We start from the raw sequence: 57,671 nt of genomic DNA on the forward strand, positions 1-57,671 counted from the left end.
AGCAGTTGCCACAAGGTGACGCTGCCATAGAACGCGCCGCGCGGCGTGCGTGCGGTAACGAGGACGCCGGTGTCGTTCACGGTGATGCGATAGCCGGCGTCATCCGCGACATCGGCGCGTGGATTCACCTCGAAGGTGATCGCCGCGCGTGCGGTGCTCGCAGTCGCGAGTTGCAGGTGCAGGCCGTTGGTGTCGGCTACACGTTGCACGAGTCGCTCGGCGATGGATTGCACTTGCTGCCGATCCGCACCCCGCACCGCGACCACGGCGCCCCGTGCAATCTCGGTGGCGCCCGTTCCTGCGGGGCTGAGTGTTGCCGGTTGCGGCAGCAGCGACCAGGGCGGGACAGCCGGCCCGGCCATGGCGACGCCAGTCGCCATCAACCAGGCGATGGCCAGGCCAGGGGAAATCCTGGATTTCCCGAGGTATTTCATGCGCCCAGGCCATCCGCCACGGCATGCCGCAGTGTTTCCGACGCAGCCATGCCGTGCCTGAGATACCACTTGGCCGCGCCCTGCACGCCGTGATGGCCGTGCTCCGTGACCCATACCGGTATCTGCGACAGCAACGCGCGTGCGCTGCGTCCGTGCAGGAACCGCTCCTCGAATGCGCTGCGCTGGAGCAGTTCGAAGGTGGACGAGAGAAAACCGCCGGCCAGATACACGCCGCCCGTTGCCATGAAGGCCATCGCGAGATTGCCGGTAAAGCTTCCCAGCGCGGCACAGAAAATTTCCACGGCTTCCACCGCCTGTGCGTCGCTGTGCGCGACGGCTGCGGCGGTAACTGCTTCGGGTGTCGCCAGCTTCGGCGCTTCCCCGCGCAACGTGCACAGGGTCGCGTAGATGATCAACAGTCCGGGGCCCGACACGATGTGCTCAAACGCCACGTAGCCGCCGTGCGGTGCCAGATGGGCGAGAACTTCGCGCTCGCGCACCGAATTGGGCGCGAAGTCCATCTGGCCTGCCTCGGTCGGCAGCACGAAACCGCCGACCGGCGCGGGGACGTGCACCGCGGCGCCGAGGCCTGTGCCCGGTCCGATCACCAGGGTAGGGCCCATGGCCGCCGTGGTCGGCCCGCACAGGTGGCGGCCGCCGTCGGCGAGAGGGCCGTCGAGTGCGTACGCCAGGGCCTCGAAATCGTTGAGTACGGCCACCTCGTCCAGGCCCAATGCGTTGCGCAGCTGCGTCAGGTGGATGGGCCAGGCGAGATTGTCGTTGACGACCTCATCGCCCATGATCTGGCCGGCGCAAGCGAGTACGCAGCGCTTCACCGGAGCGGATACGTGCGTATCGATGAAGGCTTGCAGCAACTGCGACAGCGCCGGGAATTCGGCGCAGGCGAATACGCGGTAGGCGAGTGTCTCCACCTTGCGGACCCCGTCGTGCGAGGCGCGCATCAGCGCAACACGCGCATGCGTGCCGCCAATATCGGCAGCCACAAACGGCATCGCCGCTATCCCCGACAATCGGTCTGAGTGATCAGTTGCCACGTCCCGCATGCCCCCCGGCATTGGCTCTGTTATCAGCCTGTAACGTGATTGACACCGGTGTCAAGCGGTGGCGCAACATGTCCGAAAAACCGAGGGACGGGTGATGCGGGTGCTGGTTCGGCGGCGCAAAGCCGGGTCGGGTCGCTGCGAAAGATGGCGGCGGCTGGAGACATTCGCCCCGCTTGGGCGGCACGAATTTCGCAAAGATCACAATGTCGAAGAGGTGAGATTGTTTGAGAAAACAGGCGGCCTTTGATGGCGCGGAAATCGGTTTGCGCTCAAGCCAGCGACGTTCGCTGGGCAGGTGAGGGTAGTTACGTACCTAAAGCCTCAAGGGCGACGCTTGCTTGAAGCTGGCGGTACGCGTCGACCAGTTGGTCGAATCCGAACGCACGGTTTCGGCCGCTGGGATTGGGCAGGATCCAAACGGCAGCACCGTGCAGGCGAACCGGTTGCCGTCCCCAGGGGATATCGCGTTGGCCTGAAATTCCGCGGTAGGCGGCTTTACCCAGAAACGCGACAAAGCGCGGTGCGTAGCGTGCGATCTTCTGTTCGAATTCGGCAGCAGCAAGCGTGAATTCCTCGGGCGAGAGTTGATCTGCACGCGCGGTGGGCCGCTTCACTACCGAGGTCAAACCGCATCCGCATCGAAGTATGGCGCGATCGTCCTTGGGCGAAATTTCGGTTGGGGTGAAACCTGCGCGATGTATCACACGCCAAAATCGGTTATTCCTGCCGGCAAAATGATGCCCGGTTGCCGCCGCCGTCATGCCGGGGTTGATCCCGCAAAAGAGCACGTCGAGGCGGTCGGCGATGATATCGGGGAGATCGTTTGTCACGGCACATCCTTCAAGTGGGAGGGGGCAAACCTAAGCCTGGTTTCGGGTGAGCCGTTGCCGACGATGTACGCGTCATTTCGCTTGGAATTCAGTCGAAAATGTCTTTTTTGCGCTTCAGTGGGCGTTTCTTGAATTCAGTAAGGGAGTCGCAGGAATGCACTTGGCTGATCGCGGTTTTTTTGTCGTATTTTAATTTTTATACGCAACTGCATAAAAACACTTGACCGGAAGCCACGTCGGTTCTTATTATTGTACTTTATGGTACAAAATTAAAATTTCAACGGGTGCGAACGGATGATCGATCGCGGATGGCCGGGTACCCATGCGCGTTCGCTCTTGCGTAGAGCCAATCATTGAGTGAGCGTGCCGATATGAATGCGACAAACGAGCTTCGTCATTCGAAAATTCCCCTGGCAGGCGGAGCCGGTGCCATGCCGGTCGTCGGCTTCGGATCGTTGATTCCCGATCCGGCGGCAGCCAGGCGGGCCGTCAGGACCGCATTGGAAGTGGGGTTCCGGCACATCGATAGCGCGGAGCTCTACCGCACGGAAGATGCAGTCGGCGATGCGGTGAAAGAGGCCCTGGAGGCGGGTGTGCTGAAGCGGGAAGAGTTGTTCGTTACCACCAAATTGTGGAACAACAACCATCGCCCCGAACGGGTCAAGGCCGCCTTCGAAGCAAGTCTGCGTCGCCTTCAGCTCGACTATCTCGATTGCTACCTGGTGCATACGCCTTTCGCATTCAGACCCGGCGATGAGTTCTTTCCCGTGAACGACCGTGGAGAGCCGATCTACGACACGGAAGTGACGTTGTTGGAGACGTGGCGAGCCATGGAACGCCTCGTGGACGATGGCAAATGCAGGTCTATCGGCTTGTCCGACATCACGCTGGACAAGCTCGAGGAGATCGTGGCCGCAGCGCGCATCAAACCTGTCGTCGTGCAGGTTGAGTGCCACCCTTATCTGCCCGAATGGGAATTGCTCGATTTCTGCCAGCGTCATGGCATTGTGCTCCTGGCATTCGCGCCCCTGGGGCACGGCATGGAGCCGAAAATAACCGATGATCCCGTGATCAAGTCCATTGCGCAGCGACTGGGCAAGACCCCGGCGCAGGTGGCGCTGGCTTGGGCTGCGCAGCGCGGCACGGCATTCCTGACCACATCGACCAACCCTGATCACATCAGGGAGAATTTCGACGTGCCCGTGCTTCCCGAGCAAGCCATGCGGGAGATGCAGGATCGCGTCGCTACGGGCGTTCGATTGAATGCCGTGGTGAATACCGGCGTTCCCGGATTTGTTCCGAGAACCCCGTGAAGAGGTGTCGTCGTGGATGCCTCAACCGGCTTGATCGCCGCCAGCGGGCTTGAGGCCGCCAACCAGCGTGGGCAGCAATTCCGATACCGTGGGATGGATCGGCACCGCCCACTTCAAGGTGTCGAATGATGCATCGGCATTCATCAGGTCGATCACGCCATGGATGGCTTCGTCGCCGCTCGTGCCCAGGATGGCGGCACCGAGAATGCGCCGGGTTTCGGCATCGGCAACGGCCTTCATGAAACCCTGGGTCTCACCGCGTTCGACCGCGCGGCCGACGCGTGTCATGGGGCGCTTGGATGTCAGCAACGGCCTGCCGCTTGCGCGAGCCTGGGCGTCTGTCATGCCGACGCGGCCCAGCGGTGGATCGGTAAACAACGCATAGCAGGGAATGCGCGCCGAGACGCGCCGGTCCTCGCCATCGAGCACGTTGGCGGCGACGATTTCGAAGTCGTTGTACGCCGTATGCGTGAAGGCGCCACGGCCGTTGCAATCGCCCATGGCCCAGATGCCCGGCACGTTGGTGGCCAGGGTGTCGTCAACGACGATGTAGCCGTGCTGATCGGTTTCGATCCCGGCACGTTGCAGTCCAAGATCGTCGGTATTCGGGCGGCGACCCACGGCAAGCAATACGTGGCTGGCGACGATTTCCCTGCCGCCGGTATGGCAATCGACGGTCACCGCGGTTCCCTTGGTATGGCGTGCGAAAGCGATGCATTCGGCGCTGGTGCGCACGGTGATGCCTTCGGCTTCGAGGATGTCACGGATCGCTTCGGAGACATCTTCGTCTTCCCGTGCGATCAACCGCGATTGGCGCTCCACCACCGTAACCGCGCAACCAAAACGACGAAACATCTGCGCGAACTCCAGACCGATGTAGCTGCCGCCGATGACGGCGAGATGCTCGGGGAGTGAGGTGAGCTGGAGTATCGACGTATTGGTGAGATAGCTGATGTCGGCGACGCCGGGCATATCTTCCGGTATCCGTGCGCGACCGCCAACGTTGATGAAGATGCGCGGTGCGGAAATCGTCTCGTCGTTGATGCGCAGCGTATCGGGTTGCTCGAAGCGCGCGTGCCCGCGCAGCAGGGTCAGGCCTTTCATGCTCCCGAGCCAGCTCTCCACATTTCCGCGGGATGTCTCCGTCACCCCTCGCGCCCGTGCCATGACGTGCGGCAGATCGATGCTCACGTTGCCGTCCACCAGCACGCCGTAATCGGCGGAACGACGCACTTGATGCGCAACGCGTGCGCTGGCAACGAGCGTCTTGGTTGGCATGCAGCCTGTGTTGACGCAGGTACCGCCGACGAGATGGCGTTCTACCAATGCCACCGTCATGCCGGCATCTGTCAGGCGACCTGCCAGGGGTGGTCCTGCTTGTCCGGCGCCGATGACGATCGCATCAAAAGCACGGTTCATGCTGCCCCCTTCGGATCGCTCAATGAGCGTTATCTCACAGGGGAGCCACACTACCTCGACGGATGAGGTTATCTGTTAAAGCTTTGCGACGATCCGCAACCGGAATCGGCGCTCAGCCCCTGATTGAAAGGGGGCGATCCAGGCATCCGTGGTGGGTGCCCAGGTGCTTGGTGTCATGCCCGTAGGCATGACACCAAGACGTGCGCGGTCAGCGAGCCAGCGCCCCGGTGCATTGGTCGTTATCGCAGGCAAAGTCCACTTTGGAAGCCCTGCTTGCAAAGAGCGGAACACCTTGCACCTGGGCGACGGTCTGGCCGTCCTTTTCCAGCGATACCAGGTAGGTTCCGGGGATCAATGCGGGAAAGCGGTAGCGGCCCTTGCTGTCGGCGGACACGTGGCGGGTAAGGCCGTTGTCGCTGTGAATGGTGACGGTGCTTTCAGCGGGCGCCTTGCCGCCGATGCTGGAGCTCGTTTCCTGCGCGTACGCAGCGTTGAGCGCGGTGGCGCCGAATGCGCTCACGGCGATGGCCGCCAGGAGTTTCAGCGCGTAGCGGGAATGTTGATGAGCGTGCCCGACCGCTTGGGAATTTTTATTGGTTTTCATGTGGATGCTCACTTTTTTTGGGGGTGCAGCAAACCGTGCTACGACTTGCGCGGTAGCTGGCTTGCGATCGATGTCAACTGCATGGCGGCAGTGGGGTGGCTGCCGGGGTACTCGTCTTCCTTGTTTGAGAGGCTTCTGTCCTGCGACGCCTTGATTCGCACCAAATCGCCTGGATCAGTCCGTTGGATGATCCACGGCGACGGTAGGTTTAAATTAACCGAGCGGCGTTACGAGTACATGTGAAGGTCGTAATGCTTTGTCTGCGAGGTGTCCAATGCCTGTCGCGTCCTTTTCTGCCAGGGCGTCAGCCGGTGCGCGGTCGGGGCGGCTTTGCGGGAATGCAGGTGGTTCCCATAGCCCGGGCGCCCAGGCTGGGATTGTCCATTTCGCCCGACTGTTGAACCTGGAATGTCATTTGGTCGATGACACTCGCCGCCACTCATTGAACGGTGTTCTTGATGCTCAATACGAGAAGAAGCACCAAGGTGGCAGCAGTAGCCAGGTGCAATAAGCAATGAAGCGTGTTGGGAGCAATGCCGTTTCGCTGAGGCAACAACGTGTGAGTGTGGCCGAACAAGCCCTTGTAACGCTCAGTGCGCGCAGGCTCGGCACGAACCAGATACGGCCACCACCAGGCGCGGATCTCACCCGCGAACAACAGCCCATAACCTATCCACAACCACATCAGCGGCATGGCTTCAGGCCCTTGAGGAAGTCCAATGACACTGAGTATCAGCAGAAGAGTGTAAGGAACGCTCTGAATCAGCGTCACACGGATTAACCGATCAACGGTGTCGTGCCGCCGGATAGCGGCCACGTCATTCAAGCGGCCAAGCGGCACCCAATCATGGAGCCAGAGGAAGGCGACGTGAAATCCCTGAAGGAAGACCAGGCCAAAAAGTTCGCAACGTTCGATCACGAATGAGGGTTCCCTGGTTCACGGTGAATGTGCTCTTTTTAGTGCGTCGGTTTTGGGTGGACGTGGGTGCTATGGGGCCAGTTGCTCAGCCCGTTCCAGGAACAAGCTCTGCAATTCCCCGGCGAGATTTCGTGCGCCATAGGTCAAGCGGAATTCGCCGTCCGCTCCCTCCAATGCATGCTTTCCATCGATGACACCCAGCACATTGGCGGCCGTATCGATCGCGACCTGACGCGTCAGCTCTATGAGCACTTCGCGCTGATCGGAGTTGAGGTCATTGAAGACCGCCAGGACGCGCTTCCAGTACGGGTCGGAAGCCCTGCTGGAGTCGGTGTTCAATAAGAGTGCGCGATAGACCGCGTTGTTCTCCTCCACGACAGCGACGTTGAGTTTCGAAACAAAGCTTTCTGGTGTCATATCAGCTTCCTCGCTACATCGAGATCGTTAGCCTTGCATCCCACGGGCGTGTTTTGGGTGGAAGGCAGACCCTTCCCATGCACCTGCTTCGGCGAAACGCGTCGGTAAGGCTTGGAAACCCGCCGCCCAAGCCTCCAGCCTCGCCATCTCGGGCTCAAGAGCCTTTATCGCATGTTCCGCCCAAAGGTGTCTTGCAGCCTGGGTGGGCAAACTGGGTATGACTCCAGAGTGTGTGCACTTTTGGAAGCCAAAGTCTCTGCAGTAAAGCAATGTCAGGTACGTACTTTGGTTATAGTTGGACGGCAGATTCTGTACATGAACATATAAAACAATGGGTTATGTGGGTAACATTTTTGCTCTTGAATACCCTTTGACAATCAAAGTATGTGCCGGAAAGATCACGCGGCCACCTTCTGCTGGAGGTGGCGCTGGGGGCGTGGTGAGGCGGACTTGGCAATTCCAGTCATCACAGTTCGATCGGGGCGTTATGGAGCAACGTGGTGTCGACAGACTGGAAGCGATTTTTCAAATTTCTCGGTACGCAAGTAGACGAAGAAGCTAGCGAGGCTCCAACTTTCTCGCCGGGAGATTTCTTAGCCAAGGGGCTTCAGTTTGTGCGGCTCTCTGACGGCAGCGATGTGGCGCCGATAGAGAGCGTTCTGGAAAGCTTGCCCGTCGAACATTTGATCGATATCGATGAGAGTCTCAGGTCTTACTACGGAACCCCCTTTCGTGACTGGCCTGCAAACGCGATGGCAGTAATAGCGTCGTCGAAGATGACTTCATCGATGCGTCAATCACTATTGTTTCTGGCGGCGAGTCATAGCAATGGGCGTATTAGGGAGCAGGTGCTCGAACTACTTCCTCAATTTCCCGGGAGACTCACCCTTGCTGCTTCGCTTATCCGATGCGCTGATTGGGTTCCTATAGTAAGGGATGTCGCGCAAAAAGCGTCCGTCCAACTTTTGGATCTTTGTGCCGGTGAGGATGTAGCGGCGATCTGGCCACTCGCAATCAGGCTTAAGGTACGCGAGCGCCTTGACCGTGAGTGGTTCAGTAGTTGCGTCGAAGGATGGATGCTGAGAAGCGAATCGTCGCAATGGCTTCTCAGCCAATTTAGCGCAAAAAATACAAAGGTTCGCGCATGGGCTTACGAGAAGTCTCTAGAAGCAAATCTTTCAATAGGGATAAATTTGCTGGATTCGGCAATCAGTGACCCTAATCCAAGAATTGCGCTTCATGCGCTTCGATATTCAGCGCATCGATGCGATGAGGGGCGAGCTCAAAGTCTGGCCAAACGTGGCTTAGATGCCGCCCATCCGATTATTCGGCGTGAATCGCTTCGTGTCTTAGCAGCTTTAGATGCTTCGTTGCCGCGAGAAACCATTCATAGAATGCTGCGAGACAAGGCGTCGGGCGTGCGCTCTTTGGCTTCCTTTCTCTTGAGGGAAAGGTTTTCGGAGCAGGCTATTGATTATTGGCGCTCTGTGGTCGATAGCGATGTCCAACGGCCGACAATGGGCGCCTTGACGTCGCTGGTAGATAAGGCGGAGGCTGAGGACGTTCCTCGTTTTAAGAGATGGCTGGATCATCCACGAGGGTTAGTCCATACGCTGTGTATACGAGGCATTGTCAAAGTAGACGGGCAATTCTCCGACGCAGAGTTCTTGCGCATAGTGTCGACTCCAAGTGAACGGCTTCAAAGAGAACTGGCGGCGATAGTGAGACGCGGGGCAATTCCGTTGGATCTCCATCGGCTAATGGCGACCCTTTCGGCGGACACGGCTACCTCACATACTCGAGAAAGCTTGAGAGGTTTGCTTCGGGAGCTAAGTCATTGGGACAGACTTGCTATGGTTCTCGGCGTTCATCCGAATGGTCAGGTCGAACTTCTTTGGTTTGTTACAGTTTTGGGTGATTGGCTTGCGGACAGCAATTGCTATGCGCCACTGGGGCCAGCTCGGCGTTCTAGTCTTTTGGCGGTCTTAGAAAAGCGTCGCGACGAGATAGACGATATAGCGTATTCCCAAATTGAGCAGGCGATCTTGCGGCATTGAATAAGATGCAAGCCATAAAAAGCTTTCGGGAAATATCGATGAATACTTTGGCGGCCATCCTGATTCCCTTCACCTTAGCGACGAATTGGCGTCTGGCGACTCCGCGTGCCGCGCGTCACAGCGACTTAACCTCGCCGCCGTCCATGCGCAGCATCGAGCCAGTCATCCAACGTGCCGCCGGCGACACCAAAAACGCCATGAGCTCCGCAATTTCCTCCGGCTGACCATATCTTGCAATGCCGGCTTCACGGGGGAAGCGTTCCATGGCTTCGGTCACGGTCATATTGTGTAATGGTGCCCAGTGCTCCAGGTAAGAGCGTCGGCGCCCCGTTAAAACGGGTCCAGGCAATACGCTATTCACTTGTACACCGTCGACCGTGCCGCGGTCTGCGAAAGCCTTTGCCAAGGCCACGATGGCCGCATTGATGGTGCCCACCGCCGCGTACGGCGCTTTCGGAAAAATGGCCGAGTTGCCCGAAGTAAAAACCACCGAACCTCCCGCTGTCCTAAGCGCGTCCCAGGCTTCGATGGTCAGGCGGCGCGCGCCGTGCAGTTTAAGGGCCATGCCGAGATCCCATTGCTCATCCGTCATCTCGAAGAGATCGACCTGAGGAACGGCACCGGCGATGTTGAGCAGCGCATCAATACGGCCGAACGTAGTAAGTGCCTGCTCGACCACGATCTTTGCCGATGCGCGCTCACCAAGATCGATATCGATGATCAGCGCCTTTGCACCAAGCGCTTCGATTGTCGAAGCGGTGTTCTGGAGATGCTCGCGGCTTCGCGCGACCAAGACGATCGCACCAAAGTCGTTGGCCAGCCGGATGGCCGTTGCTTGGCCGATGCCTTGGCTTGCACCGGTCACGATGGCAGTTGCTTGTGACATTGCCTTCTCCATCTATCTGGATTGGACGGAACTTCTATTTGAAAAAAACGCGAATCGCCGACGCAATGTCGTCAGCATGTGTCGCCAGTGCAAAGTGGCCCGTATCGAGGAATCTCACTTCGGCATTTGGAATATCCCTTTTAAAGGCTTCTGCACCCGGAGGGAGGAAGAACGGATCATTTTTGCCCCAGATGGCCAACAGACGCGGCCGGTACTTGCGAAAGTACGCCTGGAATGCGGGGTAGAGTGCGATGTTGCTCTGGTAGTCGAGAAACAGATCCAGTTGCACGTCGTGGGCCCCCTCGCGAGCAAGATAGAAATTATCCAGTGCGATGCCATCGGGTGATACCAGCGATTCGTCGGCAGTGCCGTGAACATACTGCCAGCGCGTTGTCTCCGGAGTCAGGAACCCCCTCAGCGCATTGCGATTGCTGTCGGTAGGGCTCTCCCAATAGGTACGGATCGGGTCCCAGCCGTCACTCAGTCCTTCCACGTAGGCGTTGCCGTTTTGCGTGACAACGCCGGCAATCCGTTCGGGATGCTTCACCGCCAAGCGGAAACCCGTCGGAGCGCCGTAGTCGAATACGTAAATAATGTAGCGATCAAAACCGATCGCTTCCGTCAGGCCATCTACGATCTCTGCCAGGTGATCGAAGGTGTATTTGAATTCATCACGCGGGCGCATTTCCGTCTGCCCGAAGCCAGGCAGATCAGGCGCGACGATGTGAAAGTCGTCGCTCAACAGTGGAATCAAGTCGCGGAACATGTGACTTGAGCTCGGAAACCCGTGAAGCAAGAGCAACTTGGGTTTACCTGACGTACCCGCCTCACGGTAGAAGACGTCAACGCCGTCGACACGGGCCTTGCGATATCGAATCGTGGTCATGGCAATCTCTCTTTCATTAATTCGGACAGGGTGGGGATCAGGTTCTGGTCGCTTGCAGCGCGTCGAAGATCAGCTCGGCAACCAGTCCCGGTGCGGTCACGCTTGGCAAATGGTCGACGGGATAGGCACGGATATGAGCTTTCATTCGGTCGGCCATGAAACGCTGTGTTTTTTCGGGAATCATGTGGTCGCGCTGTGCCACGAGGTACCAGGTAGGCACCTGCCGCCATAGCGGCTTCCCGACGGGCACCGTGATACATGCGGGAGAAATTGAACGTTGGGCGGCGGCGAGTGCCTGTTGTTCGTGTCGTGTCGCGTGTTGCGCGAATGCCGCTTCGAATGCCTCTGGCGGCAACCCTATGCGCCCGTCGCTCGCGGGTGCCAATACCGGCGCGTTCTCATCGTGTCCGAAGCGATTGAACACCTCGGCCACCGTTTCTCCGTCATCGGGCGCCAGGCCAGCCACAAATACCAGCGCCTTCACCTTCGGGCTCTGAGTAGAAGCAATGACGGCGCCGGCGTACGCATGCCCGACCAGGATCACCGGTCCCTCGACCTTTGCCAGCACGTCGTCGAGCACGGCGACGTCATCAGTCAGGGTAGACATAGGCAGATCAAAAGTAACCGTTTTAATGGATTTTAAGTGGAGCAGATCAACCACTTTCATCCAACTCGACTCATCGGCCCAGGCGCCATGCACCATCACGACAGTCGGGGATATTTTGCTCATTTTTTGCGCTCCTAAGGGTTAATGAAGGAATTTCCCAATGGCGGCGACCCTGCTGATTGAGTAACCTCATAAGTGACATTTGAGAGGTTATTCTCGCCATAGGTAACTTGTCAATAGCTATTTAAGGGGTTACCTTGAGCCAAGGAGAATTCCATGACCCAGCACGTGCCCGCCCTTTTCCTGGCCGACTCCACCGGCCTGGACTTTCTCAATTCAGTGGCTACGCCTGCCGATACGCCGATCGACTGGCTCGAAGACGGCGAGGGGCTGTTGAGTTGGCTTACGCAAGCGCATCTCGTTTCCAGCGAAGTGGTTGGGACCGTTCGTGAGCGGGCGATTCCTGGCGAAATAGATCGCCTCGCCGGGCAGGCCCGGACGCTGAGGGAGTGGTTTCGCACCTTCGTTCGCGATCGGAAGGGGCGCTCGCTAACGACAGATGATCTGGCGGAACTCGAACCACTGAATGAGTTGCTTCGGCGCGACGAGCGTTACGGTGAAATCATTGCGCAACCAATGGACGGTCGATCCGCGTTGACCTTGGTCGCGAAGCATCGCTGGAATTCACCCGAGACTTTATTGCTGCCGATTGCCGAGGCGATGGCCCACTTGGTCTGCGATGAAGACTTCTCGCGCGTGAAGGCTTGCGAGGCGCCATCCTGCACCTTGCTCTTTGCAGACCACACGCGTGGAGGCGCCCGTCGTTGGTGCAGCATGGCGCTATGCGGGAATCGCGCAAAGCAGGCTGCCCATCGGAGTCGTCAAAGGCAGGCGGAGGCCTAAGATTGTCAGAGGCGGCACCCGGCACCTATCAATCATTCAATGTTCTGCGCGTTCTACCGTGTGACTTTCGAGCAACGCGAGTGCCTTGGCAATCAGCGACCTGCGAGTGAACGATGTCGCGACTTTCCCTACGGCGCAACGGACCGACGGGACGTCGACTCCTCATCTGGTTCGAGGCCGGATGCCCGCATGGCATCATCCTGGGCCTCGACAATCTCCGCCACGATGGCTGTCTCATCGCGTGGCATCCCTGCCATGAACGCTTTCATAAACCGGGTGTCACCTCGAGCCAAGGTCTGAACAAAAATGCGCCGTCCCGTGGCACTTAATGCGATGTCAGTTTGGGGCGAAAGCGGACTTTAACGCTCCGCGCTAAGTGCCTGGACCACCACACACAAACGTACCCGCTATAGGGTGCCCGTCAGCATCATTGAACCCAGTTTCGTAGCACAACGGAAAGATGTCACTAGATGCACCAAGCGATGCCATTAATTGACGCTTATAGGTTTTGTTATAACTCGCCAGTGCGGGGTGCCGACTGAAAGGAAAGGTTTTGCCCCTATGGAATACGGTCAGAACATATGCATCTTCGTTCATGGCAAACCCTTTCAATTGATGCCCATCCAGGGTTCGAACCATGGCGCGGATAAAAATGCGCATGCGCGGCGGGAATGGGTTTGATTCAAGCATTGTGTAGACGCAATGCTCGTTTCCGGGAGAATTTTGCGAAAATAGATCAAGCACGTATTCGCGGTCCAGGCCCCACCGTTCGATCTCTTCAATCTCATCCCAGTCATAGTGCTCAGACCACACGGGAAAGCGGTCGAAAGCTTCTTCGTTGAGCTTACTTTCCGGAAGAACTAGAAATTCCTTCACGACTCCCCCTAAAAGCCGGTTTTCTTACTCGCCAACTGTCTTCTGTGGGTCGGAAGCAGACGCCTCCCTATGCACCTGTTTCATCAAAACGCGCCAGCAACGCTTCGCACGAGACTCTTGCGAGGGCCGCCGCACGAGCTTCCAGCCTCGCCATTTCTGGCTCAAGAGCCTTGAGTGCGTGTGCCGCCCAAAGGTGCCTCGTAGCCTGAGTAGGCAAGTGATCGGTTTCCGAATTGATTCCGACAAATACCCTGAAATCATCATCGAAATCACCAACTCCGCCCACTCGGCTGCGCAGATGGACGACCCACGGCGCTGCCTCTAGATATGAGCAATGGTTACTCAGCACTAACCGCAGCAGATTAGACAACTGTTGCCGAGCCCCTCGCTCTTCCTCGTTCAGTGCAGGTCTGTCCATGGGAATCCCTTGGTCGAGTGAGGTCCGCTTTTGGGTCGGAAGCGGACATGAGATTCGGTACAACTAGCTTTTTAGACTGCGTTCAATATGTGCCGCGAGATCAGCAAGCACCCACCTTTCCAGATCAGGGTCGAGCTGAAAGAATCCTCGCTGAGAGAGGATTCGATGGTTCGGATTAGCCCTATAGGAACCATCCAAGATTTCTCCGTCGTCCACCTGAAAACCACCGATGACATCCTCCGGTGGAACAGCGCCCTGCGGCGTGGGAGTTCTTCCGTCGATGATATATACCCAGCCCATACCTTGTGCTTTTGCAGCATCGATGAGATTCGGTAGTGCCGGAGCATGCTTTTGAATTGCTTCGTGCAGGAAGTCAACAAAAGCCCTATTGCGCGCAAAGTTCGCAGGGTCGATCTGCCTGTCGGCGCGAGTTGCGTCCAGCAACTGGCCGATGATTTCTTGGGCAACAAGGCCGCGTTTCACCGCCTCACCTGCCGGCACTAACGTTACATATGCCACCAAACCATTTGCGGTTTGGACCTCGCAGATACTTACTGGAAGCGTGGCGTGCATTGGCCCTCTACTTTCCTTCGAAAACTCATTGTAAGTGTTTGCTCTGGGTCGAACCTGGACCCTCTATTTAGCGAATTTTCCCGTCTTCTTTCATTTTTTCTCGAAACTCAGAAAGCGGTATTCGCGCTGATTCTTGAGCTGCCTGGATAAATGCAGCGCCAAAGCCACGAGTCTCAATAGCTTCGGCTGCACTTACAGCCTCCTCGACCGAGTCGACTGTTGCGTGTTTCCACCAATGTCCAGCCTCACATTCCCAAATCTTAAACGGCATATTCGCTCTCTTTTTCCAGTCTTATAGATGACCGGCCTCACAACTTCCCTACAACGTAGGCTTTGGGCCGCAAGCGGACCTAACAAAGACCGTTGCTTGGAGCGATGCTAATGTCCTAGCTAATCTGTCTGTACATCAAACTTGTCATCCCGGCAGCGGGGACACGAATACTCAAGTCCAAGTGATCCATACTCTCAAAGATATCAAGTGATTCCTTGAGTATTGACAATCTAAGAACCCGCTCAGTGCGCTGGGCCGAAACTACGCTTATTAAAATTTCCACACCATCGATCGCCGCCAAATACTTACGCCGTAGCAACGTCACTATTCTCCTGCAAGCCGTAAGAACAACTTGCTTTCTTAGATTTTCATCGCGAAAGAACACTGCAACAATTAGATAGTGTTTCGAACGATCTTTCGCAAATGGCATCACAATCGTTTTAGGAGGGGCTACGTTAATGAGACCAGACAGGAGCGCATCTCCTTGCAGGCAATCAACTACTCCCACTAGATCAACATCGTCGCTCATAAAATGAACTCAAAAAGTTCAGCTTTGTCGACTTGGCCAACATGTGCTGCAGCAGCTATTGCTACTGCCCGTTCAAGCGTCGCCATGTTCTTCCCTTCGAGTTCAATTCTGAATATTGCCTGATGTCCGCTCCGGGTTGCGGATTCAGCCGGGTGCCAAATTGCCGCCTCTACGAAGGTCAGCAAAGAGCTCTCCCAAAGTAAGTCGATCGTGCCAGATTGAACCGAGGTCTACACGATGAACTCTCTGGATGTCTTTTACCAAGACCTCGAACTCGAGCGCATCAGGCGTAAGCTCTGATGGGTACCGAGCCCGATAGATGGCCAGCAACTCATCATCCGGGCCAAAAAGGAGCGCATTGCGGCGCCGAATCGCGAATGCGGAGGCAAACAGCCATAGAAAATGGCGAATATCTTGCTTTGAGGCGTTCGGGAAGCGCAAACGCCATTGTCTTCCCATGCAACGCCGCTGCCGATAAGCACGGGGAATGTCGTTCGGAAAGAGTGCTCCGAGCACCAGAACGATGAGAATCGTTGCTGCGATCACCAAAGCAACCATTTCTTATCTCCCTCTAAGTCGTTCGCTACGGGTCGAAAGCGGCCTCAAGAAAATATAGTCGAGTGGCTTGGCTTAGATAGCTCCTTGGCCGCCAATCAGCGCTTGTAAAGGGGGCGAAGTTGTCACTCAATCTTGCCTAAGTCCGCATATTGTCTTGCTGGACTCCTGGGTGGCGCTATTTAGTGCGGTTGCGGATACTCCGATCAGCCACGTCAGGCTCCTTTAATGCCTAATCTCAGAGTCGACCGAGCCGGCTGACACCAATGTTTGTACACCCCCTCTGATACCAATGTTTGTACAACACGTACACACTTTGGTGTCATGCCCACCAGACCCAAGACTCCCCACCCCATGACTTCATACCCATGCACTAGTATGAAGTTCGCACTACAGTTCACTCCAACATAAGCGGGAGTGCGGGTCAGCGCTATGGACGATACCGCGGGCCAATTGAAGAAATTCCAGAAAGAGCTTTCCAGTGGCACGGTGTCGCTGGTGCTGCTGGCGGTGCTTGGGCAGTCGCGGCAGGCGTTGTACGGCTACCAGATCGCCAAGCGGCTGGAAGAGCTGGGCGAGGCCGGGGCGCTGGCGGGCAAGCAGAGCGCGCTTTATCCGGTGCTGCGCAATCTGGAGGCGGCAGGCCTGCTGGCCAGCGAGGTGGAGCCCTCGGTGAGCGGTCCGCCGCGACGCTATTACCGCATTACGAAATGGGGGCGCGAAGTGTTGCGCGAATGGACCGCAGCGTGGGAAGCCACGCGCGATTCGGTCGACCGGGTTCTGAAGGGAGAATGGCGATGACGACAGGTTCAACGGGGGCGCCGCGCACCATCGCGGAGTATCTGGATCAGTTGCGCGCGGCATTGCGCGGGGCGGATCCGGCGTTGATCCACGATGCTGTGTATGACGCCGAAGAGCATCTGCGCGCGGAGCTGGCCGAACAGCCGGGGCGCAGCGAGGTGGACATGCTGGCCAAGGTGGTAGGCAGCTATGGCGCGCCGGAGGAAGTGGCGGCCATTTACCGCGACCAGGAGGTCAAGGTTCAGCGCGCTCTGCGCCCGCCGATACCGCCGAAGCAGCGCTCGCTGGCCGGGCGCTTCTTCGGGGTGGCAGCCGATCCGCGCACGTACGCAGCGCTGTTCTACATGCTGCTGTCGCTGGCGACCGGCATCTTCTATTTCACCTGGGTGGTAACCGGCATTTCCTTGTCGGCCGCCTTTGCCGTGCTGGTGATCGGCATTCCGTTCATCGTGCTGTTCTTCAGCTCGGTGCGCGTGCTGTCGCTGGTGGAAGGGCGCATGGTGGAGTCGATGCTTGGCGTGCGCATGCCGCGCCGCCCCGCGTTTTCCACGCGGGGAATGTCGCTGTGGAAGCGCATCGGCGCGATGTTCAGCGATCCGCGCAGCTGGAGCACGTTGTTCTACATGCTGATGATGCTGCCGCTTGGAATCATCTATTTCACCTTCGCGGTGACCATGTTGGCCGTGTCACTGTCCTTTGCCTTCGCGCCGCTGATCAAGCTCGTTGCGGTCTCGATGGGGTTCCACGATTCCTGCGACGGTTCGCTGTGGGTGTGCAACCTGGTGTTGTGGCTGGACGGTTGGCCGGCAGCGTTCCTGCTGTGTGCGATCGGCGTGCTGCTGGTGTTCGTCACCTTGCACGTGGCGCGTGCACTGGGGCATTTGCACGGCCAGCTTGCCAAGCATCTGCTGGTCGCTGGAACGATAGCGGAGTAGACGCGATGACTTCTTTGCAAGGTAACGGCGTGCTAGCCGCGCTGGCTGGAGAATGGACGGGCGACGAGCTGATCGCCACCACGCGCTGGGGGCAGGGTGGCCCCGCCACCAGCCGCGTAAGCGCCCGCTTCAGTCTGGACGGCAAGGCCTTGCTGCTGGACTACAGCGAGGAGCGCGAAGGCAAGCCCGCGTTGCAGGCGCATGCCGTTTTCGTCGCCGGGCAGGAGCCCGGCGAATACGCGCTTTACTGGTTCGACAGCTACGGCTTTACACCCGCGCAACCAGCCCAGGGTCATTGGGACGGCAAGCGGCTGGTTTTCCTACGCACCTCACCGCGCGGGCAGACACGGCACCTGTACGAGATGGTGGTGGACGGCATCTACCGGTTGACGCTGGAAAGCTCGTTCGATGGCGGCGTCAACTGGGAGCCGGTGATGCAGGGTGAGTATCGGCGTTTGGGTGATGCCTGAGCGCGCCAGCCTAACCCGCGAAGCTGCGGTGCTTAGCGATAGTTGAGATCGGGCGATGAAAGCAGGAAGGTGTTCCACTCCTGCTGCGAGGTGGCTTTCGACAGCGCGTCGCGCGCGGCCGCCGAGAGGTCCGGCTCGATCGCGTCGTAATACAGTCGCGTGGTAAGCATGGGAAAACCCGCGCCGCGCGCGGTGCTGCCGATCGGTGTGAACAGCTGGTTGTTGCCGGTGCCGATGGCATGGGCGATATCGAAGCGTTTGGCCATTTGGCCGGAGCTGGACCAGCTTGCGCTATCCAGCGGCCAGCCGTCGGGAGTGATGCGGCCGAACAGCGGCTGGTCCAACTGGTTGAGCCAGCCCACCAGCGGCTGGGCATTGGCGATCGGCGTGCCGTCGTAGGCCAGGCGCACGGAGGACACCACGAACTGGGTCGGGTCCTTGAATTTCTTGCCGCTGTCGGCGAGCAAGTCTTTGGACTCGAACATCACGCGCATCACTTGCGCGATGTCGCCATCGCTGTGATGGAAGGTGCGCGCCATTTTTGCCACCAACGCGGGTGGCGGATTGTCGGAGACGAAATATTCGGCCAGCTTGCGCGATATGAACTGTGCGCAAGCCGGTTGCTGCACGATCAGGTCGACCGCCTGCTTCACTTCGTCGAAGCCGCGGCCTTTGATGGTTTTGCCCAGCAGCATCTTGTCGCGGAAATCGTGGCGTTGCGGGTTGAATTCGAACAGGTCGTGCTTCACCACCAATGGAGCGACATTCGGCGGGAATTTCTCGGGCTTGCCGTTGGTCGGCGCGATGCCGACACCGGTGAGTATCAACGCCAGTTGCTGTACGTCCTGCTGGGTGTAGCCGGAGTTGACGCCCAGCGTGTGCAGCTCCATCAATTCGCGCGCGTAGTTTTCGTTGACGTGGCCTTTGGCGTTCTGCGCGTTGTCGAGAAATTCCAGCATGGCCGGACTTTCCAGCGTGGCCATCACCAGGTCGCGGAACTTGCCCAGCGCGTGCGGGCGGATCACGTTCTGTTCGTAGTCGGCCAGTTCCCAACGCACGCGGCCCTTGCCGGCGTAGACGCTGAAATGGTTGAGCCAGAACCACACCAGTTGTTCCTTGAGCTGATTCTGGCCGTAGATGGCGTGCAGCATCTCCGCTTGTTGCGCTTCCAGGCCGAGCTGGTTGCCGCGCGCCTGGATGGCTTTGTTGGCGGCGACCTTGTCCGGGCCGTCCGGCATGGCCTTGATCTGCTGCTGTTCCTGCTGGATCGAGGTCAGCAGTTGAAACAACGGTGTGTAGAAGGATTCGTAGCCGGCGATCTGCGCCGCGATCGGCGCGGGCAGTGCGTCGCTGATGCGATTGTCGAGTTGTTTTTCGAGCAGTGCCTTGCGGCCCAGCGCGCGGTACTGCGCCACGGTGGCGGTATCCAGCCCGAAGCTGTCGCGGCGCAGCCAGGCGATATCGTCGGTGCCGAGGGTGGCAGGGGAGGCTGCCTGGGCGATGGGGGCTGCGATCAGCAGGCTTAGCGAGAGCGACAGGGTGGCAATGGCAGTCGGACGCATGCGGCGGGTTCCGTTGGCGCGTGAGACGTTCGAGAGGATGTGCCGTGGTGGAGCGAATCGGCCTGGGGATGGTAGCGAAACCCGGTGATGGGTGTTGAGTTTCAGCGTGGAGAAATCTTCGCGCCCTCCCCCACTTGCAGGGGGAGGGCAAAAGCTGGAGACCGGCCGGTGTTCAAACCAGCTGCAAATCGCGTGGCCGGGCCTGCGGGAAAACCGTTTGCAGCTGGTTGTTGTTGAGGCCCCAGATGCGGCCGAGCAGGCTGCTATAGACGTCGCGGTAGTTGTTGAGCACCTTGTAGTCGCGGTTCTGCAGCAGGTTCTGCTGATTCACTGCCACCTGTTCGCCGGCGATGCGCCCGCCGCGGACTTTTCCGCCCAGCACCCAGTGCACGGTGCCGTGGCCGTGGTCGGTGCCGCGATCGCCGTTTTCGCGGAAAGTGCGACCGAATTCGGAAACTACTACCACCGTGGTGTTGTTCCATTCGTTGCCGAGGGCATCGGCATAGGCGGCGAGGCCGGCGCCGAGGTTCTTCAGGTTGTTGGCCAGTCCGCCGGTCACGTTGCCCTGGTTGACGTGGGTATCCCAGCCGCCGACATCGACGAAGCCCAGGCGATATTGATCGCGCATCAGCGTGGCGATGCGCTGGGTTTCCTGTGCAAAGCCGGACGCGTTTGGAGCGCCGCGGCTGGCCGCGACCATTTCTTTTTGCAGATCCATCGACACGGTGCTGCGCAGGCTCAGGCCGTCGGCGGCCGCGGAGGCAAGCGAGGTGTTCTTGTACATGCCGGCCAGGATCGCCGACTGGCGTTCGTCGAAGTTCGCCTTGGTATTGCCGCGCAGCGAGATATTGGGGATGTCTTTGCTGGCGCCCTGGAAGCTCAGCGGCAGGCTGTTGGTAAAGGCGATCGCCGGCACGCCGGTGAGCTGGCTCGACAGCCGGGCCATGAAACCAGAACGATAGTTGTTGCCTTGATCGAGGGGCTCGCCGCGTTCGATGTTGTCCTGGGTTTCGAAATGGCTGCGCGAAAGATCGTCGGTGCCGGCAAAGGGAATGAACGCCACCTGCTTCTTCTGCCACAGCGGATAGATCGAATCGCGCAGCACCGGGTTCAAGCCCCAGTTCGCATCGAGCGGAATGGTGCTGTTGGGATTGCCGTTGTCCGGCTTGGCGATGGCGATGGTGGGGCGCGATTCGTAGTAGAAGTCGCTGCTGTACGGCACCAGGAAGTTGTTGCAGTCGTAGCCGCCGCGCAGAAACACGAACAGAAAGCGCGGCGAGCCGGGCGGGGCGGCGAACAGGCGACCGGAGAACGAAAGGGCGGGCAGCGCGGCAGCGCTGGCGGCGGCGAGCAGGAATTGGCGGCGTTTCATGGCAAGCCTCTCATTACCGGTAATTGAAATCGGGAGACGACAGCAGGAAGGTGTTCCATTCCACCTGCGAATTGGCTTTGGCGAGCGCATCGCGCGTTGCGGCCGACAGTGTGGGTTGCAACGTTTGCTTGAACAGCGGGCCGTTGAGCAACGGCGGGGCGGCGTGCGGTGCATCGCCGTCGTCGCCGGCAAACAGTCGGTTGCGGCCGCTGCCGATGGCGCGGGCCACGTCGAAACGCTTGGCCATCTGGCCTGAACTGGACCAGCTGGCGTCGTCGGTGGCCCAGCCGTCCGGCGTGATGTGGCCGTATACCGGTTCGGTCATCTGGTGCAGCCAGTTCACCAGCGGCGCCGCATTGGCGATCGGCTTGCCGTCGTAGCTCAGGCGCATCGCCGACACCAGGAACTGGGTGGGGTCCTTGAACTTCTTGCCGTAGCTGGCGGTGATGTCTTTGGACAGGAACATGGTGCGCAGCACGGCGGCGATGTCGCCGTCGGTGTTGCGGAAGGTCTGCGCCATCGCGTCGACCAGCTCCGGCGGCGGATTGTCAGCGACGAAATACTGTGCGAGCTGGCGCGAGATGAAGGTGGCGCAGGCCGGCTGCTGCACGATCAGGTCGACGGCCTGCTTGATTTCATCGAAACCGCTGCCCTTGATGGTGTGACCCAGAAATTGCTTGTCGGAGAAATCGTGCTTGTTGGGCGTGAAGACGAACAGGCCGTCGCGCACCACGCCGGGCCGCAGGCGGAAGAAGCCGCCATCCACGCCGTTGATCACGTTGGGGCCGCGCCGCGGCGCAACGCCGGCGCCGGTGAGAATCAAGGCCAGTTGCTGCACGTCCTGCTGGGTGTAGCCGGAGTTGACGCCAAGGGTGTGCAACTCCATCAGCTCGCGCGCGTAGTTTTCGTTGGTCTTGCCGCGCACGTTCTTGGCGTTGTCCAGGTAGATCTGCATGGCCGGGCTTTCCAGCGTGGCCAATACCAGATCCTTGAATTTGCCCAGGGCGTTGGGGCGGATCACGTTTTCCTCGTAGTCGGTGGTGAACAGCCCCACGCCGCCTTTGGGCGCATAGACGCTGAAGTGGTTGAGCCAGAACCACACCATCTGCTCCTTCAACTGGTTGCTGCCGTAGACGGCGCGCAGCAGTTCCACTTCTTCGCTTTGCTTGTAGAGGTCGCGCCGGTACATCTGGAAATCTTTCTTGGCCATGTCCTTGGCGCTGGTGTCGGCGGCGTCGACGTCTTTCACCTTCTTTTGTTCGTCGTGATATTCGGCGACCAGCTTGGCGGGCGTGGTGTTGTAGACCTCATAGCTGTTGATCAGCGGCGCGACGGCAGGGGGCAGGGGATCGTCGCCGCCGGCGAGCTGCTCATCCAGAAAACGCGTGCGGCCCAGTTCGCGGTAGCGCTCGATGGTGGCGCTGTCCAGGCCGAAGGTGTCGCGATGCAGCCAGGCGATGTCGTCGGCGCTCAAGGGGGCGCTGCCCGCGGCCTGGGCCGGAGCCATGAGCGGGGCGGCAAGCAGCAGGCCGCAGAGGGCAAGGCGAAGCCTGGGTGGAGGCGGAGCGGCTTGGGCGGGCATGGCGTGGGTATCCCCTGTGGACGGTCTTGCCTGCCTCAAACGTGCCATCGCCGGAGGCGCTGACGCGACGGTTGCGAAAGGTGAAGCATATTCCGCTGTGATTCACGAATTTTGCGGCCGCCTTGTTAACTCGGAGTTACCATGCGAGGTCCAAGGAAGCCCGAACCATGCACAAAACTTACGACCAGGCGTATTTCGACAAGTGGTATCGCGACCCCAGGCACGCCGTGTCGTCGTCGGCGGCGCTCAAGCGCAAGGTGGCGATGGTGGTGGCGCAGGCCGAGTATTACCTGGGGCGGCCGATCCGCAACGTGCTCGACATCGGTTGTGGCGAAGGCGTGTGGCGCGCGCCGCTACGCGCATTGCGGCCGGACGTGCATTATCGCGGGCTCGACTCCAGCGAGTATGCGGTGCGCCGCTTCGGACGCACGCGCAACATCGGGCTGGCGCGTTTCAGCCAATTGGCGGAGTTGCGCTTCGATACGCGCTTCGACGTGATCGTCTGCACGGACGTCTTGCATTACCTGAAGCCGGCGGAGATCCATGCCGGACTGATCGGCATTGGCGAGATGCTGGAAGGGGTCGCGTTTCTCGAAGTGTTCACCAACCGCGATGATCCCGAAGGCGATCACCACGATTTGTACCTGCGTTCGCCCGCGTGGTACCTGAAGGCGTTCGGTGAAGTGGGCCTGTTGTCCTGCGGGTCGCATTGCTACCTGGGGCCGCGCCTGGAGAGGCAGTTTGCGGCGCTGGAGCGTGCGCAGCTGTAGACCGAGTGTCACTGCTTGATCCGGGGTCTGCTGCACTCCGCGCGACGCCGTTGCGTTACGTCTCGCCGCAGCTGCTTGCAGGAGCGGCGATGCGCGAGGTATCAAGAGGACCCGATGTGAAGTCCAAGGCCGGGATCGGGATTGGGAAGCCCTGTGGATCAGTGCCGTTTCGCGACCGCAGACGTTGTGTGATAACTGCGTTTGGTGTCTGCACGACCGTCACGCTTGCGTAGTAGTCTGCTAGCGTAGTCTCGCAGCCCAGCCTGCCGGATCGTCAAGTAAATGCCGACGCCCATCCCGGATGTGGCAAGCCACAGTACGTGCCTGATCGTTTTGGGTATTTCCTCTTTCAGGTAATGCGATGCGAGCGCCATGGCGAAGCCGGCAACGAGCATTGCGCCGCACCAGTTCAGCCGCTTTGTCAGCGTGGCCACTTTACGCTGCCCTTCCGCATAATCTGCGTCGAGCCCTGCTACGAAGGTAACGCGCTTGTTGAAGTCAGCCTCTATTTGCGCAAGTGCATCCTTGGAGACCGGCTCGGGACGATCCGATTGTTGCAGCTGACGACTTAATTGGGTGGCGATCTCGATCAGGTGCGGATCTGTCCGATGATCTCTTCCTTCGAAGTTCCCGGGAACACGTGAACTGTTGATTTTGCACTCGATCGGTTCGAGGCAAGCTTCCAAATACGGTTCGTTCAAAAACTCCAACACGCTGCGAATAGTGAGCTCTGGCCGTTGCACGAGATCCTCGTAGCGCAATCTGTGAACGATTTGCGGGCCGTATGCCCGCTCCGCCCGCAAACATGCTCGTACAGTGCCAAGCCAGTATTCGTAGGCTTGCTGCTCGTTCTCGATCAGCCTTTTTTCCTGGGCTGCCTTGAAGTTGAGCATGGAATTCACGACGGACTGGACATCGCGCACGATGTGCACAAACCTGGCATGGGGAAAAAGCTTTCTCAGGGCGGCGATCTGGTAGGAGTATTCGGGTGTGCCATCCACCCAGCGCAATTTGGGTTCGTTTTCCGAGCGAGACACGTGCAGCAGAGGACTGGCTTGCGATGGATCCCGTCTGCAGCATTCGCGCGATAGTTGTTCCTGCTGCAGGCGATGATCAAGGACAAGAGTATTGATGCTGTCGCCGAGTAGCTGAAAAAATTCGGCGTCCTGTATCCCGAGTGCGCTAAGTTGCGAGCGTTGCTGGCGAGAACTTCCGACGTGGAATTGAACCGCGGCATTTACCGCAAACTCGCCGAGCCAACAGGATTCTTCCTGGGGCAGGATATTGGCGTGCTGGCCGAGGCACCAGGTCAGTATGCTGGTGCCTGATCTGGGAGATCCCACCACAAAGATCGGGCCACGCCTGCTTTGTGCGTGATTTTCGGGCATGTTTTCGATCCCCAATGAGCCGGTCGAGCACATTGCTGCCTGAAGTGACTTTGCCGGCACTTCTGGTTCCTGCTCACCCACAGGAGCCTCGGCAGCGTGGAAAACGTCAGCCTGGAGACAGGTTATCCGCTTTTTCTTGATTTGGCGAGCCGCCCATCCGCCGGCTTTTGGCTGATGTTTGGTTTCGGCAAGAAATTGGCGTGTCTTTCATGGAGAAATGAAAGGGGCTGGCGAGCTGGGAATTACCGACGCTGATTGCGTCTGGTGTTGATAGCATGCCGCAATGTAAGCGGTTGGTTGGTGCCGCCCAACCAGGCCGAAGAAAATCCGAGGATTAGACCAGCATCACCTTGACGCCGGCATCGCGCAAGGCAGCGATCATCTCCGGCTCTGCGCTGTTGTCGGTGATGACTGTCTGCAGCGTTTGCACCGGCGTGATAACGGAAAGGCTGCGCTGCCCCAGTTTGCTTGCATCGAATACTGCAATGGTTTCGCGCGATACGCGAATCATCAGTGCATTGAGCGAGGCTTCCAGCGGATCGGGTGTGGTAACGCCGACGACCGGGTCGAGACCATCGACGCCCAGGAACAGGCGGTCGGCGGAAATGCGCGAAAGCGCCTGTTCCGCATCCGGGCCCACCAGCGAGTAGGAGGTCTGGCGCAACAGGCCGCCCAGCATCATCACGCGGATGTGCGGCAGGCCGGACAGTTCCAGCGCGATGTTCAGCGCGTTGGTCACCACCGTCAGCGAGTCGAATTTCATCTGGCGGATCTGCCGGGCGATTTCCACCGTGGTGGAGCCGGAGTCGAGGATGATGGTCTCGCCGTCCTTGATCAGCTTGGCCGCGGCCTGGCCGATGCGCAGTTTCTGCGGATGCGAGCGCGTTTCCTTGATGCTCAGCGGAATGTCGTTGGTGCTGGTTTGCGTGACCGGCAGGGCGCCGCCGTGCGAACGCGCGATGGCGGAGCTGCGCGCCAGCATTTCCAGGTCGTTGCGGATGGTGACGGTGGAGGTGCCAAAACGGCCGGCCAGCTCTTCGACCGTGGCGCGGCCGTTGCTCTCCACGTATTCGACGATCAGGCGTCGGCGCTCCTCGACGAGCAAGCGTTGCGAGGGGGCGGAGGCGCGGGCTTCGGTCATGACAAGCTCAAGATTCGGGCGGCATTGTCATGGTATATCTTGCGCAGCACCGTGTCTGTCAGACCCACGCCGTAGATGGACCAGCGGCCCTGAGGCGGGATTTCTGCGGGGGCGTAGTCGAAATATTCGTCCTCGGTCTCCAGGAAGCGGTAGTAGATCTCGTACAGCTCGTCCCCGAACAGTTGCTGCGGCACATCGTCGCCGTAAGGGGAAGGCACCGCATCGGTGCCGAACAGGATGCGGTCCTGATAGCGGTCGAAGAAGCGCTGCGCCGTGCGCGGCTGGCGCCCCAGTTCGCCGATGCGTGCGCTGATGTCCACCAGCGTGTTGGGGAAACGGTCGAGGCATTCCGCCACGGCCTGCAGATTTTCCGCCCAGTTGCCCACGTGCATCAGCACGAACGTGGTCTTGGGATGGCGGGCGATGAGGCGGTCTCGCGCCGCAAGGATTTCTTCGTTGCTGGGGAATTCCGGGCCGTAGAAGGACCAGTCCGGGTGATTGGCCAGTTCTTCGTAGCGTTCGTTGTACTCGTCGGTAGGCAGGAAAAACGCCTCCGGATCGGAGACGTGCATGAACACCGGCATGTTGTGTGCGGCGCAGGCCTCCCACATCGGGTCGAAGCGGCGATCGTCCACGGCCACCAGGGCGCCGCTGTCGACGCCTTCGCGCAGATACAGCCCCAGCGTCTTGAGCAGCTTCAGGCCGCGCGCGCCGACGCGGTGGGCGTGATCGATCGCCTCGCCCTGCAACTGGCCGTAGTTCGCTTCCGGGAAGTGCTCGTAGGAGGGCTCGGTGAGCGTGGCGAAGCGCCCGGGTGCGGCCTTGTCGAATAGCTCGATGCTGCGCTCCAGGCCCTTGCCGACGCCGCCGGTGAGGTTGACCAGGGTGCGCACGCCTTTGCGGTCCATCACCGGTAGCAGATCCTCCGGCTTGGCGAACACGGTGATGTCTTCGCCCACCGATACGCCGCTGCGCACCTTGCTGGACCAGGTGAGGTGCACGTGCGCATCGATCACCGGAAAGCGCGGGCGCTCGATACGGTTCTTGGGCACGCGCAGCATGCTGTGTGGCTTGAAGTCCTTCAGGAGCAATCCGCTTTTGCTGGCGTCGGGCGCGGTCTGCAGCGGGTTCTTGTCGCTGGCCTTGATCGTGCCCATGCCGCGCGGCGGAGCGCAGCAGAAGCAACCGGCGCGGGTTTGCGTGCGGAAGGACCAGCCTGGCGGGGAGGGTTTGCGTTTGATGTGCGGCATCGCCTTTACCTCCTCATCCCTTCAGGGAGAGGATTGAGTTGAGGGGCCGCTCTGGCGGCGGCCTTCATCAGAGCATCTTCATCACTGAAGGGTTGCGCAAGACTAACCCCTCGTCCCAGCCTTCTCCCGGACAGCGAGAAGGAAAAATCGGGGATCGCCTCAAACCCCCTCCCCGGCGGGTGTGAGGGGGATGCACTGGGCATCCCGCCGGGGAGGGAGCGTGGCGCCGCGGTTGACGGGAAGAGGGGTGATTCCCGCACCGCGGATCTCGGCTCAGCGCGGGTACTTGGCCATGATCTGATGCACCTGCTTCACCAGTGCGACGGCCTGGTCCAGCGGACGCAGCCACATGTTGCGGCCGAACATCACGCCGTTGGCGCCGGAGGCCATGTAGAACTCCACTTTGCGCAACACGGCCGCATCGTCGTCGTTCTTCTCGCCGCCGGAGAACAGCACCATGGTGCGGCCGGCCGAGCGCACTACGCGCTCAGTGCGTGCGGAAGCGTCTTCGTTCAGCTGGTTGTACGGGGCCGGCACATTGGCCACCTTGTCGTCCGGCTCGTGCAGCTTGACGATGTCCGCACCCAGTTCCAGCGCCACGCGGGCGGCGTAATCCTGTGCAAACAGGGTGCCCTTGCCGCCCTTGGCCTCGATGGCCGCGCCGCGCGGGTAGGACCACAACACCAGCGGCATGCCGAAGCGCTCGCAATCCTGGCGCACTTTTTCGAACTGGCGGAATTCGTCGTGCTGGCGCGGCGAACCGATATACATGGTGTAGCCCACGGCGTCGGCGCCCAGCCGCACGGCATCTTCCACCGAGGCGAACAGCGGCGAGGTGGCGTCCGCATCGCTGGGAATGTTGGTCTTGCCGTTGAGTTTGAGGATCAGCGGAATCTGCCCGCACCATTCACCCAGGTATTTCTCAGCCAGGCCCACACCGAGCGCGATGGCGGAAAAATTCCCTTCCACCGCGAGCCGGAACTGGTATTCCGGATCGACGGCGGAAGGGTGGGGGAAAAAATCGGTCGGACCGTGCTCCAGGCCCTGGTCCAGCGGCAACACGAGCAGACTGCCGTTACGCGGCCCGTGGCCATACATGAGGCGCCACAGGCGGGTGCGCTTGCCGTGAGAGAGGGAAAGTTTCGAAAACTTTTCGGAAGCTATCGAAAGGTGTTGTAAGTGATCTTTCATTTCGAATACTCTGGGAGCGTCATCGGATGGTTTCACATTCGAACGAATTGAGCAAAATGTCAATACTTCATAAGAAAACGAAAGAAGACGCAACCTTGGCCGCGCTGCTCTCCCAGTCGCCGGAAGCGCAGCAGGCCGCGGGTTATGCCGATACGTTGCGCGAAATCCTGCAACAGCCGGCCACCTGGCAGGATACTTTCGATTTGTTGCGTAGCCCGGTCGCCCAGCAGCGGCTGGCGAAGGCGCTCGATCCGCGGCCTGCCTACATCGTGCTGACCGGCTCGGGCAGTTCCATCTATATAGGCGAGTGCCTGGCGCCCGTGCTGCAGGCCGGCCTGGGCGTGCCGGTGCAGGCCATTGCCGCGGGCACACTGCTGACCCATTGGCGCAGCGTACTGCCGCCGGGGCCGGGCCTGCTGGTTTCGCTGGCGCGCTCGGGCGACAGTCCGGAGAGCGCCGGCGTGGTGAACCTGTTGCTGGAGCATGCGCCGAGCTGGCGCCATCTGGTGATCACCTGCAATGCGAACGGCAAGCTTGCCACGCAGTATCGCGACGAATCTCGCGTGACCGCGCTGGTGCTCGATGAGCGCACCAACGACCGCAGCCTGGTGATGACCAGCAGTTTCACCAACCTGTTGCTGGGTGGCACGGCGTTGCTGCACGACACGTCCGCCGCATTGCCGGCCAGCGCGGTGGCGCGTGCCGCCACCGATACGCAGCACATTTTCGATGCGCACACCGATGCCGTCGCCGCGCTGGCGCAGCGCGGTTTCACCTCGGCGGTGTACCTGGGCAGCGGTGCCGCTTTCGGCGCCGCGCGCGAGGGCGCGCTGAAGATGCTGGAGATGACCGGCGGCAAGGTGGTTACGCTGGCGGAAACGTTCCTCGGCTTGCGTCACGGACCGATGTCTTTCGTGCATCCGCAGACGCTGGTGGTGGCCTTGCTGTCGCCCGATCCGGCGGTGCGCCAATACGAATGCGATCTGCTGCGCGAGCTGTCGCGCAAGCAGCTCGGCATGGCAAAGCTGGTCGTGGGCGACGACATCCCGGCCGACGTGCTGGGCCCGCAGGATGTCGGCATCGCCACGTCCACGCCGACTGGTGGTGCGGAAGTCGCGGCCATGCTCAGCGGTGTGGTGGTGACGCAATGGCTGGCGTTTTTCCGCTGCCTCGACCAGGGCGGCAAGCCCGATACGCCTTCCGAAGGCGTGCTGACGCGCGTGGTGGAAGATTTCGCCATTCACGGAGCGGCGCCGTGACGACGCCCGACCGCCCCGTGCGCATCCTCGTCGTCGGCGAAATCAACGTCGACTTCGTTTTCAAAGGCTGTCACGCCGCACCCACGCTGGGACGCGAAGTGCTGGCCGACGATTTCGTGATGACGCCGGGCAGTTCGTCGATGATCTGCGCGATGGGCCTGGCGCGCTTGGGCAACCGGGTGAATTTCCACGGCAGGCTGGGCGTAGATGCCTCCGGCAAATTCTGTCTGCAGGCCTTGCAGGATGCCGGCATCGACGTGAGCTCGCTGCAGCCCGATGCGGCGTTGCGCACGGGCGTGACGGCATCCCTGTCCACGCCGCAGGATCGCGCATTGGTCACCTTTCCCGGTGCGATGGCGGAATTGCACGCCGCAGAAATCCAGGACAGTTGGCTGGAGCAAGTCGACCATCTGCACGTGTCCTCCTATTTTTTGCAAAAGAGCCTGCGGCCGGGCTGTCGCAAGCTGTTTGCGCGCGCGGCGGAAGCGGGCCTCAGCACGTCGCTCGATCCGGGCTTCGATCCGGAGCAGCGTTGGGATGACGACTTGCTCGACACCTTGAACGAAGTCGACATCTTCCTCCCCAACGAAGAAGAGCTGCTGGCCATCACCGGCCACGCCGATATCGGCGAAGCACTGGGTGCCCTGCAGAACGGTCGCACGCAAACCGTGGTCAAGCGTGGCAGGCAAGGCTGCAGCAGCCTGCGCGAAGGCCAGTGGTTGCACGTACCTGCCTACACGGTGGATGCCATCGACAGCACCGGTGCGGGCGACTCGTTCGATGCAGGCTTCCTGCACGCCTGGCTGCGCGAAATACCCTGGCTGGATTGCATGCGCTGGGGCAGCGCATGCGGCAGCTTGTCCACGCGCGGCATCGGCGGCACCACCCGACAGGCCACGGCAAGCGAAGCGCTGGCCTTGATGGCGGGCACCCCATGATCACCGTCGCCGGCTTCAATACCGCGATCGATCGCTTCATCCAGCTCGGTACGCTGACGCCTGGCGAGGTGCACCGCGTGCGCACGGAGCTGGTGTATCCCGGCGGCAAGGGCGTGCACGTGGCGCAGACCATTGCCGCGTTGGGCGAACGTGTGCACCTCGTCGGCCTGGTCGACGCCGCGCATCGCAATTTGATTTGCCGGCGCATGAGCGAGCGCGGCGTGCTGTTCCACGGCGTGGAGATTGCGGGCGACCTGCGCCATTGCCTGGCGCTGCAAGACGACGAAGGCCGCATCACCGAGATACTTGGGCAAGGGCCGCAACTGAGCCCGGCCGAATGCGACGCACTGGTGCGCGATTTCCGCCGCAGCGTGGATGAAAGCGATCTGGTGATTCTCTCCGGCAGCCTGCCGCGCGGATTCGAGCCGACGGCGTACGCGGAGCTTTCCACCTACGTCAAAGGCCACGGCCAGCGCTGCCTGGTCGATGCCAGCGGCGCGGCGATGCGCCATGCGCTTGAAGCGCAGCCGTTCCTGATCAAGCCCAATCGCGACGAGATCAGCGAACTGTCCGGCCAGCCCGTGACCGATCTCGATGGCGCGCTGCAAGCTGTGCGCGACTTGATGGCGCAGGGTGTGGCGATGCCGGTGGTGACCATGGGCGCGCTCGGCGCGATGGCCGGCAATGCCAGCGGAATCTGGCATGCCGAACTTTCGCTTGAGCGGGTGCGCAACACGGTGGGTTCGGGCGATTGCCTGCTCGGCGGCATCGCCGTGGGCATCGCGCGCGAAATGAGCTTGGAGGACACGTTGCGTCTTGGCGCCGCTTGCGGCGCAGCCAATGCGCAGGGTGAGGAGACCGGCTTCGTCCAACGGCGAGCGGTCGAGGCGTTGTTGCCGCAAGTAAGGGTCCGGCGCCTGTCGTGACAAATGCAGAAGGGTTCAACCGGACGGGAAACCGTCCGGACGGAGTTGTTTGCGCCCAATTTTTGCAGAGGGCGGAAAGAAACGTGGCGCAGGGGAAGTGTCCACGACATCCACAGTGCCTGTCGCAGAGGGGAGATGTACGGATCTGCGCAAGGCCATAAAAACTTGGGAGGGCAGTCATGCGTACTGCGAACGCTGGAAAATTTGTCGTCGATCAAAAAAAAGGGAAGTTGCTGACGGTATCCATCCGCAAATCGCTGCTCGCGATGCAGGCAGTTTGCGTCACCGGCGGCTTGGCACTGGCGGGAGGGGCCTGGGCGCAGACCAACGCTTCGCCGGCCAACAGCCAGACGCAAAGCGCCACGTCAAATACTCAAAGCACCAGCACCACCGCGGCAACACCCGCGCCGGCACCGGCAAAGAAACCGGTGAAGGAGCTTGAAAGCGTAACCGTCACCGGCACCAATATCCGCGGTGTCGACATGGAAACGGCGCTGCCGACCATCACCATCTCCAAAGAGGACATCCAGCGCCAAGGTTTTGCCACCGTCGGCCAGCTGCTGCAGAACCTGCCCGCGGCGGCCACGCCGGACCTTAGCCGCGGCGACGCCGCTTCGCTGGGCCCGAACCAGGGCGGCACCTTTATCGACTTGCGCGGACTGGGTGCACAACGCACCTTGGTGCTGGTGGACGGCCAGCGCATCGGCGCCGTGCATGGCGGCTATACCGACATCAGCGTGATTCCCGCGGCGATCGTCGACCACATCGACATCCTCGGCAGCGGCGCTTCGGCCATCTATGGTTCGGATGCGATTGCCGGCGTGATCAATATCGTCACCATCAAGAATTTCAAGGGCGTGCAGGTCGATACTTATGCGGGCGAATACATGCCGCACGAGGATGGCGCGCAGGCGCAGTACAGCGTCACTGCCGGCTCCACGACCGCGCGCAATTCGCTGATCGGCAGCGTGTCGTATCAATATCAGGGTTCGGTGTGGGGCGGCGCACGGCCGTGGTCGGCGTATCCGCAGACCAATCGCCTGCCGTATTTCGGGCTCAATGAGCTTCCGCCGAACAGCGGCGTGATCACCAATTCACCCAATGCCAATCCGAATTTGCCGGGCAACAACACGCTGATTCTCAATCCGGGCGGCAATTCGATGAATATCGGGGACTATTCGTTCCTGCAGCCGCGCACGTTCAGCGCCAACGGCAACGTCACCAGCCTGGCCAACGCCGGCTCGTATATCTACAACTACAGCAATCTGAGCACCATCCTCAGCCCCAACAAGACCAAGAACCTGTATGTGGCCGATCGCTACAAGATCACCGACCACATCACCGCGCACGTCGATGTCGGCTACAACCAGAGCTGGAACGGTGGCGCTGGCGGCCCGAGCTTCCTGTACAGCGGTCAGTCCAGCAATCCGCCGACCCTGCCGCAGTTCCCGATCGTGCTTTCCGCTCAGAGCTACTACAACCCCTACAACGCGCCGGGCCAGACGCCGCAGGACGTGCAGTTCGTGCGCCTGTTCCCGCAAAGCCTGTTCCTCAACGACAACACGTCGAGGAATTTCCGCTACAGCGCAGGGCTCGATGGCGATTTCAACGTCGGCGACCACGTGTTCAACTGGGATGCCTACTACTACGACAGCCAGATCCGCGACGTCGACATCCGTCCCGGCCAGTACAACCTGATCAATGTGACCCAGGCGCTGGGGCCGTCGTTCATGCAGAACGGCCAGGTGGTCTGCGGCACGCCGGGCAATGTGATCGCCGGTTGCGTACCGCTCAATCCGCTGGGCACCATCACGCAGCAAATGTTCAATTACATCGCGCTCGACAACGTCGAGCATACCGGCTACGACGAAAAAGCTTTCGTGGCCGATATCAGCGGCGACGTCTACGAATTGCCGGGTGGCGACCTGACTGTGGCGGCGGGCGTGCAGCATCGCAACGAATCGGGTTACGACGACACCGACCCCTTCGCTACGGCCGGCTATTCCAGCGATTACTCCGTCGAGCCCAACCACGGCAGCTTCAGTCTCAACGAAGGCTACGTGGAAGTTTATGCGCCGCTGCTGAAGGACCTGCCAGGCGTGCAAAGCCTGTCGTTCGACGTCGCGCGCCGCTGGTCGTACTACAGCAACTTCGGCGGTACGCGTAACTACTCGTTCAAGATGGCGTGGAAGCCGATCGACGACGTGCTGGTGCGCGCCAGCTACAGCACCGACTTCCGTGCGCCGACCATCAATGATCTGTACCAGGGCCTGTACCTGGCGGGCGGCTTCACCGATCCCTGCGATGCGGTGTACGGTCCGGGGCAATATGGATACAGCTCGACGGTGGCGCAGCGCTGCGTGACGGGCTTCGGCGGTTTGCCGGGCGTGCCGGCCAATTTCCGGCAGACGGACAATACCGGCACGCCGGTGACGGGGCCGGGCGCTGGAGGTATCACCAACAGCTATAACGGCGGCAACCCCAACCTGCGGCCGGAAACGGCGTACAACGCCGACATCGGCATGGTGTACAGCCCCTCGTGGCTGCCGGGCTTCAATGCCACCCTCGACTGGTGGAACTACAACATCCGCAACCTGATCACCGGCATCAGCAACGACCAGGTGCTGGCCGATTGCTATCAGTTCGGCCTCACCTCGGCCTGTTCGCAGTTCCAGCGCGAAGGCGGCACGGGTCCGTTGGCCGGCCAGATCATCAACCTGATGAATCTGGAGACCAACGCGGGCTGGCTGAAGGAGCGCGGTTGGGATTTCGGCGTGAACTACACCTTGCCGGAATACAGCTTCGGCAAGTTCAAAGTGGCGCTGCAGAGCACCTATATCGCCACCAACAACGTGCAGCCGACGGTGGGCGCAGCGGTGCAGTACACGGCCGGCACCTCGCTGGGCAACCTCGATGGCGCAGTGTGGCGCGTGCGCGGCACCTTTACCGTGGGCTGGGACTGGCACAACTTCGGCGCGGATTGGACCGTGCGTTACTTCTCGCCGCTCAAGGGCTCCTGCGCCTATCCGCCGCCGACCACCACCACGGTATTCCCGTGCAGCCTGCCGAGCTACTACGCGCCCGGCGTGGGCATCTCGCCGATGAACCAGCAGGCTTCGGTCACCTTCAACGACTTGCAGGTGCACTGGAAAGCACCCTGGAACGCCACCTTCTCGCTGGGTGTGAACAACATCTTCAATCGCGTGGGCCCGTACATCTACGGTGGCGGCTTCAACTCGGGCACGGACAGCTACAACGACTACAACGCTTCGTATGACATCGGACGGTTTGTCTACATGCGCTATCAGCAAAAGTTCTAAGGTAGAACTGTCGCGGTTCGCGCGGAGTCTTTCCGCGCGAACCGCGCCGGATCGTTCGTTTCAGTCGGCGCGTTGGATTCGCCGGCGACCTGACGCTTGAGAGGTTTTCGATGCTTCACGTGTATCCCCGTATGCCGGAAAAGAAAGCAAACACCGTGTCGCGCCTGCGCTTGACCGGCTTGGCCCTGGGGTTGTTGTGTGCGTGCGCCGGCAGCGTCGGCGCGGCTCGTGCCGATGATGCGGCGATCCTGAAACCGGGCTTGCCGGCTTACACCAGCCAAAGCGGTTCGGCCAGTTTCGGCAATGCCGCGCTGGTGGCCAACTGGAGCGTGGCGGACGGCAAGCTGTCTGGCCTGGCGATTACCGACCGCGACGACGGCCAGGTACTGAAGGTGGATGCGCCCTTTACGCTGGTGCTGCCGAACAAGCAGACGATCAAGGGCAGCGACATGCATTTGTTGTCGTCGCCCACCGAACGGGAGCTGGCGGTGAATGCCAAGGCTTCCAACCTGGCCGACCGCATGCCGGGCAAGGCGATCGCTGCCAGCTTCGGCGATGCCGATGGGCGCTTCCGCGTCGATTGGCAACTGGTGCAGCGCGAAGGCTCCGCCTATCTTCGCCAGATCGTGACGATCACCGCCCTGAAGCAGGACGAGCCGCTCACCACGGTTTACCTGCTGCCTTCCACCATCGATCACGCCGAAGTAGACGGTGTGGTGAAGGGCTCGCCGGTGGTGGCAGGGCGCATGTACTTCGGCTTTGAAAATCCGCTGTCCGACAGCGACGTGCGCGGACAGCACGTGATGCTCTCGATGGCGCGCACGCTGCCACTGCACAAAGGGCAGTCGATCACCTATTCGGCAGTGGTGGGCGTAACTCGCGAAGGGCAGATGCGGCGCGATTTCGCGACCTATGTGGAGCGCGAGCGGGCTCATCCGTATCGCCCGTTCCTGCATTACAACTCCTGGTACGACATCGGCTACTTCACGCCTTACAACGAGGCGGAGGCGCTGGACCGCATCAATACCTTTGGCCAGGAACTGACCGTCAAGCGCGGCGTGAAGCTGGATTCCTTCCTGTTCGACGACGGCTGGGACGATCGCTCCGGCAGTTGGGGTTTCAGCAAGGATTTTCCGCGCGGTTTCGTACCGCTGCGCGAAGCTGCCGCCAAATACGGGGCGGCGCCGGGCATGTGGTTGTCGCCCTGGGGCGGCTACAGCACGCCGAAGGAAGAACGGGTGAAGAACGGCAAGGCCGCCGGTTACGAGATCATCGATGACGGCCTGGCCTTGTCGGGGCCGAAGTATTACCAGCGCTTTCACGACGTGGTGATGAACCTGGTCGACAAAGACGGCATCAACCAGTTCAAGTTCGACGGCACCGGCAATGCCGACAGCGTGTTCCCCGGCAGCCGTTTCGACAGCGATTTTGCCGCGGCGATCGAGCTGATCAAGAATATCCGCGCTGACAAGCCCGATACCTTCATCAACCTCACCACCGGCACCTGGGCTTCGCCGTTCTGGCTGCGCTATGCCGATTCGATCTGGCGCGGCGGCGAGGACGACTGGCATGCCGGCGTGGGTACCGAGCGCGAGCAGTGGATCACTTACCGCGACCAGCAGACTTACGAGAACATCGTGATCCAGGGACCGTTGTTCCCGATCAACTCGCTGATGCTTCACGGCATCATCTACGCGCAGAAGAACAAGCGGCTCAACACCGATCCGGGTCACGATTTCGCCAACGAAGTGCATTCCTACTTCGGCACCGGTACGCAGTTGCAGGAGATGTACATCACACCCTCGCTGCTGAGCCAGCAGGATTGGGACACCTTGGCTGCATCGGCCAAGTGGTCGCGCGCCAATGCCGACGTGCTGCGCGATACGCACTGGATCGGCGGCGATCCGGGGCGGCTGGACGTGTACGGCTGGGCTTCGTGGTCGCCGGCCAAGTCCATCATCACGCTGCGCAATCCGGATTCGCATCCGCAATCGGCGGTGATCGACCTGCAGCGCCAGCTGGAATTGCCGCAGGGTGCCGCGCGCCGTTTCGCCGTGCACGACGTCTGGAAGAGTGGCGGCGATGTGCCGCAGCACCTGGACGCCGACCACGTGAGCACGATCACGTTGGCCCCGTTTGAAGTATTGACCCTTGAACTGACGCCTTGAGGTAGGCTCGGGCGCTTCCCTCGATACTCCCTCTGCCGAGTGCAGAGGGAGCAGCGCCCCACAAGGTACGGATCGATGCAGCGACGCGATTTTCTTCGATTTGCAGTACTCACCCCATTTGCCGCCGCCATGCCGGCGATTCACGCCGCGACCGGTCCGGTGGCGGCTGGCGAACCGCTCCCCGACGGCCGCAGCCACCGTTTCGAATTGAGCCGGCAGCATTTCCTGCTGGACGGCAAGCCGTTCCAGATCCGCAGCGGCGAAATGCATCCGGCGCGTATTCCGGAGGAATACTGGCTGCATCGCATCGGCATGGCCAAGGCGATGGGGTTGAACACCATCGCGATCTACCTGATGTGGAATTTCATGGAGAGCGAGCCGGGCGTATTCGAACTCAGCACCGGCCGCCGCGATTTCGTTCGCTTCATCAAGATGTGCCAGCAGCAAGGCATGTGGGTCTACCTGCGTCCAGGTCCCTATGTGTGCGCGGAGTGGGACATGGGCGGCTTGCCGCCGTACCTGCTGCGCGATCCCACCATCCGTGTGCGGACCAAGGACGATGCGCGCTACATGCAGGCCGTGCAGCGTTACATCGATGCGGTGGCGCCGCGGCTGGCCCCGCTGATGGCCAGCCAGGGTGGGCCGATCCTGATGGTGCAGATCGAGAACGAATACGCTTCCTTCGGCAAAGACCTCGACTATCTGCTGCGCCTGCGCTCGATGTGGCAGCAACGCGGCATCGACGGGCCGTTCTCGATTTCCGATGGCCTGGCGCAGATCCAGAAAACCAGAACCTATGTACCGGGTGCGGCGTTGGGCCTGGATGGCGATACCGATTTTGCTTCCGGCCAGTTGATCGCGGGCGAAGCGCCGGTGTGGGCGGGCGAGGCGTATCCGGGCTGGCTCACGCATTGGGGCGATCCGGATTTCCAGCGCGGCGACCTCAAGGGCACCTTGCGCCAGCTGCTGGCCGATGGGCGCTCTTTCAATCTGTACGTGGTACATGGCGGCACCAACTTCGGCTTCACCGCCGGCGCCAATGCCCACAACGACTACTCCGGCTTCGAACCGGTCATTACCAGCTACGACTACGGCGCGCCGATCAACGAACGTGGTGCGGCGACGCGCGATTTCCACACCTTCCGAAAAATGATTGCCGCGCACGTTGCGCATCCGTTGCCGGAGCTGCCGCCACCGCCGGCATCGGCGCATTTCGACCAGGTCTATGCCAAGCCCTATGCCTGCATCTGGGACAACCTGCCGCCCGGCCGGCACGTGGAGAAACCCAACCCCAACGAGATGCTGTTCGGGCAGGACCACGGCATGGTGATGTACCGCAAGACGCTGTCCACCGGCGGCTTGCTGCACATCGAGGGTCTGCGCGACTACGGCACAGTATTCAGCCAGGGCAAATATCTGGATTACCTGTCGCGCGTGAACAAGCCGGGCTTGAATGTGATCCAGAACATCGAGGTTCCGCCGCCGGCCAATGGCGCAGGTGCCACGCTCGATATCCTGGTCGACAGTTTCGGCCACGTCGGCTACGGCCAGGCGATGTACGACTTCAAGGGCATCGTTGGCGCCGTCACATTGGACGGCGATGAATTGAGCGGCTGGCAGGCGCACAGCCTGCCGCTGGACGATGCCTACGTCGCGGGCCTGCCGCCGATGACGGATGCCTCGACGATTCGCCCCGGCATGTTCTTCAAGGCCGAGGTGATGCTGGAACACACCGGCGACTGCTATCTGGACATGAGTGCGTGGGACAAGGGCTACGTGTGGGTGAACGGCCATCTGCTCGGACGCTATTGGCGCATCGGCCCGCAGCAGCGGTTGTTCTGTCCGGCACCCTGGTTGTGGCCCGGTCGCAATGAAATCGTGGTGTTCGACATGCACCGCGTCAGCGCCACCCCGATCGGCTGCAGCGATCGGCTCGGCAATTGAAAAACGAGAGGCGATGCATGACCCCGATCAAGGCTTGGATAGCGTGTTTGTGTCTGGCGATACCGGCCATCGCTTTGGCCTCGAACACGCCGGGCAGCTATACCCACTATGCGTTCGATCCGGCGGTGAAGGGTATGCAGGCCGTGGACTTTGGCATCACGGTGCAAACCGACCCGGGTTACCGCGCCAACGTGTTCTGGAGCAACCAGTTCAGCCTCGTCGGCGGGCAGGGCGGCTATACGGGCATGCAGAGCAACGGTGGCGACAAGCGCATGTTTCTGTTCTCGCTCTGGGATGCGACGGAAGCGAAGCCGGGCAGCGCCGGCAGCTATTGCCTGAGCTTCGGCGGCGAGGGCGTGGGCAGGAGTTGCCGCATGGCGCACGCATGGAAAGCGGGGCACAGGTATCGTTTTCACCTTGCCTTCGAAGGCGATCGCTGGCTGGGCGTAACGGTGACGGACACGACCACTGGGCAATCGTTCAAGCTCGGCAGCATACGCGCCAAGGTCGACGAGATTTCGCCCAAGGGCATGGTGGATTGGACCGAGTATTTCGAATGGAACTCGCCGCTGGCCGATTGCAATACGCAGCCCTATGCCAGCGCCCAATTCGATTTGCCCAGTGGCGACGACGGGCATGCGATGGCGCACGTCGCCAACACAGAGGCCAGCAAGAGTTGCACGTCGTACACGGCGATTGATCGTACTGCCGCGGGCAGCGTGCAGCGCAACGGCATCGGCAATTCGTTGCGCGGTGCGGTCACCAACGGCAGCGGGCAATGTGCGGCAGTTGCAAAGAATGCCAAGACGGCGGTGGCCCGGAGTTGTCGTAGCGACGACGGACAGGCGTGGGTGTATGCCATCGATCACACGCTGCGGCTGCAGAACAATACCTGCCTGGGCGTAGCTTCGGATCAGTCCGCCAATGTGACGTCGTCCGCCTGTACTGGGGGTCCTTCCCAGCAATGGGAAGCGGCGGCAGGACAATTGAAAAGTCGCGCCAATGGGCGTTGCCTGACCTCGTCGACTGACGGCGCACCGTTGACGGTGCAAGCGTGCAAAGGAGGCTCAGCTCAGAGCTGGCAGTTGCCCCCGACTCCGCGTTAGCGCGTAGTGCGCAGGTCGGGTTAGAACTCGACGTGCGCGCGCAATCCCGCGAAACGCGCGGGACCGCGATCGCGGTTGTAGCCGGGGTTGCGGATGAACTGAAAATCGGGGCTGAGGGTGAGGTGATCGATCACCGCCACGTTGTAATAGACCTCTGCAATCTGCTCCGGACCGTAGCGCAGCGTGCCGTCGCCGAGCAGGAAACCTTTTCCGCCGTTTTGCAGGTAATCGGCGTGAATGCGTGACAGGCCGTCGATGGCGATACCCACGCCCAGACGATCGTCCGAACGTCCCCAATGCACGCCGGAAAGCTGGAAGCCGCCGCTCAGCAAGCGGTCCACTTCGGTGAAGATGAAGGACTCGGTGTGGCCGTCGTTCCAGCCCGTACGCATGAAGAAGCCGGTATCGCCGTTGTCGGCCACCGGCAGTTCTCCGTTGATGCCGAAGCCGAACTTGTGCCGGCCGGGTGCGTCGTCGGCGTGGATGTCCGGTACCTGGCCGGTCAACTGGGCGATGTCGAGGGCTTGCTGGTAGATGCCCATGTTGCCCTTGTTGTAGAAGCCAAGGAAACGCAAGGCCCAGCCGTCGGGTTTGGGTTGCAACGTAAGTTCGAGCTGCTGGCCATTGGATTCGCTGAGCGATGAAATCAGCCGCTGTCCATTTGCTTCATAAGGCATGCGGTAGATGCCGTAGCGCAGGCTCCATCCGGGCATGATCCAGCCGAGCATCACACCGTAGGTATAGCCGCGCGTATCGGCGGCAAAATCCCAGGTGGTGTTGTTCCACAGCGACCAGTTCATGAACTGCGTGCGGGTGGAGTCGGCGTAGCGGTTCTTGTCGAAGTCGTCGTTGACGGCCATCAGTCCGGCTTTGACTTCGATGTGCTTGACGGCTTCGCTGCCCGGCAATTGATCCTGCCCGCGCTCGACGGGTGCGGTTTCATCGCCAAGCGGAACGGTCCAGCGCAGATAGCTGCGCGCGACGTAGGGCGTTTTGCCGAGGCTGGCCACCCCGGAGCGGATGATGTCGCCATTGGTGAGGCCGCCCAGGCCAGTGGCGTTGCTCACGCCTTCGCCCTTGAACATTTCCACGTCGACGTAGATTTGAAAGCGTGCCGGCAGCTGGATGCCGAAGTAGGCGCCGAAGGTGTGCGAGCGCGCGGTCGAGCCGTTCGCATCGAGGCTCAATGGACCGCTGTAGGGCGAATGCACGCGCCACTGGTGCTGATCGACAAACGTGTATTGCGCGCCGAGCCATTGCGGCACGAACAGCGGTGCGTCATCGGCGTGTGCGACCAGCGGCAAGGCGGCCAGTAGCAGGCACGACAAAATCTTGCGATGGTTTAGACGTTTAACCCTGCTGATCATGAGCGGAAAGAGCGGACGTTGGACGTCCCCATCGCGAGTGCGTCGTGGATGCTGCAGGGTGAGAAGGAGACTGTCAACGGCGACACATTACGCCCTCCCCCGGAGGGGAGCAGGGGAAAAGCAAAAGGCCACCTTGCGGTGGCCTTTCGTGATCTCGTGCAGCCATCAACCGGCGCTGCGCGAAGCCTTTTTGCGATCGTTCTCCGTCAGGTGCTTCTTGCGCAGACGGATTTCCTTCGGCGTCACTTCGACCAGCTCGTCGTCGTCGATGAAGTCCAGCGCCTGTTCCAGCGAGAACTTGGTGGCCGGCGTGAGCTGGATGGCGTCGTCCTTGCCGGATGCGCGCATGTTGGTCAGCGGCTTGGGCTTGATCGCGTTGACGGTGAGGTCGTTGTCCTTCGCATGGATGCCGACCAGCTGGCCTTCATACACGGAGTCGCCTTCCGCCGCGAACAGCTTGCCGCGATCCTGCAGCGGCCCCAGCGAGTAGGCGGGGGTGGTGCCGGCGGCGTTGGCGATCATCACACCGTTGAGGCGCTTGGCGATCTGGCCTTCTTCTTTCGGGCCGTAGTGATCGAACACGTGGAACAGCAGGCCCGAACCCTGGGTGAGGGTCTTGAACTGGTTCTGGAAGCCGATCAGGCCCCGCGCCGGGATCATGTATTCCAGGCGCACGCGACCCTTGCCGTCCGGCTCCATGTTCTTTAGCTGGCCCTTGCGGACGCCGAGGCGCTCCATCACCGGACCCTGGTGGTTTTCTTCCACGTCGACCACCAACTGCTCGATCGGCTCCATCTTCTGGCCGTCGATTTCCTTGATGATCACTTCCGGACGCGACACGGCGAGCTCGTAGCCTTCGCGGCGCATGTTTTCGATCAGCACCGACAGATGCAGTTCGCCGCGTCCGGAAACCAGGAACTTGTCGGCATCCGAACCCTGCTCGACGCGCAGCGCCACGTTGTGCACCTGTTCGCGGTCGAGGCGGTCCTTCAGCTGGCGGCTGGTGAGGAACTTGCCGCCGGAGAGATCCTTGTTGCCGGCGAACGGAGAGTTGTTCACCTGGAAGGTCATGCTGATGGTGGGCTCGTCGACAGTCAGCGCGGGCAGCGCTTCCGGAGTATCCAGCGCGCAGACGGTGTCGGAAATGGTCAGCTCCTGGATACCGGAGATGGCAACGATGTCGCCCGCTTCGGCGGTGTCCTGCTCGATGCGCTCAAGGCCGAGGAAGCCGAGCACCTGCAGCACCTTGCCCTGGCGCTTCTTGCCGTGGCGGTCGATCACCGCCACCGGCATGTTCTTCTTCAGCGTGCCGCGCTGGATGCGGCCGATGCCGATCACGCCCACGAAGTTGTTGTAGTCGAGCTGGCTGATGCGCATCTGGAACGGGCCGGTCGGATCTACGTCCGGCTTCGGCGCGTGATCCATGATCGCCTGGTACAGCGGGGTCATGTCGCCTTCGCGGGCATTCTCGTCGAGCGAGGCATAGCCGTTGAGCGCCGAGGCGTACACGATCGGGAATTCCATCTGCTCGTGGGTGGCGCCGAGGCGGTCGAACAACTCCCACACCTGTTCCACCACCCACTCCGGACGGGCGCCCGGACGGTCGATCTTGTTGACCACCACGATCGGCTTGAAGCCCATCGCGAAGGCTTTCTGGGTCACGAAGCGGGTCTGCGGCATCGGGCCGTCCATCGCGTCGACCAGGATCAGCACGGTGTCGACCATCGACAGCACGCGCTCGACCTCGCCGCCGAAGTCGGCGTGGCCTGGGGTGTCGACGATGTTGATGCGGTTGCCCTGCCAGGTGATGGCGGTGTTCTTGGCCAGGATGGTGATGCCGCGTTCCTTTTCCTGGTCGTTGCTGTCCATCACGCGTTCGGCCAGCACGGTGCGCTCGGACAGGGTGCCCGACTGCTTCAGGAGCTGGTCGACGAGGGTGGTTTTGCCATGGTCGACGTGGGCGACGATGGCGATATTGCGCAGATTTTCGATGGACATGGGTAAGAGGCTTGGGCCAACCGTAAGGCTGCCGCGCAGGTTTGAGTAAGGGTTAACCTGCGGATTATACGGGGTTATGTGACAGCTTGCTTGACGGGTTTGCCCCCTCCTCCTTGAGAGGGGGCAAACCCGCGGGAGGGCCCCAGGGGGGGCCGGCCGTTGGCATCAGGCCTCGGCGTCTTCCTCTTCGTCCTCGTCTTCTTCGTCTTCTTCGAACTCGGACAGCTCTTCGACGCGCACGAAGTTGGCCGCTTCGTCGGCGAACGCGATGCGCTTGCCGTCGGCGCTCATCGGGCGCACTTCCTGCTGCCGGGCGCCGTTGTCGAGGGTTTCGACCAGGGCAAAGCAGACCAGGGCCGCGGCACTTTCCTCGCCGCTTTCGTCATACACGGCGACCCAGCCGTTGGCCGGGAGAATCTGCAGGATGTTTGTTTGCTTGGACATGATGGCTCCGCGTGCTGAAAGGCGCGCACGATGGCTCATCGGTCATGACATTGGCAAGCGCGGAGGGCAAAGCTAGACGAGTCCGGTTGCGTAGAACACCGCGATCACCACCAATACCGCCGCGGTCTTGATCACGGTGATGGCGAAAATGTCCCGGTAAGACTGCCGGTGCGTCAGGCCGGTCACGGCCAGCAGGGTGATGACGGCGCCGTTGTGAGGCAGGGTATCCATGCCACCGGAAGCCATTGCCGCCACCCGGTGCAGCACTTCCATCGGAATGCCCGCCGCCTTGGCGTTGTGGATGAACGTGTCGGCCATCGCCGCCAGCGCGATGCTCATGCCGCCGGAAGCCGAGCCGGTGATGCCGGCCAGGGCGGTCACAGAGATGGCTTCGTTGACCAGTGGATTGGGCACGGCATGCAGCGCGTCGGCTACCGCGCGGAAGCCGGGCAGGGCCGCGATGACCGCGCCGAAGCCGTATTCGGAGGCGGTGTTCATCGATGCCAGCAGGGCGCCGGAGACGGCAGCCTTGCTCCCTTCCGCGAAATGTTTCGTTACCGGCCCCCAGGCAAACATCAGCACGCACAAGCAGCCCAGCAGCAAAGCGCCTTCCACCGCCCAGATCGCGGCGATTTTCGACACCTCCTGCACGACCGGCGGCGGATGGCCGATCACCGCCGGCACAAACGATTGCACGCTTCCGTACCAGTGCGGAATCCAGCGCGTCAGCAACAGATTGCCCACGCCCACCAGCACCAGCGGCAGCAGCGCGATCAAGGGGTGGGCCAAACGGCCGCCCTCGAACGGCGCGGGCTCGTTGACCAGGCTGGTGCCATAACCTTCGCCGTTCGCCACGGCCTTGCGCCGGCGCGATTCCAGATAAAGCATGCCCACGATCAGGATGAACAGCGAACCGAGCGTACCCAGCCACGGCGCGGCCCATGCGTTGGTGCCGAAGAACGAAGTGGGAATGATGTTCTGGATTTGCGGCGTGCCCGGGAGGGAATCCATGGTGAAGGTAAACGCGCCCAGCGCGATGGTGCCCGGGATCAGGCGCTTGGGAATATTCGATTCGCGGAACAATTCCACCGCGAACGGATAGACCGCGAACACCACCACGAACAGCGACACGCCGCCGTAGGTAAGCAACGCACACACCAGCACGATCGACAGGATCGCGCGGCTGCGCCCGACCAGACCGATGGTGGACGCCACGATGGCCTTGGAGAATCCGGATAGCTCGATCAGCTTGCCGAATACCGCGCCAAGCATGAATACCGGAAAATACAGCTTGAGAAAGCCGACCATCTTGTCCATGAACAGGCCGGTGAACATCGGCGCGACCAGCGCAGGATCGGTCAGCAGCACCGCACCCAACGCGGCTATCGGTGCAAACAGAATCACGCTGTAGCCGCGGTACGCCGCCAGCATCAGGAAGCACAATGCCGCCAGCACGATAAGAAAGGCCATTCCTGTTGTTCCTTGCGCGTTCGTCAACCGATGTCTTGGGTGACGAGTATCCCGGCACGCTTGCATGGCGCGGCACTGTACGAAAGTACAAGTGTGGCCGCGCCGCGCCCTGCCTATGCTGCGCAGCATGGGCATCCGTGGGTGGATGCACACATTGCGAGGGGAAACATGAAGCGTAGCCATTTGAGTCTGGCGATCGGTCTGGCCGTGGGGTTGGCCGGCGCGGCGCCGCTGTATGCGCAACAAACCAGCGGAAACGGCAGCCAGGACAGCAATAGCCCGGCCAACGCCAAGAAGCTCGATCAGATCGTCGTCACGGCGCGCAAACGCGAAGAGACCCTGCAAGATGTGCCGATTGCGGTAACGGCACTGACCGCGCAATCGCTCTACGATCAGAACGTGCAGGACTTGAGCGATCTGCAAGGCAAGGTGCCGGATCTGCAGATCTATGCCGCACGCGGCTCCAACACCACCTTGACCGCCTATATCCGCGGCATGGGGCAGGCCGATCCCACCTGGGGTTTCGATCCTGCGGTTGGCATCTACCTGGACGACGTCTACATGGCTCGTCCGCAGGGCACCTTGCTGGATGTGTTCGACGTGGATCGCATCGAAGTGCTGCGCGGCCCGCAAGGCACGCTGTACGGCAAGAACACCATCGGCGGCGCAATCAAGTACGTATCCAAGCCTTTGCCCACCAAGACGGAAGGTTCGGTGGAAGTCACCACCGGCACGCACGGCGAAAAAGACGTGAAGGCGGCGCTGGGCGGCGCATCGGCCGATGGCGTGTGGCGCGGGCGGGTGGCGGTGGCCAGCGAGCACAACGACGGCTTCGGCACCGACCTGCTCAATGGCAGCCGCAACGGCAACAAGAACACCAATGCGGCACGCGCCACCCTCGGGTTCTTTCCGACCAGCAATTTCAATGCGCAGTTGGAAATCGACGGCATGCACGACAATTCCAATCCGCGCGGCGCGAAGATGCTGGAGGCCAACGAGTTCTACCCGCAGTACCAGCCGCTATCGAGCGACTTCAATACGCGCAGCGACATGCCGCAGCTCAACTGGACGCGCATGAAAGGTGCCGCGCTGACCTTGAACTGGATCGTCAGCCAGGATTGGACGCTGAAGTCGGTTACGGCCTATCGCAGTTCGAAAACCGACAGCAATATCGACTTCGACACCTTGCCGGTTGCGGTGGCCGACGTCGGCGCAATTTACCAGGATCATCAGTTCTCGCAGGAAATTCAGGCCAATTACGATGCGGGTGGCGTGATTCACGGCGTGATGGGGCTTTATTACTTCAACGGATCGGCGGCCGGCGAAATCCACAACGTGTTTCTTGGCTCGCCGCCGTACAGTCTGCTCGGCTTTTCCGAATACGGCAGCACCGGCGGCAGCATGGGCACGCGCAGCTATGCCGGCTATGGCGATTTCACCTGGGATATCAGTCCCTCGTGGAGCCTGGATGTGGGTGCGCGCGTCACCGACGAAACCAAGACGGCGGTGATCCAGAACTACGAATATTCCGACGACACGTTCACAGTGCCGATCGGCGTGCTGGCCGACTTCACCGGCTCGCATACGTCGCACAACATATCGCCCAAGGTATCGCTCGATTACAGCTTGAGCGACGACGTGAAGCTGTATGCCAGCTATAGCGAAGGCTTCCATTCCGGCGGTTACAACATCCGCGCCAACTGTGCCGTGATTCCTTCGTCGTGCAAGCCGATCCAGGACGAGAATGTGAAGTCCTACGAACTCGGCAGCAAGATGAGCTTCTTCGACAACAGCCTGATGATGAACACGGCGCTGTTCCACAACATCTATTCCAATATCCAGTTGTCGGTGTTTACGTCCTACACCGAGCCGAACGGCAGCGAGGGTTTCTTCGGCGACTTCACCAATGCGGGCAAGGGTCACATCGACGGCCTGGAGGAAGAGTTCGCCTGGTATCCCTCGCAGAACTGGACCTTCAGCGGCAATTTCGCCTACCTGCATACCAAGTACACCGAGTTCTACAGCGGTGGCGTCAATATCGCGAACACCCAGTTCTTCACCAACGCACCGAAATGGGCGGGCGGCTTGACCTTGCAGCGCAGCTTCCCGCTGGCCAGCTACGGCGAGCTCGATGCGCGCCTCAACTACAGCTACCAGACCTCGGTGTGGCCGGAAACGACCTTGTCGCCGCTGATCAAGCAGGGCTCCTATGGCCTGGTCAACGCGGGGCTGATCTGGCAGATCGACAAGCCTTGGTCGATCAGCCTGCAAGGCAGCAACCTGGGCAACAAGTCGTATCGCACCACCGGCTACAACATCGCCGCGCTTGGCATCGTCACCGGCTTCTATGGACCGCCGCGCATGGTTACGCTATCGGCCAAGTATACGTTCTAGGTTCTCCCCGGAACCGGCCCGTGGACTCCCTCGCTACGGGCCGGTTCTCTCTTTTGGCAAAGGATAAAGCGATGCGCTGGATCAAATGTTTGTGCGCGGGCCTGGTGCTGGCCGCTGCCGTGGCGCATGCCGATGACACCGTGCAGCCGCTGCCCAGATTGAAGCTGGATTCAGCGCGCACGGCGGTGACTGGATTGTCTTCCGGTGCCTATATGGCGACTCAGATGCAGATCGCCTATCCGGACATTTTTCCGAATGCGGCACTGGTGGCGGGCGGCCCATATGGCTGCGCGCAGGACAAACTGCAGGTTGCTCTGAGCACTTGCATGAAAGGCACGCCGGCGCCGGATGTTCAGGCATTGGTGGCCTCGGCCAAGCAACGAGCAGCTTCCGGCGACACGGGGCCGTTGCAGGATCTGGCCCATGCCCGCGTCTACCTGCTGCACGGTAGCGAAGATGCAATAGTTGCGCCGGCGGTGGCGGAGGCTGCGGCGCATTTCTATGAAGCTCTGAAGGATCAGCCTGGCTTGGCGGGCTTGCAGGTGAACGACGACGGCCAGCGTGCATTCGGCCACAACCTTCCCACGGCAGCCAGCGGCGACGATTGCGGCAAATCGATTTCGCCGTATCTGGGGCATTGCGGGTTTGATGCGGCGGGTGCGATCTTCGCGCAATTATTCGGTACGCCTGCGCACGCCGCCGCTGCGGAAGCACGCGGCACGCTGCAGCGTTTCGATCAGGATGCGCTGCGCCCGGACGGCAAGGACGCGCTGCTGGCGTCCACTGGCTATCTCTACGTGCCGCCCGATTGTGCCGCGGGCAAACGCTGCGGTTTGCTGGTGGCCTTCCATGGGTGCAAGCAGAATGCAGATGCGGTGGGGCAGGCGTTCGTGAAGGATGCGGGCTTCAACCGCTGGGCCGACGTTTACGACGTCGCCATCCTGTATCCTCAAACCAGGGCGAGTTTCGCGCCGTTGAATCCGCAGGCATGCTGGGATTGGTGGGGATATTCAGGCAGCCATTACGACACGCGCACGGGCGTGCAGTTGCTGTGGGTGGTGAATGCGGTAAAGGCGCTGGGGTTGCCGGTGAAGCATTGATGGTTGGCGTTGATGACGGTTCGCTTCCCTGTATGCAGGGAAGCGGGCACGAGCGAAGGGCGCGATGCTAAGCGCCGGGCTCATTGCCACCGCTGCATTGATCTGGTTGGGCCTGCTGTTCGGCGTGGCCGTCATCGGCGAGCGCCGCCCGCACCTGTTCGAGAAACGCTGGGCGATCATCTACGCGCTTTCGCTCGCCATCCATTGCACGTCGTGGACGTTCTACGGCACCGTGACCCAGGCCAGCCGCTCCGGCTGGTGGTTGCCGCCGACGTTTGTCGGGGCGATCCTGATGTACGTGTTCGCGGTATCGGTACTGCGCCGGCTGGTGCAGCTGGCGCGTGAATACAACGCGGGTTCGATCGCGGATTTGATCGTGGTGCGCCTGGGGCGGCATGCCGGACTGGCCGCGCTGGTGACGGTGGTGGTGCTGGTGGGCATCGTTCCGTATATCGCCTTGCAGCTCAAAGCGGTGGCGATGAGTTACACGCTGTTGCGAAGAGGTGAGCTGGCCGAATCGGCGCCTTGGCACGACAGTGCGTTGTACGTAGCCCTGCTGATGGCGTTGTTCGCGATGTTGTTCGGCACGCGGCGCGCTTCGGCCATGGCGCACAATCGCGGCCTGGTGCTGGCGATGGCGTTCGAATCCTTGTTCAAGCTTGGCGCGATGCTGGCGCTGGGTACGCTGCTGTTTACGCCGCTGCCGGCCGGGGCGGCGATCGGTGCGCCGCCGCCGCACGAAAGCAGCGGGTTTCCTGCGCTGATCCTGCTCGGCGCCTTGGCCATGTTTACCTTGCCTCATCAATTTCATGCCGGCGTGGTGGAGTGCCGCGACAGCTCGCACGTGCGCACGGCGCGTTGGCTGTTTCCGCTGTACATGCTGCTGATCGCCTTGCCGATCCTGCCCTTGGCGAAATTGGGCGACGCGTGGCTGGCACCCAGCGGTGTGCCGTCCGATTTGTATGTGCTTGCGTTGCCGTTGGCGCGTGAGCAACACGGTCTGGCCTTGCTGGCATTTCTCGGCGGCCTGAGCGCGGCCACCAGCATGGTGGTGGTGGCGACGCTGGCGTTGAGCCTGATGGTGGTCAATCATTTCATTGCGCCGTTGCGCGTGCGTGCGGGTTGGGGACGCGATGAGCGCGGCGATCTGCGCGGAGAGGTGCTCAACCAGCGCCGTGCGGCAATCCTCGCGGTAATTCTGCTGGCCTGGGCGTATAGCCGCTTGCTGGCGCGCAACGATGCGCTGGCGGATATCGGCGCGATTTCGTTTTCCGCCCTGGCCGGCTTGGCGCCGGCTTTGCTGGCTGCGGTATATCGGCCGCAATTGGGGCCGCGTGCCGTGGTGTGGGGTCTGGCGGTCGGCACCCTGGTGTGGTTTTACGTGTTGCTGCCGGCCGGCGTTTCTTCGTTGCCTGATTGGTTGCAGCAAGGTCCGTTGGGGTGGCGCTGGCTGACGCCGGACGGATTCATGGGGCTGGACGACTGGAGTCGCCTTGGCCGCGCGGTGATGCTGAGTCTGGTGGCTAACGTGCTGACGATGCTTGCTGTAGCCAATACGCAGTATGGACGCCGGCGCTGGACAGCCGGTGTGAGCAACGTGAGCGTGGTGGAGCTGCGCGCCCTCGCCGAGCGTTTTTTGCCGCACGAACGGGTCGAGCGCCTGTTCGCCGGCATGGATACGCAAGGTACGGCCGGCAGCGCGCGGGTCGCCGAGGTCGAGCACGAACTGGCGGCGGTGATCGGTGCGGCATCGGCCAGGCTGTTGCTGGAAGTGGTGCATCGGCAAGGGCGGGCCGAGTTGGATACGGTGGCGGCCATCGTCGGCGAGGCGGCGCAGGATCTGCACTTCAGCCAGCGCGTACTGGAAGCCGCGCTGGAAAACATGAGCCAGGGCATTTGCGTGGTAGACAGCGACTTGTGCCTGGTCGCCTGGAACAGGCGCTATGTTGCGCTGTTCGGCTATCCGCCCGAATTGCTGCAGGTGGGCTTGCCGGTGGCGGAATTGATTCGCCGCAATATTGCCGCGGGCATTATCGGTCCGGGTGACGTGGATGCGCGCGTGCGCCGCCGCCTTGCGCACATGCGCGCGGGCACCGAATTGCTGTCTGAGCGCCTCTTCCCCGATGGCACCGTGGTGGAGATTCGCGGTCACCCGATGCCAGGCGGTGGTTACGTGGCAACGTTTACCGACGTTACCGCGTTCCGCGAAGCCGAAAACGAACTCACGCTGGCCAACGAAACGCTGGAGCTGCGCGTGGCTGAACGCACGCGCGAGCTGGCGCAGGCGAGCGCGCAGGCGCATCGCGCCAATGAGGCGAAAAGCCACTTCCTGGCAGCGGTCAGCCACGACCTGATGCAACCGCTGCATGCGGCGCAACTGTTTGCACATGCACTGGCCGGACGCGGTTATGACGCTGCCAATGCGCGGCATCTCAACGACTCGCTGGCTGCTACGGAAGGTTTGCTGGCGGGGCTGCTGGATATTGCGCGACTGGAAGGCGGGCGCCTGCATCCGGAGCCGCGCGATTTTCCGCTGGCGGAAGTGCTTGAGCCGCTGGCGGCGGAGTTTCGTGCGCTGGCGACCGACCGCGGCGTGCGCCTGGGCGTGATCGAAAGCCGCGCCTGGGTGCGCTCCGATCCCTTGCTGCTGCGGCGCGTGTTGCAGAACTTTCTTTCCAATGCGTTGCGCTATAGCGAGCGCGGACGTGTCTTGCTCGGCGTTCGCCGTCATGGCGCCGGCTTGCGCCTGGAAGTGTGGGATACCGGCCCGGGTATTGCCGAAGCGGAGCGCGGCATCATCTTCGAGGAATTCCGGCGCGGCAGTGCGGCAGGCGGCGGGCAGGGGCTCGGCTTGGGACTGTCGATCGCACAACGCGTTGCAACGTTGCTGGAACATCCATTGGGGCTTCGCACCTGGCTGGGACGCGGCAGCGTGTTCTATCTCGACCTGCCACGTGCAACGTCGGCTTATCACGCTTCGGCGCCGACCATGGATGAGGTGCGTCCGCTGCCTGCCGGGCGTGCCTTGATCCTGGATAACGAACCTGCCGCGCTGGCGGCGCTAGCTGCCTTGCTGGGCAGTTGGGGCTGGGAAGTGCATGCGGCTGCCCAGCCTGGGCACGCGCTCGCGGCGCCTTGGCGACCCGATCTGTGCGTGCTGGATTATCACCTGGACCGGGGGCAGACCGGACTGGAAGTGCTGGACGCGCTGCGTCGCCAACACCCGCAACTGCAGGCGGTGATGCTTACCGCCGATCGCGATGGAGCATTGCGCCAACGCATCCTCGAAGCCGGTGCGACAGTGTTGTACAAGCCGCTCAAGCCGCTGGCGATGCGTCAGGTGATGTTGCGCGTAATGGCGGCTCGGGTGCAGTGAACGCGGCGAATCGGTGCTTACACGTGATGCGCATCGCCGCCCGGTTCGCCCAGATCGAGCGAGCGCAACAGTACGCTCGCCTGGGTGCGATTGCGTACGCCGAGTTTTTCGAAGATGGCGGTGGCGTGTGCTTTCACCGTGCGCTCCTGGATGCCCAGGCGATCGGCGATCTGCTTGTTGAGCAGGCCTTCGGCGAGCAGGCTCAGCACGCGATATTGCTGTTCGGTAAGTCGTGCCAGTCGCGCGGCCAGATCCGTATCGGCAGGGTTGCCGGGCAGGGCGGCGACGCTGCGTGACAGGGTTGGCGGCAGCCAGCTGCCGCAGTCGAGCACGGCGGCGACCGCTTCGCCGATCTGACCAGGGTCCGCACTTTTGGGAATGAAGCCGGCGGCACCGTGATCGAGTACGCGTCGCACCACCTGCGGTTCGTCGTGCGCGGAAACCACCAGCACTGCAGCCGCCGGATATTGGCCGCGCAGGGCGGCGAGTCCGGATAGGCCGTGGCTCCCGGGCATGTGCAGGTCCAGCAGCACCAGGTCGATGTCGGGATCGGCGGACAGCGCATCGAGCACGCCGGGCAGGTCGCTGGCCTCCTGCACGCTGCAGGTGTCCAGGTGCTCGCTTGCCGCCTGGCGCAGCGCGGCGCGGAACAAGGGATGGTCGTCGGCGATCAACAAGCGTGGCATGACGCGAACCATAGCGGGGGCCGCAGGTCGCGTCGAGGTAAAAAATGGCGGGTCCCCGGGTAAGCATGTTGTACTTTCGTACGATAGCCCAGCCCACCGGGCTTGCTATGGTAGGCGGATGAATATCCGCACCTGTCTGATTGGTATCGCCGCCCTGGCGTTGGTTGCCGGCGTGGCACGGTCGTCGACGACGGAGCCTTCGATGCAAGGGATCGAATTTGTGCGGGGCGAGGTGAGCGTCACCACGCATCGCGATCACGACGATCTGCTCAGTGCCGGGCTCGGGCTCGCCGGCCTGAAAGGGGCGCTGGCTCCCTTTGCGGACGCCGCGCATCCCACCGTTGAGGAATTGCGCCGGCGCGCGATCCAGACCAGTTGGAAAGGCATTGCCGATCTCGGTCCGCTGGGCGGCTACGGCACGGTGTACGGCGCGGTGCCGGACGTTCCGGGGCGCGAATTCGAAGCCTTTGCGATGATTCCGGGAGCGCACGCGCCGCATCGCGTGCTGGTGCAGGTGCCCGATCATTTCGATCAGGCGCATCGCTGCCTGGTGGTGACGGCGTCGTCCGGTTCGCGCGGCATTTATGGCGCGATTGCGCTGGCCGGCGCATGGGGCCTGCCGCGCGGCTGTGCAGTGGCGTATACGGACAAAGGCACGGGGTCCGGCTACTTCGATTTCGCCGACGACAGCGGCGTGGCACTGGATGGCCAGCGCGCCAAGCGCGGCACTGCCGCGTTGGAGTTCGAGCCGGTTGCTACGAAGGGCGAAGGCATCGCCGTCAAGCACGCGCATTCGGGCGACAACCCGGAGGCGGATTGGGGGCGGCACGTTTTGCAGGCGGCACGCTTCGGCCTGGCGATGCTGGATCGCGCGTTTCCCGAGCAGGCACCGTTCACTGCGCAGAACACCAAAATTATTGCCACCGGTTTGTCGAACGGCGGCGGCGCGGTGTTGCAGGCGGCCGGTATCGATGATCAGCACTTGCTGGCCGGCGTAGTGGCGCTGGAGCCCAACGTGCACGTGCCTGGGCACGGGCGAGCGCTGTACGACTACGCGAGCGAAGCGGCGTTGTGGTTGCCGTGCGCTCTGGTCGATCAGCGTTTCGCATCGGCGCCGTTTGCGCGCGATGCGCACGGTGCGCAACATGCGGCGTGGGTAACCCGGTGCGCGAGTTTGCACGCGCAAGGGCTGTTGAAAAGCAGCACGCTGGATGCGCAGGCCAACGAAGCCTACGAACATTTGCGCAGCACCGGTTGGACCGACCAGGCGATGGCGACGGCGGCTTCGTCCACCGCGCTCGATTTGTGGCGGGTGATCGGTGTCGCCTATGCCTCCGCGTATTTGCGTCGTGGCGCCGACGACATGCCATGTGGCTATCGTTACCAGGCACTGATCGACGGCAAGCCCGGCGTGGCTGACGAGGCTACGCGCGCAAGCTGGTGGGCGGATGCGTCGGGCATTCCCCCCGGCAACGGCATCGGTCTGTTTGGCGGCACGGACAACGGCGCCGACCCGCAGCTGGTCGGTATCAACTGTCTGCGGCGCTTGTGGACCGGCGATGATGCGGATGCGCGTGCCTTGCACGTGTCGGTGCGGGCCTTGGCTGTGCATCTACCGCGCAAGGATCTGCCGCTGTGGGTGATGCAGGGTGCGGACGACGGTCTGCTGCCGACGGCGTTCACCTCGGAACCTTATGTCGCGTGGCTACGCGAGGAAGGGCGCCGGCCGCTGTATTGGAAAGTGCCGCATGCGCAGCACTTCGATGCCTTCCTCGCCTTGCCGGGTTTCGGTGACCGGCACCTGCCGTTGTTGCCCTACGGCTACGCGGCGTTGGACCGGTTGTGGATGCATTTGTATCAGGGCGCGCCCTGGCCGGAGCAAGTGCCGGTGCCGCAAGGGCGGGCGCGTGGTGCGGGTGCGCTGGAGCGAGCGGCGTTGGCGTTGCCTTGATCCCGCTACTGAGCGTCGTTGGCGAGCGCATCCAGCCGCTGCTTCATGGCGCTTAGCAGACAGGCGGAATCGGTTCCGCAAGCATCCCGTTTGCTCAGCCACGCGCGTTGTGAAGTCGTCAGTGGGGTCATGCTGTTTCCCGCACTTTTCGCGTCGTCGCGTGCCACTTTGTAGGACCAGGCTACGCTGCGGTCGAAAGATGCCAGCTGGATCGAGCCGCAGATGGTTTTTTCGACGGGCGACGCTGCCTTGCTGCAATCGAATGAAGCTTGCGGCTTGGCATCCTGGGGGAGGCGATTCAATACCAGCAGCGTTTCGTCGCGCCAGCGGATCACCAGTTGTCCTGCAGGCGTTACATACATCCACGAACCCATCATGCCTTGGCCCGTTCCCAGGTCGCTCTGCCAAAGTCCGCCCTTGCAGGTGATGCTGATCGCATCGACTTGCTCATTGGGCGTTGCTTTCAATTGGTAAGCCTCGGGATTGGGCATGGAATCGGGATCGCTGTCGTCGCCGGTGTGGCCCAAGCTTCCGTCCATCAGCTTCACCAGCGCGACGTGCATGGTGGTTGCCTGTGGCGTTTCGCAGGTCGTCGAATCCGACGTGTCGTCGCGCACTTGCGAGCTTGAGAAGTTGAAGATGCGCCAGCGCAGCCGTGCGTCATTCCACACGTAATTGGTTTTGAAGGTGGCGTTGGTATTGGTGTGTACTTCGGCGACTTGCCAGCGGCCGAGCAACGCATCGGGAAGCGCGGCGGCGTAGCAGGGCATGGTGAATGCCAGGAGAGGCGCCAGCAGGGCGCTCGTGCGACGGAGAATGCGAAGCAAGGAAATGTCCTCGGAGCCGGAAATAAATGCTTTGTCGTCAGGAGATGGGCTGGCCATTCATTTCATACTTGCCGAGCATGAACAGCTTCACCTCGTCGGCACGGCGATGGGTCAAACCCTTGCTGACCTTGCCGCCCGTCGTATTGCCGGCCTTTATGACTTTCATGGCTTCAGCGGCCTTGCCGCCGTTGAGCAGGCGGGTGACGTGCGACCAGCGGCCGGCAGAGTTGTACGCGAAGCTCACCAGCGCATCGAACTCGTGTTGAGCCAGCGGCACCTTGAGCGACCTGCGAACGATTTGTTCGTAGTGAGGCACGATGTGGTGCAGCAGTTTCAGCTCCTGGTCTGGGTTGAGATCCACGTCCTTGTGGTGGTCCTTGACGAATTTGAGCATGTCCGCATTGGTGTACGTGCCACCTTTCTTGACCACCATGCCGGCTGCCTGCGAAACAGTCTTTGCAGCGTCGTCGGACAGGCCGATGGATTTCATGTCGGCGGTGATATCGCTCGCCGACCTGGCGCCCATGTCGTAACCGGGGCCGAGCGTGATGCCGCTCGAACCTCCGGGCCAATGAAGGTGATTGGAAACACCCTTCCACGCCTCGTGGGCGTAGATGAACTTGTAGCCCATCGGCGACAGCGAGCAGAGCTTGGCATCGGTCCTGACGTCGTTGGGCGGCATCAACGGAACCAGCACCGACAAGGTGCAGGGGTCGTTGGCCACCAGTCCCCAGCTCAACGGCGTTTCGGCCGGCAACCCGAACGGTGCCGAGCTGTTGCCGAACAAGGAGGCAGTCGGCTTCCAAGGGTTGCCGAGGATGGACGCGGGGTCCCCCATTGGGGCGGGGTTGCGAAAATTTGCCATGCCCTTCTCCCTGGACCGTCGAGATGGGCGAAGCATAGTCCATGGATAGGTATTGCGGTTGAAAGTGAAAGGGTTTTCACGGGCCGGTTTGCAGAACTGCGACAGGCGCAAATGAGTGCCTGCGCGAAGCATGGGTATCCAGCGGAAACGGGGACTGTCACGGCTGCGAGGGGAGCGGGCCGGTCGCAGGCCGGCCCCACTGGCGTTATCCTTACCGATCCAAGCCCGTCCGTCGGGCACCGTACCCGTTTAAGACCCAAGGAACATCCATGGCCATCAACGTCACGTTCACCACCAATCGCGGTCCCATCCACGTGCGCCTGCACGACGACAAAACCCCTGTGACGGTGGCCAGTTTCGTCAATCTGGCCAAGCGCGGCTATTACGACGGGCTGTCGTTCCATCGCGTGATCGCCGACTTCATGATCCAGGGCGGCTGCCCGGAAGGCAGTGGCCGCGGCGGTCCGGGCTACCGCTTCGAGGATGAGTTCGATTCCTCGTTGCGCCACGACAAGCCGGGCATTCTGTCGATGGCCAATGCCGGTCCGCGCACCAACGGCAGCCAGTTTTTCATCACCCATGGCCCCACCCCGTGGCTGGACGGCAAGCACAGCGTGTTCGGCGAAGTGCTGAGCCCGGCCGACCAGGCTGTGGTCGATGCGATCAAGCAGGGCGACACGATCGAGAAAGTGACCGTGGAAGGCGACGTGGACGCGCTGTTGGCGGCCCAGTCGGCACGCGTGAAAGAGTGGAACGAGGTGCTCGATCAGCGCGGCTGATCCTGCCTCCGGCACAGTTGGGAAACGAAAGGCCGCCAGGGTTCTGCCCGGCGGCCTTTTTCACACATTCGTTACCAATGTGTCGTAGAGGTGGACATAAAATCAAAGGGTTGGATCCCTCTCTTCAAAGGAGTGCAGTGATGTCTCTACTCGACAGTTTAGGTAGTCTGCTCGGCGGCAATCAGGGCGGTGCGAACGGCGCCTCGTCACTGGTCAACGTGGCGGGCCAGTTGATTCAGCAGGCGGGGGGCATCCAGGGCCTGGCCAGCACGTTGCAGCAGCATGGCATGGGCGACGCGATGCAGTCCTGGATTGGCAACGGCGCCAACCAGGCCATTTCCGGCGACCAGCTCAACCAGGTATTGCAGAAGTCCGGACTGGACTCGGTGGTCAACGATGCCGCCGGCAAGCTTGGCATGGACCCGGGCCAGCTCATGGGCCAGGTGGCGCAGGTGCTGCCGCATGCGGTGGATCACGCCACGCCGGACGGACAGGCACCGGCCAGCGGCGGCGGTTTCGATCTTTCGACGCTGGGTGGCCTGGCCGAGAAACTGCTGGCGGCAAAGACTGCCTGAATTCCCGCAGGCACAAAAAAGCACGGCGTGGGCAACCCGCCGTGCTTTTTGTTTGCCTCGAAGGTCCGGGCCGGTCAGTGCTCGATGAACTTCAGCAAGAACAGCAGAATGACGGCGCCCACGATCGACATCAGGAATCCGGCCGCATGGAATTT

At 61.4% G+C, this 57,671-nt stretch carries 50 protein-coding genes (2 of these 50 running past the window's edge); 20 read left to right on the plus strand and 30 right to left on the minus strand.

The annotated features are described in order from the left end of the window. From ISS99_RS14095 to mug, 3 genes are all read right to left on the minus strand, one after another. A protein-coding gene (locus ISS99_RS14095; protein ID WP_204632229.1) for a beta-N-acetylhexosaminidase crosses the window boundary here: on the minus strand, window positions 1-434 show its 5' end (the start). 1,903 nt of this gene lie to the left of the window's left edge; only the first 434 of its 2,337 coding nucleotides appear in the window; the start codon lies at window positions 432-434; the stop codon falls past the left edge of the window. Further along, window positions 431-1,447, minus strand: coding sequence for a glucokinase (locus ISS99_RS14100; protein ID WP_204632230.1), 1,017 nt, complete (start codon window positions 1,445-1,447; stop codon window positions 431-433). Before ISS99_RS14100 ends, ISS99_RS14095 begins: the two co-directional genes overlap by 4 nt. Window positions 1,448-1,803: 356 nt before the next feature. Further along, window positions 1,804-2,328 carry a G/U mismatch-specific DNA glycosylase gene (mug, locus tag ISS99_RS14105; RefSeq protein WP_204632231.1) on the minus strand — a complete coding sequence of 175 codons (525 nt, stop codon included), beginning with the start codon at window positions 2,326-2,328 and terminating at the stop codon, window positions 1,804-1,806. Between the two features lie 371 nt (window positions 2,329-2,699). Here mug and ISS99_RS14110 point away from each other — a divergent pair, with 371 nt between their 5' ends. Beyond that, on the plus strand, window positions 2,700-3,641 hold the full coding sequence (locus ISS99_RS14110; RefSeq protein WP_204632232.1) for an aldo/keto reductase: 942 nt from the start codon (window positions 2,700-2,702) through the stop codon (window positions 3,639-3,641). Window positions 3,642-3,662: 21 nt separating this feature from the next. On the opposite strand, the gene ISS99_RS14115 is transcribed toward ISS99_RS14110, so the two are convergent. The 4 genes from ISS99_RS14115 to ISS99_RS14130 form a co-directional block, all read right to left on the minus strand. After that, window positions 3,663-5,060 carry an FAD-containing oxidoreductase gene (locus tag ISS99_RS14115; RefSeq protein WP_204632233.1) on the minus strand — a complete coding sequence of 466 codons (1,398 nt, stop codon included), beginning with the start codon at window positions 5,058-5,060 and terminating at the stop codon, window positions 3,663-3,665. A gap of 208 nt (window positions 5,061-5,268) precedes the next feature. Continuing rightward, window positions 5,269-5,664 carry a carboxypeptidase-like regulatory domain-containing protein gene (locus ISS99_RS14120; RefSeq protein ID WP_204632234.1) on the minus strand — a complete coding sequence of 132 codons (396 nt, stop codon included), beginning with the start codon at window positions 5,662-5,664 and terminating at the stop codon, window positions 5,269-5,271. A 439-nt stretch (window positions 5,665-6,103) separates the two neighbouring features. Next, window positions 6,104-6,583 (minus strand): hypothetical protein, encoded by a 480-nt coding sequence (locus ISS99_RS14125; protein ID WP_204632235.1) that lies wholly within the window; start codon window positions 6,581-6,583, stop codon window positions 6,104-6,106. A 69-nt stretch (window positions 6,584-6,652) separates the two neighbouring features. Further along, window positions 6,653-7,000: a hypothetical protein gene (locus tag ISS99_RS14130; protein ID WP_204632236.1), complete on the minus strand. Its 348-nt coding sequence runs from the start codon at window positions 6,998-7,000 to the stop codon at window positions 6,653-6,655. Between the two features lie 500 nt (window positions 7,001-7,500). Between ISS99_RS14130 and ISS99_RS14135 the strand changes: the two genes are divergently transcribed. Continuing rightward, complete coding sequence (locus tag ISS99_RS14135) at window positions 7,501-9,057, plus strand: HEAT repeat domain-containing protein (RefSeq protein ID WP_204632237.1); 1,557 nt, start codon at window positions 7,501-7,503, stop codon at window positions 9,055-9,057. A 115-nt stretch (window positions 9,058-9,172) separates the two neighbouring features. Here ISS99_RS14135 and ISS99_RS14140 read toward each other — a convergent pair whose 3' ends face one another. Genes ISS99_RS14140 through ISS99_RS14150 form a run of 3 tightly spaced genes read right to left on the minus strand, consistent with a single transcriptional unit; the run spans window position 9,173 to window position 11,559 of the window. Further along, entirely contained in the window at window positions 9,173-9,943 is a 771-nt protein-coding gene (locus tag ISS99_RS14140) for an SDR family oxidoreductase (protein ID WP_204632238.1), read from the minus strand. Between the two features lie 34 nt (window positions 9,944-9,977). Beyond that, window positions 9,978-10,829 carry an alpha/beta fold hydrolase gene (locus ISS99_RS14145; RefSeq protein WP_204632239.1) on the minus strand — a complete coding sequence of 284 codons (852 nt, stop codon included), beginning with the start codon at window positions 10,827-10,829 and terminating at the stop codon, window positions 9,978-9,980. Window positions 10,830-10,866: 37 nt separating this feature from the next. Continuing rightward, window positions 10,867-11,559, minus strand: a complete 693-nt coding sequence (locus tag ISS99_RS14150) for an alpha/beta fold hydrolase (protein WP_204632240.1) — start codon at window positions 11,557-11,559, stop codon at window positions 10,867-10,869. 153 nt (window positions 11,560-11,712) lie between these two features. Here ISS99_RS14150 and ISS99_RS14155 point away from each other — a divergent pair, with 153 nt between their 5' ends. Continuing rightward, the gene (locus tag ISS99_RS14155) at window positions 11,713-12,339 is read left to right on the plus strand and encodes a CGNR zinc finger domain-containing protein (protein WP_204632241.1); all 627 of its coding nucleotides are present in this window, start codon (window positions 11,713-11,715) and stop codon (window positions 12,337-12,339) included. Window positions 12,340-12,711: 372 nt separating this feature from the next. Here the strand turns inward: ISS99_RS14155 and ISS99_RS14160 are convergent, their stop codons facing one another. The 5 genes from ISS99_RS14160 to ISS99_RS14185 all read right to left on the minus strand — a co-directional run bounded on the left by ISS99_RS14160 (window position 12,712) and on the right by ISS99_RS14185 (window position 15,564). Beyond that, window positions 12,712-13,215 carry a hypothetical protein gene (locus ISS99_RS14160; RefSeq protein ID WP_204632242.1) on the minus strand — a complete coding sequence of 168 codons (504 nt, stop codon included), beginning with the start codon at window positions 13,213-13,215 and terminating at the stop codon, window positions 12,712-12,714. 481 nt (window positions 13,216-13,696) lie between these two features. Beyond that, window positions 13,697-14,206: a hypothetical protein gene (locus ISS99_RS14170; protein ID WP_204632244.1), complete on the minus strand. Its 510-nt coding sequence runs from the start codon at window positions 14,204-14,206 to the stop codon at window positions 13,697-13,699. 67 nt (window positions 14,207-14,273) lie between these two features. Beyond that, window positions 14,274-14,477, minus strand: coding sequence for a hypothetical protein (locus ISS99_RS14175; RefSeq protein ID WP_204632245.1), 204 nt, complete (start codon window positions 14,475-14,477; stop codon window positions 14,274-14,276). 115 nt (window positions 14,478-14,592) lie between these two features. After that, window positions 14,593-15,006: a hypothetical protein gene (locus tag ISS99_RS14180; RefSeq protein ID WP_204632246.1), complete on the minus strand. Its 414-nt coding sequence runs from the start codon at window positions 15,004-15,006 to the stop codon at window positions 14,593-14,595. Window positions 15,007-15,150: 144 nt separating this feature from the next. Further along, window positions 15,151-15,564, minus strand: coding sequence for a hypothetical protein (locus tag ISS99_RS14185; protein WP_204632247.1), 414 nt, complete (start codon window positions 15,562-15,564; stop codon window positions 15,151-15,153). A 429-nt stretch (window positions 15,565-15,993) separates the two neighbouring features. Here ISS99_RS14185 and ISS99_RS14190 point away from each other — a divergent pair, with 429 nt between their 5' ends. From ISS99_RS14190 to ISS99_RS14200, 3 genes are read left to right on the plus strand one after another with little or no spacing between them, the layout of a single operon-like run. After that, a complete protein-coding gene (locus ISS99_RS14190) occupies window positions 15,994-16,362 on the plus strand; it encodes a PadR family transcriptional regulator (RefSeq protein WP_204632248.1) in 369 nt (122 codons plus the stop codon). After that, the gene (locus tag ISS99_RS14195; protein ID WP_204632249.1) at window positions 16,359-17,297 is read left to right on the plus strand and encodes a sensor domain-containing protein; all 939 of its coding nucleotides are present in this window, start codon (window positions 16,359-16,361) and stop codon (window positions 17,295-17,297) included. Before ISS99_RS14190 ends, ISS99_RS14195 begins: the two co-directional genes overlap by 4 nt. Before the next feature lie 5 nt (window positions 17,298-17,302). Next, window positions 17,303-17,767: a DUF1579 family protein gene (locus tag ISS99_RS14200; protein WP_204632250.1), complete on the plus strand. Its 465-nt coding sequence runs from the start codon at window positions 17,303-17,305 to the stop codon at window positions 17,765-17,767. 32 nt (window positions 17,768-17,799) lie between these two features. Here the strand turns inward: ISS99_RS14200 and ISS99_RS14205 are convergent, their stop codons facing one another. From ISS99_RS14205 to ISS99_RS14215, 3 genes are all read right to left on the minus strand, one after another. Further along, complete coding sequence (locus ISS99_RS14205; RefSeq protein ID WP_425490482.1) at window positions 17,800-19,368, minus strand: DUF1800 domain-containing protein; 1,569 nt, start codon at window positions 19,366-19,368, stop codon at window positions 17,800-17,802. Between the two features lie 133 nt (window positions 19,369-19,501). Next, window positions 19,502-20,701, minus strand: a complete 1,200-nt coding sequence (locus ISS99_RS14210) for a DUF1501 domain-containing protein (protein WP_204632252.1) — start codon at window positions 20,699-20,701, stop codon at window positions 19,502-19,504. 13 nt (window positions 20,702-20,714) lie between these two features. After that, entirely contained in the window at window positions 20,715-22,283 is a 1,569-nt protein-coding gene (locus ISS99_RS14215; protein WP_204632253.1) for a DUF1800 domain-containing protein, read from the minus strand. A 167-nt stretch (window positions 22,284-22,450) separates the two neighbouring features. Between ISS99_RS14215 and ISS99_RS14220 the strand changes: the two genes are divergently transcribed. After that, window positions 22,451-23,053, plus strand: coding sequence for a class I SAM-dependent DNA methyltransferase (locus ISS99_RS14220; protein WP_204632254.1), 603 nt, complete (start codon window positions 22,451-22,453; stop codon window positions 23,051-23,053). A gap of 158 nt (window positions 23,054-23,211) precedes the next feature. Here ISS99_RS14220 and ISS99_RS14225 read toward each other — a convergent pair whose 3' ends face one another. The 4 genes from ISS99_RS14225 to ISS99_RS14240 all read right to left on the minus strand — a co-directional run bounded on the left by ISS99_RS14225 (window position 23,212) and on the right by ISS99_RS14240 (window position 28,023). Further along, entirely contained in the window at window positions 23,212-24,522 is a 1,311-nt protein-coding gene (locus tag ISS99_RS14225; protein WP_204632255.1) for a sulfotransferase family protein, read from the minus strand. Between the two features lie 253 nt (window positions 24,523-24,775). Beyond that, window positions 24,776-25,582: a transcriptional repressor AgaR gene (agaR, locus tag ISS99_RS14230; protein ID WP_204632256.1), complete on the minus strand. Its 807-nt coding sequence runs from the start codon at window positions 25,580-25,582 to the stop codon at window positions 24,776-24,778. Then, on the minus strand, window positions 25,579-26,832 hold the full coding sequence (locus ISS99_RS14235; RefSeq protein WP_204632257.1) for an amidohydrolase family protein: 1,254 nt from the start codon (window positions 26,830-26,832) through the stop codon (window positions 25,579-25,581). The genes agaR and ISS99_RS14235 overlap by 4 nt, the downstream gene beginning before the upstream one ends. Window positions 26,833-27,105: 273 nt before the next feature. Further along, window positions 27,106-28,023 carry a class I fructose-bisphosphate aldolase gene (locus tag ISS99_RS14240; protein WP_239537935.1) on the minus strand — a complete coding sequence of 306 codons (918 nt, stop codon included), beginning with the start codon at window positions 28,021-28,023 and terminating at the stop codon, window positions 27,106-27,108. A 56-nt stretch (window positions 28,024-28,079) separates the two neighbouring features. Here ISS99_RS14240 and ISS99_RS14245 point away from each other — a divergent pair, with 56 nt between their 5' ends. From ISS99_RS14245 to ISS99_RS14275, 7 genes are all read left to right on the plus strand, one after another. Then, window positions 28,080-29,282, plus strand: coding sequence for an SIS domain-containing protein (locus ISS99_RS14245; protein WP_204632258.1), 1,203 nt, complete (start codon window positions 28,080-28,082; stop codon window positions 29,280-29,282). Continuing rightward, entirely contained in the window at window positions 29,279-30,220 is a 942-nt protein-coding gene (locus tag ISS99_RS14250) for a carbohydrate kinase family protein (protein WP_284343736.1), read from the plus strand. The genes ISS99_RS14245 and ISS99_RS14250 overlap by 4 nt, the downstream gene beginning before the upstream one ends. Beyond that, window positions 30,217-31,146 carry a 1-phosphofructokinase family hexose kinase gene (locus tag ISS99_RS14255; RefSeq protein WP_204632260.1) on the plus strand — a complete coding sequence of 310 codons (930 nt, stop codon included), beginning with the start codon at window positions 30,217-30,219 and terminating at the stop codon, window positions 31,144-31,146. The genes ISS99_RS14250 and ISS99_RS14255 overlap by 4 nt, the downstream gene beginning before the upstream one ends. A 179-nt stretch (window positions 31,147-31,325) precedes the next feature. Beyond that, window positions 31,326-34,466 (plus strand): TonB-dependent receptor domain-containing protein, encoded by a 3,141-nt coding sequence (locus tag ISS99_RS14260; RefSeq protein WP_204632261.1) that lies wholly within the window; start codon window positions 31,326-31,328, stop codon window positions 34,464-34,466. A 110-nt stretch (window positions 34,467-34,576) separates the two neighbouring features. Next, window positions 34,577-36,634, plus strand: coding sequence for an enterotoxin (locus tag ISS99_RS14265; RefSeq protein ID WP_425490468.1), 2,058 nt, complete (start codon window positions 34,577-34,579; stop codon window positions 36,632-36,634). A gap of 75 nt (window positions 36,635-36,709) precedes the next feature. Continuing rightward, window positions 36,710-38,578: a beta-galactosidase gene (locus tag ISS99_RS14270; protein WP_204632262.1), complete on the plus strand. Its 1,869-nt coding sequence runs from the start codon at window positions 36,710-36,712 to the stop codon at window positions 38,576-38,578. Window positions 38,579-38,595: 17 nt separating this feature from the next. Further along, window positions 38,596-39,684: a DUF3472 domain-containing protein gene (locus ISS99_RS14275; RefSeq protein WP_204632263.1), complete on the plus strand. Its 1,089-nt coding sequence runs from the start codon at window positions 38,596-38,598 to the stop codon at window positions 39,682-39,684. Window positions 39,685-39,704: 20 nt separating this feature from the next. Here ISS99_RS14275 and ISS99_RS14280 read toward each other — a convergent pair whose 3' ends face one another. The 4 genes from ISS99_RS14280 to ISS99_RS14295 all read right to left on the minus strand — a co-directional run bounded on the left by ISS99_RS14280 (window position 39,705) and on the right by ISS99_RS14295 (window position 44,963). Continuing rightward, a complete protein-coding gene (locus tag ISS99_RS14280) occupies window positions 39,705-41,012 on the minus strand; it encodes a carbohydrate porin (protein ID WP_239537936.1) in 1,308 nt (435 codons plus the stop codon). Window positions 41,013-41,216: 204 nt separating this feature from the next. Continuing rightward, the gene (gene typA, locus ISS99_RS14285) at window positions 41,217-43,049 is read right to left on the minus strand and encodes a translational GTPase TypA (protein ID WP_204632265.1); all 1,833 of its coding nucleotides are present in this window, start codon (window positions 43,047-43,049) and stop codon (window positions 41,217-41,219) included. 165 nt (window positions 43,050-43,214) lie between these two features. Next, window positions 43,215-43,493: a hypothetical protein gene (locus ISS99_RS14290; RefSeq protein WP_204632266.1), complete on the minus strand. Its 279-nt coding sequence runs from the start codon at window positions 43,491-43,493 to the stop codon at window positions 43,215-43,217. Between the two features lie 72 nt (window positions 43,494-43,565). Beyond that, the gene (locus ISS99_RS14295; RefSeq protein ID WP_204632267.1) at window positions 43,566-44,963 is read right to left on the minus strand and encodes a GntP family permease; all 1,398 of its coding nucleotides are present in this window, start codon (window positions 44,961-44,963) and stop codon (window positions 43,566-43,568) included. 168 nt (window positions 44,964-45,131) lie between these two features. Between ISS99_RS14295 and ISS99_RS14300 the strand changes: the two genes are divergently transcribed. The 3 genes from ISS99_RS14300 (at window position 45,132) to ISS99_RS14310 (ending at window position 51,833) form a co-directional block, all read left to right on the plus strand. Further along, on the plus strand, window positions 45,132-47,357 hold the full coding sequence (locus tag ISS99_RS14300) for a TonB-dependent receptor (protein WP_204632268.1): 2,226 nt from the start codon (window positions 45,132-45,134) through the stop codon (window positions 47,355-47,357). Window positions 47,358-47,428: 71 nt separating this feature from the next. Then, window positions 47,429-48,457, plus strand: a complete 1,029-nt coding sequence (locus ISS99_RS14305; protein ID WP_204632269.1) for an extracellular catalytic domain type 2 short-chain-length polyhydroxyalkanoate depolymerase — start codon at window positions 47,429-47,431, stop codon at window positions 48,455-48,457. Between the two features lie 64 nt (window positions 48,458-48,521). Then, window positions 48,522-51,833 (plus strand): hybrid sensor histidine kinase/response regulator, encoded by a 3,312-nt coding sequence (locus tag ISS99_RS14310; protein WP_204632270.1) that lies wholly within the window; start codon window positions 48,522-48,524, stop codon window positions 51,831-51,833. Between the two features lie 17 nt (window positions 51,834-51,850). Here the strand turns inward: ISS99_RS14310 and ISS99_RS14315 are convergent, their stop codons facing one another. Continuing rightward, a complete protein-coding gene (locus ISS99_RS14315; RefSeq protein ID WP_204632271.1) occupies window positions 51,851-52,519 on the minus strand; it encodes a response regulator in 669 nt (222 codons plus the stop codon). 118 nt (window positions 52,520-52,637) lie between these two features. Here ISS99_RS14315 and ISS99_RS14320 point away from each other — a divergent pair, with 118 nt between their 5' ends. Next, window positions 52,638-54,470 (plus strand): 3-hydroxybutyrate oligomer hydrolase family protein, encoded by a 1,833-nt coding sequence (locus ISS99_RS14320; RefSeq protein WP_239537937.1) that lies wholly within the window; start codon window positions 52,638-52,640, stop codon window positions 54,468-54,470. 5 nt (window positions 54,471-54,475) lie between these two features. Here ISS99_RS14320 and ISS99_RS14325 read toward each other — a convergent pair whose 3' ends face one another. Both ISS99_RS14325 and ISS99_RS14330 read right to left on the minus strand, forming a co-directional pair. After that, the gene (locus ISS99_RS14325) at window positions 54,476-55,297 is read right to left on the minus strand and encodes a lysozyme inhibitor LprI family protein (RefSeq protein WP_204632272.1); all 822 of its coding nucleotides are present in this window, start codon (window positions 55,295-55,297) and stop codon (window positions 54,476-54,478) included. Between the two features lie 37 nt (window positions 55,298-55,334). Next, complete coding sequence (locus ISS99_RS14330; RefSeq protein WP_204632273.1) at window positions 55,335-56,162, minus strand: glycoside hydrolase family protein; 828 nt, start codon at window positions 56,160-56,162, stop codon at window positions 55,335-55,337. Between the two features lie 269 nt (window positions 56,163-56,431). On the opposite strand from ISS99_RS14330, the gene ISS99_RS14335 reads away from it, so the two are divergent. Both ISS99_RS14335 and ISS99_RS14340 read left to right on the plus strand, forming a co-directional pair. Beyond that, window positions 56,432-56,941 (plus strand): peptidylprolyl isomerase, encoded by a 510-nt coding sequence (locus ISS99_RS14335; protein WP_204632274.1) that lies wholly within the window; start codon window positions 56,432-56,434, stop codon window positions 56,939-56,941. 140 nt (window positions 56,942-57,081) lie between these two features. Beyond that, a complete protein-coding gene (locus tag ISS99_RS14340; RefSeq protein WP_204632275.1) occupies window positions 57,082-57,516 on the plus strand; it encodes a YidB family protein in 435 nt (144 codons plus the stop codon). Window positions 57,517-57,590: 74 nt separating this feature from the next. Here ISS99_RS14340 and ISS99_RS14345 read toward each other — a convergent pair whose 3' ends face one another. Beyond that, window positions 57,591-57,671, minus strand: the final stretch of a protein-coding gene (locus ISS99_RS14345) for a GlsB/YeaQ/YmgE family stress response membrane protein (RefSeq protein ID WP_204632276.1). 174 nt of this gene lie beyond the right edge of the window; the window shows 81 of its 255 coding nt (coding positions 175-255); its start codon lies beyond the right edge, outside the window; it ends in the stop codon at window positions 57,591-57,593.

Origin of the sequence: Dyella mobilis (genome assembly GCF_016904945.1) — a bacterium.
Lineage (GTDB): Bacteria > Pseudomonadota > Gammaproteobacteria > Xanthomonadales > Rhodanobacteraceae > Dyella_B > Dyella_B mobilis.

Coding starts and splice junctions, on each gene's coding strand:
- ISS99_RS14100 (WP_204632230.1), bottom strand. CDS start 1,447: ATGCCGTTTGTGGCTGCCGATATTGGCGGCACGCATGCGCGTGTTGCG.
- ISS99_RS14110 (WP_204632232.1), top strand. CDS start 2,700: ATGAATGCGACAAACGAGCTTCGTCATTCGAAAATTCCCCTGGCAGGC.
- ISS99_RS14115 (WP_204632233.1), bottom strand. CDS start 5,060: ATGAACCGTGCTTTTGATGCGATCGTCATCGGCGCCGGACAAGCAGGA.
- ISS99_RS14120 (WP_204632234.1), bottom strand. CDS start 5,664: ATGAAAACCAATAAAAATTCCCAAGCGGTCGGGCACGCTCATCAACAT.
- ISS99_RS14130 (WP_204632236.1), bottom strand. CDS start 7,000: ATGACACCAGAAAGCTTTGTTTCGAAACTCAACGTCGCTGTCGTGGAG.
- ISS99_RS14140 (WP_204632238.1), bottom strand. CDS start 9,943: ATGTCACAAGCAACTGCCATCGTGACCGGTGCAAGCCAAGGCATCGGC.
- ISS99_RS14145 (WP_204632239.1), bottom strand. CDS start 10,829: ATGACCACGATTCGATATCGCAAGGCCCGTGTCGACGGCGTTGACGTC.
- ISS99_RS14150 (WP_204632240.1), bottom strand. CDS start 11,559: ATGAGCAAAATATCCCCGACTGTCGTGATGGTGCATGGCGCCTGGGCC.
- ISS99_RS14155 (WP_204632241.1), top strand. CDS start 11,713: ATGACCCAGCACGTGCCCGCCCTTTTCCTGGCCGACTCCACCGGCCTG.
- ISS99_RS14170 (WP_204632244.1), bottom strand. CDS start 14,206: ATGCACGCCACGCTTCCAGTAAGTATCTGCGAGGTCCAAACCGCAAAT.
- ISS99_RS14175 (WP_204632245.1), bottom strand. CDS start 14,477: ATGCCGTTTAAGATTTGGGAATGTGAGGCTGGACATTGGTGGAAACAC.
- ISS99_RS14180 (WP_204632246.1), bottom strand. CDS start 15,006: ATGAGCGACGATGTTGATCTAGTGGGAGTAGTTGATTGCCTGCAAGGA.
- ISS99_RS14185 (WP_204632247.1), bottom strand. CDS start 15,564: ATGGTTGCTTTGGTGATCGCAGCAACGATTCTCATCGTTCTGGTGCTC.
- ISS99_RS14190 (WP_204632248.1), top strand. CDS start 15,994: ATGGACGATACCGCGGGCCAATTGAAGAAATTCCAGAAAGAGCTTTCC.
- ISS99_RS14195 (WP_204632249.1), top strand. CDS start 16,359: ATGACGACAGGTTCAACGGGGGCGCCGCGCACCATCGCGGAGTATCTG.
- ISS99_RS14200 (WP_204632250.1), top strand. CDS start 17,303: ATGACTTCTTTGCAAGGTAACGGCGTGCTAGCCGCGCTGGCTGGAGAA.
- ISS99_RS14210 (WP_204632252.1), bottom strand. CDS start 20,701: ATGAAACGCCGCCAATTCCTGCTCGCCGCCGCCAGCGCTGCCGCGCTG.
- ISS99_RS14215 (WP_204632253.1), bottom strand. CDS start 22,283: ATGCCCGCCCAAGCCGCTCCGCCTCCACCCAGGCTTCGCCTTGCCCTC.
- ISS99_RS14220 (WP_204632254.1), top strand. CDS start 22,451: ATGCACAAAACTTACGACCAGGCGTATTTCGACAAGTGGTATCGCGAC.
- agaR (WP_204632256.1), bottom strand. CDS start 25,582: ATGACCGAAGCCCGCGCCTCCGCCCCCTCGCAACGCTTGCTCGTCGAG.
- ISS99_RS14235 (WP_204632257.1), bottom strand. CDS start 26,832: ATGCCGCACATCAAACGCAAACCCTCCCCGCCAGGCTGGTCCTTCCGC.
- ISS99_RS14240 (WP_239537935.1), bottom strand. CDS start 28,023: ATGAAAGATCACTTACAACACCTTTCGATAGCTTCCGAAAAGTTTTCG.
- ISS99_RS14245 (WP_204632258.1), top strand. CDS start 28,080: ATGTCAATACTTCATAAGAAAACGAAAGAAGACGCAACCTTGGCCGCG.
- ISS99_RS14255 (WP_204632260.1), top strand. CDS start 30,217: ATGATCACCGTCGCCGGCTTCAATACCGCGATCGATCGCTTCATCCAG.
- ISS99_RS14260 (WP_204632261.1), top strand. CDS start 31,326: ATGCGTACTGCGAACGCTGGAAAATTTGTCGTCGATCAAAAAAAAGGG.
- ISS99_RS14265 (WP_425490468.1), top strand. CDS start 34,577: ATGCTTCACGTGTATCCCCGTATGCCGGAAAAGAAAGCAAACACCGTG.
- ISS99_RS14270 (WP_204632262.1), top strand. CDS start 36,710: ATGCAGCGACGCGATTTTCTTCGATTTGCAGTACTCACCCCATTTGCC.
- ISS99_RS14275 (WP_204632263.1), top strand. CDS start 38,596: ATGACCCCGATCAAGGCTTGGATAGCGTGTTTGTGTCTGGCGATACCG.
- typA (WP_204632265.1), bottom strand. CDS start 43,049: ATGTCCATCGAAAATCTGCGCAATATCGCCATCGTCGCCCACGTCGAC.
- ISS99_RS14290 (WP_204632266.1), bottom strand. CDS start 43,493: ATGTCCAAGCAAACAAACATCCTGCAGATTCTCCCGGCCAACGGCTGG.
- ISS99_RS14295 (WP_204632267.1), bottom strand. CDS start 44,963: ATGGCCTTTCTTATCGTGCTGGCGGCATTGTGCTTCCTGATGCTGGCG.
- ISS99_RS14300 (WP_204632268.1), top strand. CDS start 45,132: ATGAAGCGTAGCCATTTGAGTCTGGCGATCGGTCTGGCCGTGGGGTTG.
- ISS99_RS14305 (WP_204632269.1), top strand. CDS start 47,429: ATGCGCTGGATCAAATGTTTGTGCGCGGGCCTGGTGCTGGCCGCTGCC.
- ISS99_RS14310 (WP_204632270.1), top strand. CDS start 48,522: ATGCTAAGCGCCGGGCTCATTGCCACCGCTGCATTGATCTGGTTGGGC.
- ISS99_RS14315 (WP_204632271.1), bottom strand. CDS start 52,519: ATGCCACGCTTGTTGATCGCCGACGACCATCCCTTGTTCCGCGCCGCG.
- ISS99_RS14320 (WP_239537937.1), top strand. CDS start 52,638: ATGAATATCCGCACCTGTCTGATTGGTATCGCCGCCCTGGCGTTGGTT.
- ISS99_RS14330 (WP_204632273.1), bottom strand. CDS start 56,162: ATGGCAAATTTTCGCAACCCCGCCCCAATGGGGGACCCCGCGTCCATC.
- ISS99_RS14335 (WP_204632274.1), top strand. CDS start 56,432: ATGGCCATCAACGTCACGTTCACCACCAATCGCGGTCCCATCCACGTG.
- ISS99_RS14340 (WP_204632275.1), top strand. CDS start 57,082: ATGTCTCTACTCGACAGTTTAGGTAGTCTGCTCGGCGGCAATCAGGGC.